This is a genomic window from Bacillus cereus group sp. BfR-BA-01310, from assembly GCF_022664325.1.
Taxonomy (GTDB): Bacteria; Bacillota; Bacilli; order Bacillales; family Bacillaceae_G; genus Bacillus_A; species Bacillus_A paramycoides.
The window spans coordinates 803,394-860,650 of the sequence record NZ_JAKUHD010000001.1 but is presented as its reverse complement, the minus strand read 5'-3'; the positions used below and the strand labels follow the sequence as shown (position 1 = coordinate 860,650).

Genomic DNA, 57,257 nt, shown 5'->3' with positions numbered 1-57,257 from the left:
GAAGGTACATTAACGAAAGATGCGGCTGTAAAAGCTGTTATCGATACGAAAAACCGTAGTAGCGTTGTGAAAAACCATACAGCAACTCACTTACTGCACCAAGCATTAAAAGATGTACTTGGAACGCATGTTAACCAAGCTGGTTCTCTTGTAACTTCTGAACGTTTACGCTTTGATTTCTCTCACTTCGGTCAAGTACAAGCTGACGAATTAGAAAAAATTGAGCGTATCGTAAACGAAAAAATTTGGGAAAGTATTGATGTTGCGATTTCTCAAAAAGCAATCGAAGAAGCGAAAGAAATGGGCGCGATGGCATTGTTCGGTGAAAAATACGGAGATGTTGTACGCGTTGTACAAGTAGGCGATTATAGCTTAGAGCTTTGTGGTGGTTGTCACGTTGATAACACAGCTTCTATCGGTATTTTCAAAATTGTTGCTGAGTCTGGTATCGGTGCAGGAACTCGTCGTATTGAGGCGGTAACAGGTAAATCTGCATACGAATTAATGAACGATCAAGTAGGTTTATTAAAAGAAGCAGCAGGAAAAATGAAAACAAATCCGAAAGATATTTTAACAAGAGTTGATGGTTTATTTGCTGAAGTGAAACAACTTCAAAAAGAAAACGAATCTCTTGCTGCGAAATTAAGCAATATCGAAGCTGGAAACTTAACTGATTCAGTAATGACAGTGGATGGAGTGAACGTATTAGCCGCGAAAGTAAATGTTGCAGATATGAACAACTTACGTACGATGATGGATGACCTTAAAAATAAATTAGAGTCTGCAGTTGTTGTATTAGCGTCTGTAAATGATGATAAAGTAAATATTTTAGCTGGCGTAACGAAAGATTTAATTAGCCAAGGTTACCATGCAGGTAAGCTTGTGAAAGAAGTAGCTTCTCGTTGTGGCGGTGGCGGTGGTGGCCGTCCTGATATGGCACAAGCAGGTGGTAAAAACCCAGCGCAAGTTGAGGAAGCTTTAGCATTTGTACAAGAGTACGTTAAATCTGTTTCAAAATAAAGAGATAGTAGTGTACAATGGTAGGGAGAGGAGAAGTTCTTCTCCCTATACTTACTACTTACAAGTGAGGTGCTTGAAATGGACGGTTTTGATAAAACAATGAAGTTTAGCATTCAAGATGAAAAACAGAGTGTCCATGTAAATGATGTACTTTTAACTGTGTATGATGCACTTCAAGAAAAAGGCTATAATCCGATTAACCAAATCGTCGGTTATTTATTAAGTGGAGACCCAGCATACATACCTCGCCATAAAGATGCTCGAAGCATCATTCGCAAGCTTGAGCGTGATGAGTTAATTGAAGAGCTTGTGAAGTCTTACTTGAAACATCATCGTGAGGAGTAGTTTATGCGGATATTAGGTTTAGATGTAGGTACCAAAACAGTCGGAGTTGCAATTAGTGACGAAATGGGCTGGACAGCACAAGGATTGGAAACAATCAAGATTAACGAAGAACGAGGTCAATTTGGTTTTGACCGTATTTCTGAGTTAGTAAAACAGTATGATGTGGACAAAATAGTAGTAGGTTTACCTAAAAATATGAATGGTACAATTGGCCCGCGTGGTGAAGCTTGTCAGCAATTTGCAGAAAACCTACGAGAGCTGTTACAATTAGACGTTGTAATGTGGGACGAGCGTTTGTCGACGATGGCAGCGGAACGTCTGCTCATTTCAGCTGATGTAAGCCGTAAGAAGCGAAAGCAAGTAATCGATAAGATGGCTGCAGTCGTAATCTTACAAGGATTTTTAGATAGTAAATAAGAGGTGACCAAAATGGAAGAAAATCAAATTACAATTGTAGACGAAAAAGGTAACGAACATTTATGTGAGATTGTTTTCACTTTTGATGCTGAAAAATTTGGAAAAAAATCATACGTAGTCTTCTCTCCAATCGGTGAAGTAGACGAAGATGGAGACCAAATTTATGATGCAATGGCTTATGAGCAAAATGAAGAAGAGGGCGGAACTTTACTTCCGATCGAATCTGAAGAAGAGTGGGAAATGGTACAAGAAATGTTCAACACTCTTGCTGATGAGCAAGACGCAGAATAATAAGTACTGAAAAGATGGACGACATACAGTCCATCTTTTTTTGTATTTATATGTAAAATGAAAGATTTTTTGTCGAAACCACGCAATCCTTTGTAGTATAATGAGACGGATTGTAGAAAAATAAAGCGAAACTTTAATCAGTGGGGTTTTGTCCATCCCCATTAATTATTAGCCCACACCAATCGGGATAAAACGTCTATCTAAAAAAGATAGGTGAGTTTGTTGTGGTTTTCCATCGTGTTGTATAGAAATATGTCCATATGGTCTACAATTGAATAAGGAGGAAGAGTTTTGGTAGAGAATCAAGTGAAAAAGAAGCGTAGACGCATTTTTTTATTTTCGATTATTGCATTGCTCTTAGTTTGTGGTTCAGTCTATGCGTATATTTCATCGGCGTTAGGACCGGTTAATAGCGAGAATAAAAAAGAGATTGAAGTAGAGATTCCAAAGGGGTCATCTACAAGCAAAATTGGTGAGATTTTAGAAGAAAAAGGTGCTGTGAAAAACGGTACAGTGTTTAGTTTTTATACGAAGGCTAAATCAAAAAGTTTACAAGCAGGTACATATTTATTAAATCCTTCGATGAGTGCTAACGATGTCATTGAACAAATGTCATCGGGCAACGTACATCGTCCGGCTCTTTATAAAGTGACGATTAAAGAAGGAGCACAAGTAACTGAAATTGCAGAAGCGATTGCGGTAGAATTAAAGTGGAATAAAGATGATGTTGTGCGTCAGTTAAACGATAAGGCATTTGTTCAAAAAATGCAGCAAAAGTATCCGAAGTTATTGACTGACAAAATCTTTGATAGCAATATTAAATATCCATTAGAAGGTTATTTATATCCTGCGACGTATTCGTTCTATAAGAAAGATACGACATTAGAAGAAATCGTAATGCCGATGCTTGAGAAAACGAATGCAATCATTGTTCAAAATGAGGCGAAAATGAAAGCGAAGAACTGGGATGTTCATCAGCTTCTTACGCTGTCTTCACTTATTGAAGAAGAGGCTACTGGTTTTACAGATCGTCAAAAGATCTCTAGTGTTTTCTATAATCGTATAGCAAAAGGTATGCCACTTCAAACGGACCCGACGGTATTATACGCGCTTGGAAAGCATAAACAACGTGTATTATACGAGGACTTAAAAGTGAACTCACCGTATAATACGTATGTTGTGAAAGGATTGCCAGTTGGACCGATTGCAAACTCTGGTAAACATTCAGTAGAAGCAGCGTTAGAACCCGCGCAAACAGATTATTATTATTTCTTAGCTGCACCAAGTGGTGAAGTGTATTATGCGAAAACATTAGAAGAACATAATGCATTAAAGCAAAAATATATAACGAAAAAACAGTAAAATGGGGAGGGGTAGCGAAAAAGGTCGCACATCCCTCTTTTTTATGATAAAATATATCGGGTTAAAAACTGGCAGAAGAATCGTTTTTAATATCAAAACGGGACGTACAAGCTAAGGGTGAAGCTGGCTTGTATTTTTATTGCATTCTATGTGTGAAAAGACAAAGTTTTACGCGTCATAGAGGCACTTCTCCATGTAAATAAGGAGGACCAATTATGGAGGATGCAGTTAACGAGTACCTATTATCATTTATTGATCCAAAAGATAAATTAATTCTTGAAATGGAAGAGTATGCAACAGAAAACCATGTGCCGATTATGGATCGACTTGGAATGGAATTTATGCTGCAATTTTTACGTTTAATTGGACCGAAAAGCATTTTAGAGCTTGGAACAGCAATCGGTTATTCTAGTATTCGTATGATGCAAGCTATTCCGAATTCTCGCATTGTGACAGTAGAGCGCAATCGCGAACGATATGAAAAGGCACTTGAATATATAGAATGTTCCCCGGTAACAGACCGTATCTCTGTTATTTACGGTGATGCTTTAGAAACGGGCGAACAAGTGAAAGAACATGGAACATTTGACGTTATTTTTATTGATGCAGCGAAAGGGCAATATCGTCGCTTTTTTGACTTATATGAACCGTTATTAAATCCTGGTGGCGTTATTATTTCAGATAATGTTATGTACCATGGCCTGGTAACGACAAAAGAGAAAATTGAAAATAGACGTACACGTGGTTTGATTCGTCGTATTAAGACGTACAATGAATGGCTTATGAACCATGAAGGATATGATACAACGATTTTCCCGATTGGTGATGGAGTGGCTGTAAGTAAAAAGAAAGGGTGACAAAGGTATGAAGAAACCTGAATTGTTAGTAACGCCTAGAGCAGTGGCGGATATCGAACCTCTTGCAAAAGCAGGAGCAGATGCAGTAATGATCGGTGAACAAAAGTTTGGTTTACGTTTAGCAGGAGATTTTTCACGTGAAGATGTGAAAGAAGCTGTAAACATTGCACATGAAAATGGTGTGAAAGTATACGTTGCAATGAATGCGATGTTCCATAATGATAAAGTAGAAGAATTAACGGACTATGTTGCATTTTTAAATGAGATACATGTAGATGCGATTGTTTTCGGAGATCCAGCGGTATTAATGGCTGTTCGTGAAGTTGCACCAAACATGCAGTTACACTGGAATACAGAAACGACAGCAACAAACTGGTTTACTTGTAACTATTGGGGACAAAGAGGTGCGAAACGCGCTGTATTAGCTCGTGAGCTTAGCTTAGATGAAATTGTTGAATTAAAAGAAAATGCTGAAGTGGAACTTGAGGTGCAAATTCACGGTATGACTTGCATGTTCCAATCAAAGCGTTCATTAGTCGGAAACTACTTTGAGTATCAAGGTCGTAATCTCGATATTGAAAAGAAAAAGTATGAAGAGAATATGTTCTTATATGATCCAGAGCGCAATAATAAATATCCAATTTATGAAGATGAAAATGGTACTCATATTATGAGTCCAAACGATATTTGTTTCATTGATGAGTTAGAGGAACTAATCGATGCTGAAGTTGATAGCTTAAAAATCGAGGGTGTACTAAAAAGTTCTGAATACATTATTGAGGTAACGAAGAAATATCGTAAAGCAATTGATTTATGTGTAGAAGATCGTGATGCGTATTATGACGTGAAAGACGATTTATATAACGAGATAGAAGAAATGCAACCAGTAAATCGTCCGTTAGATACAGGGTTCTTCTTTAAAGAGACGGTTTATTAAACGAGGAGGGTGTAGGAAATGACTGTACAAGAAATTTCACGAGTGATCGATGGCAAACGCGTTATTGTGAAGAAACCTGAACTGTTAATCCCTGCGGGTAACTTAGAAAAATTAAAAGTAGCTATCCATTATGGGGCAGATGCTGTATATTTAGGTGGACAAGAATTTGGTCTTCGTTCGAATGCAGGTAACTTTACGCTGGAAGACATGGCAGAAGGCGTTGAGTTCGCAAAGAAATATGGAGCAAAGATATACGTAACTACAAATATCTTTGCACATAATGAAAATATGGACGGGCTAGAGGAATATTTAAAAGGGATTGAAAAAGCTGGCGTAACGGGAATTATCGTTGCCGATCCGCTTATTATTGAGACGTGTAAACGTGTAGCGCCTTCTGTTGAGGTGCATTTAAGTACACAACAATCACTATCCAACTGGAAAGCAGCACAGTATTGGAAAGAAGAAGGTTTACATCGTCTCGTATTAGCTCGTGAAGCAAGCTATGAAGAGATGAAAGAAATTAAAGAAAAAGTGGATATTGAAATTGAAGCATTCGTCCATGGTGCAATGTGTATCGCATATTCAGGAAGATGTACATTAAGTAACCATATGACAGCGCGTGACTCTAACCGTGGTGGTTGTTGTCAATCTTGTCGCTGGGACTATGATTTAGTTCAAACAGTATCACAACATAAAGATGCAAAAGAGCTTCCTCTATTCCAAGAAGAAGATGCTCATTTTGCGATGAGTCCAAAAGACTTAAATTTAATTTTATCAATTCCGAAAATGATTGAAATTGGAATTGATAGCTTAAAAGTTGAAGGACGTATGAAATCTATCCATTACGTAGCGACTGTAGCAACTGTATATCGTAAAGTAATTGATGCGTATTGTGCGGATCCGGATAATTTTGAGTTTAAACAAGAATGGCTAGATGAGCTTGATAAATGTGCAAATCGTGATACAGCTCCTGCATTCTTTGAAGGGGTTCCAGGACATCAAGAGCAAATGTTTGGAAATCATAGTAAGAAAACAACGTATGATTTCGCTGGTTTAGTGTTAGATTATAATGAAGAAACGGGCATCGTAACGATTGAGCAACGTAATCATTTCAAACCAGGACATGAAGTGGAGTTCTTTGGACCAGAAATAGAAAACTTTACGCAGACGGTGGAGAAAATTTGGGATGAGGATGGAAACGAATTAGATGCAGCGAGACATCCGTTGCAAATCGTGAAATTCAAAGTGGATCAACCAGTGTATGTGAATAATATGATGCGCAAAAGCATACTTCAATAAGAAAGAGTGATAGTCGAATGGGGACGAATAAGCCTGTTGTAATTGGAATTGCTGGTGGCTCAGGATCAGGTAAAACGAGTGTAACGAAAGCGATTTTTGACCATTTTCAAGGTCATTCTATTTTAATCTTAGAGCAAGATTATTATTACAAAGATCAAAGCCATTTACCAATGGAAGAGCGTTTAAAAACAAATTATGATCATCCGCTTGCGTTTGATAATGATCTGTTAATTGAACATTTGCAGCAGTTGCTTGCATATGAGCAAATTGATAAGCCTGTATATGACTATACATTGCATACGCGTTCAGAAGAAATTATTCCAGTTGAGCCGAAAGATGTAATCATTTTAGAAGGAATTCTTATTTTAGAAGACCCACGTCTTTGTGAGTTAATGGACATTAAGCTATTCGTTGATACAGATGCTGACCTTCGTATTCTGCGCCGCATGCAGCGTGATATTGAAGAGCGCGGTCGTACGATGGATTCAGTTATTGATCAATACGTAAGTGTTGTACGTCCAATGCACAATCAATTTATTGAGCCTTCTAAGAAATTTGCGGATATTATTATCCCTGAAGGTGGACAAAACCACGTTGCAATTGATATTATGGTGACAAAAATTGCAACAATTCTTGAACAAAAAGTAAATTTGTAATAGCATAGTAAAAGATATACGATAGGAAGGGATTTTTTCCCTTCCTATCGAATACAATGAAACATGCAACCTCATCTATATATAGGTGAGGGCATATTTATATCAAGTTTCCATACATATCTTCTTACTATAAAGAAGAATTTGGAATACGGGGTTGTATGTGACAACTCCACTAGTGCCACGTGTACTAGAAACCTCCGCTAATATAAGTGGGGGAGTTTTCATATGGAACTCCTCTTTTTTCAGGGGATTGGTATATAAAAGGAGTGGAAAATATGGCAACAGAAAAAACATACCCTATGACGCAAGAGGGTAAGCAAAAACTAGAGAACGAAGTTGAGCAATTAAAAACAGTAAGACGTAAAGAAGTTGTAGAGCGTATTAAGATCGCACGTAGCTTCGGAGATCTTTCTGAGAACTCTGAGTACGATGCAGCGAAAGATGAGCAAGCATTCGTAGAAGGACGTATTACACAACTGGAAAACATGATTCGTAATGCGGTTATCATTGAAGACAATGGTGAAGAGTCTACAGTTGTAACATTAGGTAAAACAGTAACATTTAAAGAGTTACCAGGTGGAGACGAAGAAGCTTACACAATCGTAGGTAGCGCAGAAGCAGATCCATTCGAAGGAAGAATTTCTAACGATTCTCCAATCGCAAAAAGCTTATTAGGTAAGCAAATTGGTGAGAAGGTAGCAATCCAAACACCAGGTGGAGAAATGCAAGTAGAGATTATCTCTGTAAAATAATAAAAAAGATTCTCCCAATTGGGGGAATCTTTTTTATTATTTTAACTTGTTTATACAAATAAAAAGCTGTTAGAACTTTCAAACGGTTCGACAGGAAAGGACAATAAACTACTAAATAGTTTGATATCATAATTGAGGACTTTAAGTTTTAATTATTTCAACATGGAACAGTTTTAAAGGGGAAAAGAGGGTAAGTATGAAAAAAAAAATATTTACGGTACTGATTTCTAGTATCTCCATATTAGGGCTCACTGCGTGTGGAACTAACGAGGAAGCTACATCATCAAAGGGGGAAAAAGTGAAGCAAGAAGAAAAAAAGGATAATGCTGCAACCGAGAATTCAAAAAGTACAGAAAGTCCAAAAGAGAAAGTGGAATCAAGTATTGATAACGAGAAGTTTGATGATTTTGATTTGGAGTATCAATTAGCTATTGTAATGAAAATATTTCAGAATGTAACGATTAAGTATGATTATGCGATTGGGAATCCAGAATATTTATTACGAGATTCGATGGATCAAAAAACAATAGATGATATGAAGGGTATGTTACAAGAACAGGCAAAGAATAATGATAAACTCCTCAAAGATGAAGTAAATCAAGCATATACATATTTAAAACAATCTAAAATAAGTAATAAAAGTGATATTCAAAAAATAATAGATGCAGAAAATAATTACTTGCAAATTGTAGATAAGATGATTGTGTGTATTGATTCTGTAACAGTTGAAAATGCAAAAGAAAAAAGAAGTGAAATGAACAATTTAAGTGCTGAATACTTAAAGGTAGCAACTCAGGTGACAACAACTGTAATCGAGGTTGCAAAAAATGCTGGAGTGAATGAAACAGAATTTAGATCGCTTCTTATGAAGTTTCTAGAGAAGCCCCAAAAGTAATAATGACTTTAAGTATATTGAGGTAATACAGCTTTAAATTTTGCAGTTTGTATAAATAAAACAGTACCTCGTCTAAACTACAATAGACGAGGTGTTTTTTTATGAAAATGAAACGGAGAATTATAATTGTTTTAATTTGTTTTATGGGTATGATTTTTTTATTACTTTGTCGTTTAATCCAAATACAGATTATAGATACAGAATCGTTTACTGACCGAAATATTAATTTGATTGAAAAAAGTGTTACGCAGCGCACACAATCACTTACAGTAGATAATGGAAGAGGGCATTTTATAGATCGAAATGGTAAGGAAATTGGTGAAGAGAAATATCCAGTTTTAATTATTTTCCCATTTTTACAAATAAAAAATGACATGTTAGAGAAAATTGCGCATATCATTGGTGTGTCGAGACAAGAGATAAGACTGCAAATAAAAAATAAGAATGAAGCATTTATATTACGAAGGGGGAATATCCCATTTCAATTAACGGTCGAGCAGATGGAGAAGGTAAATCGCTTAGATATTTTAGGTATTGTAGCAGCAGAAGTTCGATTGAAGCAAACGGGAGAGGCAAATCATTTAATAGGTGATGTGGGAGAGAATGAACAGGAATTTCAAAAGCGTTATGGAGAAATGAAAAAACTTTCGAAACAAACGCCAATTGGTATTTCCGGATTGCAGCAATCATTTGATGAATTTTTACTAACTGATGGAGAGGCGAAAGTACTATATCAAGTGGATCGACAAGGAGAACCGATTTTCGGGAAACAGGCGAAATATACTTCACCAGGAAATCCATTTTATCCAGTTACTATTCAAACGACAATACATAAAACGTTGCAACGCCAGGCAGAAAAGATTATAGATGAAAACGGAATAAAAAAAGGTGGGTTAGTATTACTAGACATAAAGAATAGTGAAGTTTTAGCAATGGTAAGTAAGCCATCTTTACAGATGAGTGATAGGAGTGTATATAAAGCTACACTTGAAAATCAAATGTTAACTCCTCATTTTCCGGGGTCTGTTTTTAAAACAGTAGTTGCAGCAGCAGTAATTGATGAGAATTTGGTGCGGTTTAATCGTGCATTTAACTGTAATACGGATTTATACGATGAAAATCTGCCACAAGTTATGATGGGGTCATTAAATTTTAAGGAAAGCTTTGCTAGAAGCTGTAATCGGACGTTTGCCGCATTAGGTAACGAACTAATGCAAAAGGATAGTGAAGTTTTAGAAACGTACTTAGAGGCCTTAGGAGCAAGTCAGAAGGTAGGGTGGAAAGGTTCCGTATTTCATACACCGGAATTTGAGCAATTGCCAGAAGAAAAGAGTGCTATTATTTGGGGAAGCGAAGAAAATAAAGATAGTAGAAAAGCGATTGCCCAAACGATGGTCGGACAAAAAGATGTACGCGTGTCACCTCTAGCTATAGCGAATATGATGGCGACAATTGCTAGAGATGGAGAGAAGCTGGAAGTGAAAGCTGTGAAAAAAATAGTGTATAAAAATGGAACCGACTTTTTTACATTTGAAAACCATAAATTAAATGGGAAACAACTTTCTTATGAAACGGTGAAAAAACTACAAGAGTTATTAAGAGGCGTTGTAACGATGGAGAAGGGAACGGGAACGGCATTTCGTTCGTTACCACTAAGTGTCGCTGGAAAATCTGGGACGGCACAAACAGGAAAAGGAACGAAGGTGAATCGCTGGTTTGCAGGTTATTTTCCATATGAAAACCCAAGATATGCTTTAGTTGTAGTTGATATAGAAACAGATAGTAACGTAAATGCAGTTACACCAGTTTTTACAGAACTGGTAGAAGCAATTCATCAATTAGAAAATGAAAAGTAATCTTGCAATTATTTATGAAATGTTTTCATTTCGTGAAAATATTATTGTAAATGTTCAACCTTTCTAGATTTAATGTTACAATAGCAAGTATGAAAAACTGCATGGAGGTTTGAAGAATGGCAGGAGGATCTAGATTCCAACAGAAACAACAAAAACGTCGTCAAAACGGTGTTTTAAATATTGCGATTGCTATTGTATTAGTAGCAGTAGCTATAGTAGCATATCAATTGTTTGTTCCTGATACAAAAGAGCAAGCGTCTCCTAGTGATAAAAAAGTAGCTCAGCAAACAACAAAAGAGAATAAAGCTGAGAAAGCTAAAGGTAAAGAAGAGACGAAGAAGAACGAGCAAGAAAAAGCAGAGGCTAAGAAAAAAGAAGAAGAGAAGCAAAAGGCTGAGGAAGAAAAGAAAAAAGCTGAAGAAGAAGCAAAAGCTAATGAGAAAGTATCAGCTGAAAAAACACAGCCAAAGGCAACAGATGCTTATACGAAACCTTCTTGGAAGCCAGTAGGTACAGAACAAGGTGCAACACCTGCGATGACGTTTAAAAAAGGTACAGCAGATTGGAATGAGATGAATCAAGCGATTTCCGCTGCAATTGACGTTCCAGTAGAGCAATTAGTTATTCATAGAATCGGAAATAACGGTAAGAATAAAGCCTACGGTAACGTACAAGATAAGCAATCAGGTAAAAAATATTATGTAAACATTGATTGGGTAGATAATGAGGGCTGGAAACCAGTACTTGTTCAAACTCTAAACTAAAAAAGAGAGGCTCTTAGGAGCTTCTCTTTTTTAGTTAGCGTAATTTCTTTAATTTAAAATGAACAACCGCACTATAATAAGGTCTTTTGCTTTCAGAATCCATAATCATTTGATGCGAGATATGATGTACTTCGAGCATAAGTGCTTTATTATTATCAATTTGCTCACTAATTTTTTTTTCTAAAGAAGCTAAGTCCGCCGCTTCAAAAAACTCTACTTTATCTTCTAACATTTCAAAGGTAAATGACACGAAGACGACCCCTCTCCTATGTAATCACCTATAGTGTAACAAAGAAAAGAAGGAAATACTATGTGCATTTCAATTGACATTTTTAGAAAGAGGGAATATCATACTGATAAAACCGATAAGAAAAAGGGGAATTTTTATGGGCATAGAATTTAATGGTTTATTTGATGAATGGGCTCATACGTACGACTCATTTGTACAAGGCGAAGATATACAATATAAAGAAGTTTTCGCCCATTATGAGGACATTTTAGAGGATGTAGTTAACAAGTCATTTGGCAACGTATTAGAATTCGGTGTTGGTACTGGCAATTTAACAAATAAATTATTACTTGCTGGTCGCACAGTTTACGGTATAGAACCGTCACGCGAAATGCGTACTATTGCAAAAGAGAAATTACCAAAAGAGTTTTCAATTACAGAGGGTGACTTTCTTTCATTTGAAGTCCCAAATTCAATTGATACTATTGTGAGCACCTATGCATTTCATCATTTAACAGATGAAGAAAAAGACGTAGCAATTGCGAAGTATAGTCAATTGCTAAACAAAGGTGGTAAAATAGTGTTTGCTGATACGATATTTGCAGATCAAGATGCATATGATAAAACTGTTGAAACAGCAAAACAAAGAGGTTTTCATCAGTTAGCAAACGATTTGCAAACAGAATACTATACACGTATTCCTATCATGCAATCTATTTTTGAAAACAATGGCTTCCATGTAACGTTTACGAGATTAAATCATTTTGTATGGGTAATGGAGGCAACTAAGCAATAGAAAGAGGGATTAGATTGAGAATTGCTGTAATTGGAGCAATGGAAGAAGAAGTACGTATTTTACGTGACAAACTAGAACAAGCAGAAACAGAAACTGTTGCAGGTTGTGAATTTACGAAAGGGCTATTGGCAGGACATGAAGTAATCTTGCTAAAGTCTGGTATTGGTAAAGTAAATGCAGCGATGTCAACGACAATTTTATTAGAAAGATATAAACCTGAAAAAGTAATCAACACTGGTTCAGCTGGTGGATTCCATCATTCTTTAAATGTTGGAGATGTGGTTATTTCAACAGAAGTTCGTCATCATGACGTAGATGTTACAGCATTTAACTACGAATATGGTCAAGTGCCAGGAATGCCACCTGGATTTAAAGCTGATGAGGCATTAGTTGCATTAGCTGAGAAATGTATGCAAGCAGAAGAAAATATTCAAGTTGTAAAAGGTATGATTGCAACAGGTGATTCATTTATGAGTGATCCGAACCGCGTTGCAGCAATTCGTGATAAATTTGAAGACCTTTATGCAGTAGAAATGGAAGCAGCAGCTGTTGCGCAAGTATGCCACCAATATGAAGTTCCGTTTGTTATTATTCGTGCACTTTCTGATATTGCTGGCAAAGAATCAAATGTTTCATTTGATCAATTTTTAGATCAAGCAGCTCTTCATTCTACAAACTTTATCGTAAAAGTACTAGAAGAGTTAAAGTAATGTAACAAAAAGGCAACTGTCTCATATAAAGAAAATACATACAGTTGCCTTTTCTTTATTGGCAAATAAGGGGGAGAACACGATGAATGTATATCGTGGCGTTCATGAGTTGATTGGCCATACACCAATCATAGAAATTACTCGTTTTTCACTTCCGAAAGGAGTCCGTTTATTTGCAAAGCTTGAATTTTACAACCCAGGCGGAAGCGTTAAGGATCGTTTAGGAAGGGAATTAATCGAAGATGCACTAGAAAAAGGGCTTGTTACCCAGGGCGGAACAATTATTGAACCGACGGCTGGAAATACTGGCATTGGACTGGCACTTGCAGCGTTAGAACATGATTTACGCGTCATTGTTTGTGTACCAGAGAAATTTAGTGTTGAAAAGCAAGAATTAATGAAAGCGTTAGGTGCAACGGTCGTGCATACACCGACTGAGCAGGGAATGACCGGCGCAATTGCAAAGGCAAAAGAATTAGTAAAGGAAATACCAAATTCATACTCTCCAAGTCAGTTTGCTAATGAAGCAAATCCTCGTGCTTATTTCAAAACACTAGGTCCTGAACTTTGGGATGCACTGAATGGAGAGATTAACATATTTGTTGCAGGGGCAGGAACTGGCGGTACGTTTATGGGAACTGCGTCTTATTTAAAAGAGAAAAACATTGATATTAAAACGGTTATTGTAGAACCAGAAGGATCTATTTTAAATGGTGGTAAGGCTGGTTCACATGAAACAGAAGGAATTGGTCTTGAATTTATTCCACCATTTTTAAAAACATCTTATTTCGATGAAATTCATACGATTTCTGATCGAAATGCATTTTTACGTGTAAAAGAATTAGCGCAAAAGGAAGGTCTTCTCGTTGGAAGTTCTTCAGGAGCGGCATTCCATGCAAGCTTGCTTGAGGCTGAAAAAGCAAAACCAGGTACAAATATTGTAACGATTTTTCCAGATAGTAGTGAGCGTTATTTAAGTAAAGATATATACAAAGGATGGGAATAAAAAATGAGAGCAAAGACAAAGTTAATTCATGGTATTCGCATAGGAGAACCTTCAACTGGATCTGTAAACGTACCGATTTATCAAACGAGTACGTACAAACAAGAAGCAGTTGGTAAGCATCAAGGATATGAATATTCACGAACAGGTAATCCAACTCGTTCAGCTTTAGAAGAAATGATTGCAGTATTAGAAAATGGTCATGCTGGATTTGCATTTGGTTCAGGGATGGCAGCTATTACAGCAACAATTATGTTATTCTCAAAAGGAGATCACGTCATTTTAACAGACGATGTTTACGGTGGAACATACCGCGTTATTACAAAAGTACTAAACCGTTTCGGCATTGAGCATACCTTTGTAGATACAACAAACCTAGAGGAAGTTGTAGAAGCAATTCGCCCAAATACGAAAGCGATTTATGTGGAAACACCGACGAATCCGTTACTGAAAATTACTGATATTAAGAAAATATCCACTCTTGCAAAAGAGAAAGATTTATTAACAATTATTGATAACACATTCATGACGCCGTATTGGCAGTCACCAATTTCTTTAGGAGCAGACATTGTACTTCATAGTGCAACAAAATATTTAGGTGGGCATAGTGATGTGGTTGCAGGCCTAGTAGTTGTAAATAGCCCACAATTAGCAGAAGACCTTCATTTCGTACAAAACTCAACAGGAGGCATTCTTGGACCACAAGATAGCTTCTTACTACTTCGTGGTTTAAAAACACTAGGAATTCGTATGGAAGAGCATGAAACAAATTCACGCGCAATTGCTGAGTTTTTAAATAACCATCCAAAAGTAAATAAAGTATATTATCCGGGTCTTGAATCACATCCAAATCACGGATTAGCAACAGAACAAGCGAACGGATTTGGTGCGATCATCTCATTTGATGTAGATAGTGAAGAAACATTAAATAAAGTACTAGAAAAACTACAATATTTTACACTTGCTGAAAGTTTAGGAGCAGTAGAAAGCTTAATTTCTATTCCATCACAAATGACACATGCATCTATTCCAGCTGATCGCCGTAAAGAATTAGGAATTACAGATACATTAATTCGTATTTCTGTCGGTATTGAAGATGGTGAAGATTTAATTGAAGATTTAGCACAAGCGTTAGCATAATAAAAATGTACTGCTCTATATGAGCAGTACATTTTTATTATGCTAATTTGTGAAATATTTCACAAATTAGACACACACAAATGAAATGATTTCCTGTATATTAAATTCATGAAATGTTACTCACGAACAAACTTGTGAAATATTTCACAAACAATGAGGTTCATGTAAGAAGGCAACTCTATTTTTTTTACGATAATAGGGACTTATTTTGACCTATAGGGACATATAAGGACCACGATAGTAGAATAGGAGGAAATTTACATGGTAGTCAAAGAGAAAGTTGTAAATGAAATGCAAGAGGTAAAAGAGATGATTGATACGTTAGTGAAGAACGGTCAAAAAGCTTTACAAGCATTAGATAGTTTTACACAAGAGCAAATTGACAACATTGTTCATGAAATGGCACTAGCAGGTGTTGATCAACATATGCCACTTGCGAAATTGGCTGTTGAAGAAACGGGCCGTGGTGTATATGAAGACAAATGCATTAAAAATATTTTTGCCACTGAATATATTTGGCATAGCATAAAGAAAGATAAAACGGTAGGAATTATTCATGAAGATCCTCATGAAGAAATAATAGAAATTGCGGAACCTGTCGGTGTAGTAGCAGGAGTAACACCAGTAACTAATCCAACGTCGACAACGATGTTTAAAGCATTAATCGCAATAAAAACGAGAAATCCAATTATTTTTGCATTTCACCCTTCTGCACAAAATTGTTCCATTGCAGCGGCGAAAACAGTATATGATGCAGCAGTGAAGGCTGGTGCACCAAAGCACTGTATTCAATGGATTGAAAGACCTTCTGTCGAAGCAACGAAACAATTAATGAACCATGAAGGTGTTGCACTCGTTCTAGCAACTGGAGGAGCTGGTATGGTGAAATCAGCTTATTCTACTGGCAAACCAGCGTTAGGTGTAGGCCCTGGTAATGTACCATGTTATATAGAGAAATCGGCACATGTTAAACGAGCTGTTAATGATTTGATTTTATCGAAAACGTTTGATAACGGAATGATTTGTGCATCAGAACAAGCTATCATTGTAGATAAGGAAATTTATGATGATGTTAAAACAGAAATGATTGCAAACAATTGTTACTTTGTAACAGAAGAAGAGAGAAGAAAATTAGAAAAGCTTGTTATTAATGAAAATACATGTGCAGTAAATAGCGATATTGTAGGGAAATCAGCGCAGTATATTGCCGAATTAGTTGGGATTACTGTGCCTGAGAATACAAAAATGCTTGTAGCTGAAATACAAGGTATCGGAGCAGCGTATCCGCTATCTCGTGAGAAACTGAGCCCAGTATTAGCTTGTGTAAAAGCAAATTCATTAGAAGAAGGATTAACATACTGTGAAGGAATGCTAGACCTTGGTGGCTTAGGGCATTCAGCAGTCATTCATTCTACAAATAAAGAAGTACAAAAACAATTTGGATTACGCATGAAAGCTTGCCGTCTCATCGTAAATGCACCTTCATCACAAGGGGGAATTGGCGATATATATAACGGATTTATTCCATCACTTACGCTTGGTTGTGGTTCTTACGGGAAAAACTCAGTTTCCCAAAACGTAACGGCGACTCATTTATTAAATATAAAAAGGCTGGCAAATAGAAAAAAGAATATGCAATGGTTCAAATTACCACCAAAAATTTATTTTGAAAAACATGCGACAGCATATTTAGAAAACATGCCCAATATTTCACGTGCATTTATTGTAACGGATCCAGGAATGGTGGAGCATGGTTATGTAGATACAGTTACACACTATTTACGTAAACATGTAAATGATGTGAAAGTTGAAGTTTTCTTTGAAGTCGAGCCAGATCCATCAGATGAAACTGTTTTTAAAGGTGCGGACATGATGAAAAGCTTTAAACCAGATGTAATTATCGCACTTGGTGGTGGTTCAGCTATGGATGCAGCAAAAGGGATGTGGCTATTCTATGAGCACCCAGAAACAACATTCTATGGAATTAAACAGAAGTTTTTAGATATACGAAAACGCACATGTAAATATCCGGAATTAGGAAATAAAGCGCAGTTTGTTGCAATTCCAACAACATCAGGAACAGGGTCAGAAGTGACGCCATTTGCGGTTATTACAGATAAGAAAAATAATATAAAGTATCCGCTCGCAGATTATGAATTAACACCAGATGTAGCGATTGTTGATCCACAATTTGTAATGACAGTACCACCTCATGTAACAGCAGATACTGGCATGGACGTATTAACACATGCAATTGAAGCGTATGTGTCTGTTATGGCAAATGACTATACAGATGGTTTAGCATTAAAAGCAATTGATCTCGTATTTAAATATTTACCGAGAGCATATGAAGATGGAAATGATGAAGAAGCTCGAGAAAAAATGCATAATGCTTCCGCAATCGCAGGTATGGCATTTGCAAATGCATTCCTAGGTATTAATCACAGTTTAGCACATAAACTTGGACCAGAATTCCATATTCCACACGGACGTGCAAATGCAATTCTTATGCCGCACGTAGTCCGCTATAATGCTATTAAGCCAAGAAAACACGCATTGTTCCCAAAATATGAGCACTTTGTAGCGGATGAACGCTATGCACATATTGCGAGAATGCTCGGACTTCCAGCGAGTTCAACAGCAGAAGGTGTGGAATCACTCGTTCAAGCAATTATTGCGCTTGGAAAAAGCTTGAATATTAATATGAGCATTGCAGGGCAAGGAGTTGCTAAAGAACAATTTGAAGAGGTTGTCGGAGTGTTAGCAGAAAGAGCTTTTGAAGACCAATGTACAACAGCTAATCCAAAATTACCGCTTATTTCAGAACTGAAAGAAATTTATATGGAAGCATATAAAGGCCTGTAATAGATATGAAAGAGTCGCATTTAAGCGGCTCTTTTTCTTTGGAAAACATCTCCCAGATTGGCTCTATTTACTTGTCTTTAAGCTTCATAGAATATGATACAGTGAGGAGGGGAGTGATAAATAAATGAAAGAATTACAACAAAAAATCGCAGATTATATCCGATTCGGACAAGTGCTTCTTGCAGTAAGTACATTTTTGATGGTTGGTTTATTAATTCCGAATGGAGCAAAAGAGACGGTACAAACTTTTGTTATGATGGGGAGTATCATATTATTTTTAAGTTTGTCATTCCTCTTCTTTAGGCGTGTTAAAGCGATGCGTGATCAATTAGAGGAGAGCGAATATGAAGAGAATTGTTAAATGAGGCGCTACGAAAAGAAGAACTCTTTTTGTAGCGTTTTTTCGTTTTTTGTAGAAAATGTATGCGTTTCACATTGATAATGATAATCCTTATCGATTAAAGTGGAATAGTAATCGATGATTATCCTTATCGATTAGAGGTGAAAGAATGAAAAAATCCATTACGCTTTTCACAGCGATCTTATCTATTTTTTTCTTATTAAAATGTACATATTAAAGCTGGAGAAATTGCTAGTTTAATCGGTCCTAATTGACCGCAAGAGTTCTTATGTGCGGTAAACTTTCCACTTGAAAAATTGGAAAGTTTACCGCCCGTTAGAACGGGATAAGTATCTAGTATATTTCGAAATCCTACACCCCCCTCAGTTGTAGTTTTCTTTATACTAGTGATAATATGGATGCAGTAGACACTCTTTTGTCTACTGCTTTTTTTTTGATATAATACAACTTGTTAAGACTGAATATTCTTTCTTTTAGCGGTTTTCTTAATACAAAGCATTCAACACTTACGTAATTTGAAATATGTTGTTATGTAATGAGGTTCAAAATGATGGGAGTGAATAAAAGAGTGTTCCATACAGATCGCCTACAATTTCGCAAATATACAATGGATGATTTACAGTTCTACGCTTCGTTATGGGGGAATGAGAAGGTAATGCGTTATATTGGAAATGGAACGTTAAAAACATATATGCAATGCAAAAAAAGTTTGGAGGAGTGGGTACTTCCGAATTATAAAAATGGTCTCGGTTTATTTGTAATGATTGAAAAGGAAACGGGCATACGAATTGGTCATGCAGGGCTTGTCAAGCAGAAAGTAGATGGAAAAGAGGAAATTGAGATTGGTTATTGGCTACTTCCTAAGTATTGGGGGAAAGGATATGCGAAAGAGGCCGCGGCAGCATTTCGAGACTATGGTTTTCAAGCGTTACAAATGAATAAATTAATTTCACTTATTAATCCGAACCACCCAGCTTCAATATTTGTCGCTAGAAAAACAGGGCTTAGCTATGAAAAAACAACTGCATTTCATGGAATTGATGTCCTAGTTTATTTTATTAAGAGAGTTGGATGAAAAAATTCACTTTTTTAAAGGTGAAATGTCCTTTTTGAAGAATGGTATATAAAAATAAAAGGAGGGATTAAATGTATATTTATCATAATGGACTAATTATTCGTGAAGGAACGAATGGAGTGCCAGCATATGCAATTAAAACATTATTTGAAGATGCTGGCTGGAGTAATGATAATATCCCTTCTTGGCAAATTGAAAAATTTACGATAGCATTTGAAAATTCAACATGGGCTTTCACAATTTGGGATGAAGAAGAGATGGTCGCGATGGTTAGAGTGATTTCTGATCAAATCATGGTTGCTAACATAGTAAATTTAGTTGTGAAGTGTGAGTATAGAGGAAAAGGATTAGGTAAGAAACTTGTGGCTCTTTGTTTGCAAAAGCTTCCACATGGCGATTGGTTTGCGCATACATCTGCTAACAATTTTGATTTTTATAGAAGCTGTGGTTTTGAAGTAAGAGAGTTATCAAGAAATGGAACATGTGCGTACTATGGGTATCAAGTGGCAAAAAGGGATGGCCATCGATAAATGAGCGGAAAGTAAAGAAAAATCATAGTTAAGTAATTCTGATTCTTTTCATAATAGAAAATGAATTGAGGCTCATTTTATGGTAAAATGAAAGAAAATTCAGTTATTATTAGGGGGATAAAAATGAGTATAAAAGTTGGGGATGTATTTAAATATGAAAGAAGGTTTACCGAGGAAGAAGTTTTTGAATTTGCAAATATTACAGGCGATAAAGGTAGACATCATATGGAATATGATGAGAATGGACGATTAATGGTTCATGGCTTATTGACTGCTAGCATTGGGACGAAAGTAGGCGAAGAGTTACATTACATCGCAAGGGAATTAGTAAGTGAGTTTATTAGACCAGTTTTTACAGGGGATACGATTACTTGTGAACTAACTTTAACAAATATTGAACAAATGGAGGGGTATAAAAAAGTTTCAATAGAGTCAGTTTATCGTAACCAACATGAAAAGACTGTACTAGTCGGGACAAGTTATGGAATTATACGGGAATAAAAAAGAAGCCTGTTTGAAACAGGCTTCTTTTTTATTATTTAGTAAACACGTTTTCGATTTTCCGCATGACTAGAGATAAGTAATAATGCAGTTTCTTCACCTACATTACGAACAATATGAGGAACACATGCATTCCAGGAGAAAGAATCACCTTCTTCTACAATTGCAATATCTTCCCCATGTTGAACTTCTAGTTTTCCACGTAATACAAGGTGACATTCTTCCCCTTCATGAGCATTTGGTGAGTTTTCTTTCGGAAACCCGGTAGGAATTTCTACTAGAGATAGGCGAAGACCACCTTGCTCCGCAACATGTTCAATTCTTTGTTCATCTTTTCCGTATACACTGTATTTACGTTCTTCTTTTTTTACAACTTTCAACCGATCTTTTTGTTCTAATAATAAATAGGGAAGGGGAACGTTTAAAAAATTGGAGATCGTTTCTAAAGTTGAGATAGATGGTGATGTTTTATTATTTTCAACCTGACTCATAAAGCCTTTAGAAAGGCCTGTTCCTTCACAAATTTGTGCGATTGTTATCCCTCTACGTTGACGAATTTCACGTATTGCAGAACCAATGTTCATAAAAATCAAGCTCCTTTTTGTAAACAACTATTTGTATCATAGCAAAAAAAATATATTTTTTCCCACTGAAAATGAATTGACGAATAAAAAAAATTAGTGTATGTTTTGTAATGTAAATAAAAGTTCTGTATAAGAAAACTATAAAGGAGAGAAAGAAATGAATCAACATATCGGTAACTTAATTATTCGTATCGTGTTAGGGGTAACGTTCTTTATGCACGGTTTAACAAAATTCCAATCAGGAATTGACAATATTGCAGGGTGGTTCACAAGCATTGGTTTACCAGGAGGACTTGCATACGGTGTAGCAACAGTGGAATTAGTTGGTGGTCTATTGTTAATTCTAGGTTTAGGTGTAAGATATATTGGATTATTATTTGCACTTGTTATGGTTGGAGCAATTGTAAAAGTGAAATGGTCAGCTGGTTTATTAGGAGATGGAAAAAATCCTGGCTTCGAATTAGAACTTGCATTGTTAGCGATGGGTGCGTACTTATTTGTTGCAAAAGCAGACGGTTTTATAGATAATTTCTTAAAAGAAAAAGTGTTTAAAAAAGCTTAATTTACATGGAGGGCTAACAAGATGAGTTTTCAACTTCATTCCGATACAACACTTGATGTTGTTCATTTATACGTATCAAATATAAAGAAATCACTAGAGTTTTATACGGAAGTACTAAGCATGAAAGTGTTAAAAGAAGATGAAACAGTCGTTACATTTGGGAATGAAAATGACGAGCCACTCCTTATCATTGAAGAAAAGAAAGAAGCTTTTCCGAAACAAAGAGGGAGAACAGGGTTATATCATTACGCAATTTTATTACCAAGCAGACAGGATTTAGCGAATGTTCTTCGTCATCTTGTAGAGATGGTATATCCACTGCACGGCGGAGCCGATCATTACTTTAGTGAAGCCCTTTATTTAGCTGATCCAGATGGAAACGGGATTGAAATTTATCATGATCGCCAAAAAGAAGTTTGGCGTGATGAAAATGGAGAGCTACCATTTGTTAGTAACCCGTTAGCCGGTGAAGAATTATTACAGCAAGGAAGTACATGGAATGGCTTTCCAGCTGGTACTGTGATGGGGCATATTCATTTCCATGTAGCTGATTTGGAAGAAGCGAAACGTTTCTATGTTGATGGTCTTGGTTTTGAAGTAACCATCCCAGCTCGTAATGGAGCGTTGTTCGTATCCGCAGGTGGTTATCATCACCATATTGGTTTAAATACATGGCAAGGTGAAGGGATACCACCGCAAATGCCAAATTCCGTCGGCTTGAAATATTTCACAATTGTACTAGCGGATGAAAAACAAAAAGAACAAGTATGTGAAAGCTTAAAAAATATTGGCAAGATTGCTACGTACAAAGATGGAATATTACAAGTTGAGGACCCATTTGGACATTGTATACATTTCAAAATAAAAGGAGAAGCCTAAAAATGGCTTCTCTTTTTTACTTTCTTATAATTGCTTTTTCGTTTTGTAAAAATAGTTCATCAAATTGCTTCGCAAGCTCAAAATCTAGTTTCGTTAAACCTTTTGCATTCCATGATGACAAAGTAATAATGACTGCTTTATACTGGATAAGGATAAATGGATGGTGATTATGTTCTTCTGATAGTTTGGCGGCTTCAGAGACAAATTCGACTCCTTTTAAGTAGTCGGAAAACATATATTTTCTTTCAATCCATTTTTCATCTTTCACTGTCCATTTATCCAGCTTTGCTAATTCCTCTTGTACTTCTTCATTAGCTAATCGTAGCATCATTTTTCACATCCTTTATCTGTAGTAGTGCAAGACCATTGTTAATAAGACGCGTTACAGCTTCGTCAGTTGTGAAGGTAGAAAGTTGTTGTAATAATGCTGCTGATGCTTCATGACCTTTGTTATGTTCTAAAAGCAATTCTAAAATTTCAAGACGAAGCAACCATTCTTTCGGATAAAATTTATTTAATACTTCTTGGATTGCTACTAATTGCTCGACATGCGCGTCGTGTAAAGTACCTTCACCTCGAATATCACGAACCGTTTGATACATACGTTCAAGCTCAGTCAGTACAAGCGGATCAGGAGTTTCTTGTACTTCTTCATCTATTGGGAAAAATGCAGCTGCATCTGCCGCTCCTGGGAATACAGAAGTGATTTGTGAGCCGACAGCCATATCAAATGCTCCCCATGAAGGATCAAATAATAAGTGATCTTTATGAGTAACTGTACAATCTATAAAGGAGATAAGAGCAATCTTTTTATCATTCTTTACAATGTCTGTTACTGTTCCTTTTACATGAATGCCACTTGCAAAAGTAAACTCTGCACTATTTCCAATTGTAATGCATAATGATTGTAATTGTTCTTCTGTACAATTTTCTAATGCAATATCTCCATCTAGTAATCCGATTGGTGTCCCGAATCCATCGCTATGCACAGATGTAGAATGATTTGCTAACTGTTTATTATGAATTGCTAATGCAGTTGGTGTATTTGTTCTCATATAAATGACTTCACCAGTATCATTTTTAATTGTCTCTGTAAATGTACCTGTAATTTGTAATCCGCTACTTAGCTCAGTTGTAGCATGGTTTTCGGAGCGGATTGCTTTTTCTAATCCTTCTGTGCCACCTGTTTTAAATGCCATCGTTTCAGAGAACTTCTCAAGTGCCTCAGTCAACTCTTCAAATGATTCGCAAACAAATAGCTGTGGCTGCATTTTTGTTACGTCATAAGTTGTACCTGTACAAGCTTCAATTGAGAATGGGACTTTCTTTACAGCATCTGTTAAACAATGCTTACTTTCACCGACAGAGGAAAGGAGACCAGCACCGTAAATTTTCGGGTCATCTATATTACCGATTAAGCCATATTCCACTGTCCACCAGAATAGACGTGAAATTTGTTCTGCTTCTGATAAACCAGAAACTAAGTTTTGTTTTTCGATTACAGCATTTTCAGCAGCTGCAACTTCTTCAGGTGTAGAAGTCGGGCTTTCTTTTACAATCGTTAATGTACGAACAGCTTCGAAAGCTTCATGTTCTTCTTTGGTGGAGAAAGCTTTCGCTCCAATTTGTCCAAATCGTTTCACATATTTTGCATATGTAGGATCAAGTAAAATCGGTGCGTGTCCTGCTGCTTCATGAACGATATCAGGAGCTGGTGTATACTCGATATTTTCTACTTTACGAATATCTGTTGCGATTGGTAGTAATCCGTGCCCCTGAAAATCAAAGAATGCGACGCCGGGAATAAGTCCGTCAATCGTTACGGCGCCCCAGCCGCTTGGTGCTAAACAGTCATTCATATCTTCTACTTTTGGAATCGCATCTATATTAATACCAGATGATTGTAGTCCATTAACGTATGCTGGATGAGCAACATCTTTTAAGAAGTTATGGTTTTGTTTCATAATGTAACGCCAAACAGCGTGATTCACCGGCGTGTATTGATCATAATGCTGTTTGGATACGAATGGTTTTAAATGTGATGGAATTTTTGTTTTCTTTGTCATTTAGACATCCTCCTTTTTTTCTATAAAAATGAATACTGGCTCGTATAGCTTGTACCACCTCCCTTCAAAATTGTAAGCGCTTATAGAATTTTATCATAAGATTCGGAATTATTTAACAACTGTTTGCGTGAGAAATAGAAAAAGCCCCTATCGGAACATCCGATAGGGGCGAAAGAATCGCGGTACCACCCTATTTGTAAGTGAAAATATACTTACATCTCAACTAATGATAACGGAAAAACTCCGTCTTTTCCTTCATGCATAAAAGCACTACGAAAAAGAAGCTCCAGAATTGTAATTCGTACTTATATATGTGCTAATTTCCACCGACCATTAGCTCTCTGAAACAGGGATACAAGATACTACTGCGATTCTTTCAACGCGTATATATGAAGTTATTTAAAAGGAAAGGACGCAAAAAAGTCCCTATCGGAATATCCGATAGGGACGATAAAAATCGCGGTACCACCCTATTTGTAAACAACTAATTGTTTACCACTTACTTTAAGATAACGGAAAGATCCGTCTTTCTCTTCATGCATAAAAAGCATTACGGGAAAGAAGCTCCAGAATTGTAATTCACGCTTGTATATGTACTGATTTGCACCAACCATCAGTTCTCTGAGACAGGGATATAAGTCGCTACTAGTATTCCTTCAAAGCCGATATATAATTCGTTCAACTAAACTATGTTTTGTATTATAAAACTATATTGAAAAGCTTGTCAACAATAATTTTATTACTTTACTTCTAAATCAAAGTTTAAATTAGATGTATTTTCAGTTGCATCAGTTGCAACAATGAAACTCCCTCTAATAAAAAAATTACATTTCTATCGTTAATTATAAAGACCGATGTTGGCTAAACTATACATTCGACATAATTCATACCGATCCTCTTTGAATTAAAAATTTCTTGGGAAATTTTTGGGGATTATGTCGAATGGCTACAACATGCATATAGCAAGCGGAATGTGAGGGATGCTATAGGGAAAAATAGGGGTGTTAAATGAAAAAGTTTATAGTAAGTGGCAGCGTGAGTTTGTTTCTTTTTTTCTGTACAATTTCTATTATTAGCGCAGAAAATAATGGAGTAAAAGTTGCTTTTATTCGTAATCATGATCTTTGGATTAAAGTCGATGAAAAAGAAAAGCAGATTACAAAAGGAGAGTACATAACAGGGCCGAAATGGTCATATGATGGAGGATGGCTCGCATATGCAAAAGGAAAGAAGCGAAATCATCTTGAACTGTATCGGCTGAAAGATGGAAAGAAAGTTACACCGTTTCAATCAGAAGCATCGAATTATCAATGGTCACCAATAGAGAATGTAATTGCATTTGTATTTGCACGTACATTAAATACGTTTGATGCTGAAAAAAAGAAAGCAGATTTTGAAAATGTATCAGCTGGTGTAGGTGACTATGCATGGTATCCTGATGGTAAGAGGTTTCTTGTATCATCTGAAGCGTATTTGCTTCCAACAGGATGGACAGGAGCTCAGCTATATGAAATGGAAAAGGATGCAAATATGAATCCTCATAAGATGAAACATTTATATGCACTACCGAATGAGCATGATGACTTTTTAGCATTAGTTGCAAGTGGATTTAAGTGGTCACCAGATCAAAAGTGGATTTCGTTTTTAGCAGTACCAACAGCTTCTTTGTCAGCGGATAGTAATACACTTTGTTTAATTCGAGCGGACGGCAGTCGTTTTGAAAAAATAGATCAAATGTTGTTAAATACACAATGGTTTCAATGGTCGCCATCAAAAAATATATTGGCGTATATTGAAGGTAGCGGAAGAGTTGCATTAGAGAATAAACATTTAAAAGTAAAAGAATTACCAGCCCTACAGCAAAATACATTTACTCCAAAAGGATATGTTGATTGGGACTTCACATGGAAGAACGATAAAGTAATTATCGTTTCAAGGGCAAAGGAAGCAGAACTATCGATACATCCGGAAAAAAGGCCACTACCAACTTTATATGAGATAAATAGTACAAGCGATGAACAACATCAAATCACAAAGCCACCTTATAATCAAGGTGATTATAATCCTATCTTTATAAAGAAGAGCAACCAATTAATGTGGATACGTTCAAATCGTAAGAAAGCTGATGTATGGCTTGCTCATAGCGATGGGAAATATGAAAAGAAGTGGATTGAAAATATAGATGTACCAGAGTGGTATTATGAGAAATGGAATTGGGAAGATGTCATTTCGGTGAAAGACGAGTAAAAAATCCTGCCTGAAATATAATTTTTAGGCAGGATTTTCAATGTTATTTATGCGTCTTATTTGGCTTTTTTTTCGCAGGGTTTCCATTCCCTTGATGTTTTCTATTTTGTTCATCTTTTGCTTGCTTTTCATGCAATGTATCTAAAAAGTCATTTGAGTTACTCATTTTTATATCTCTCCTTTTTTCATTTCGTCCTAATTACTATAACCATTTAGGAGGAAAATCATGAGATAAAAGTTAAGCACTTAGTTTTCTTCGGTAATATAAGTAAAATATTCCATACGTAATAAATAGCATAAGTAAAACTTGTAACTCTACATTTTCTTTTAAAATAGCCCCGAAAGGGTCTGGCAAGTAAGGGGATTTTTCGCTCGCTCCTAAATCTAACCATTTGTTTAAGAGATTAATGATGCAAAAAATGAAAACACCGGACCAGCTTGCGATAATTGCTTTTTGCTTAATTTTTGCTTCACGTTCATTATCTGTAATCCAAGGATTAGCAGTTTTATCACTATTAAAAAAGCTATTTATGTATCCCTATATGATTATTCCGATAAAGACGATAATCCATTTCATATTTGTGGTCCTTCTCTTCTTGTAAAAAATATTTGACATATATAATTGTAATGTTTTCCAAATGTTCATATCAAATATTTTTTACATATTACTTTTTCATATAGCAGGAATGAAGAATAAAATAGGGAAGGAATATGTGAGACCATTTTATATTGAGAGGAAGAGGAGTATGAAACTTGTCTTTGTTCGTCATGGTGAAGGTGAACATACAAAGGATTTACCATTAAGTTTGCAAGTGGTGAATCCGCCGTTGACGGGAGTAGGAAAGAAGCAGGCTAAATTGCTTCAGTGCGATGTACCATTACAAGACAGGGATATATTAATCGCTAGTCCTACACTACGAACACTACAAACTGCGACAATGTGGAGTTCGAATGTTGCTTGTCAAAAAATCGTTCATCCATATATATCCCCACGCATTTTCCCTTATCGTGAATTAGCTAAAACATTGCCGTGTGATCAATTGTTAGATCGAAAGATAATTAGAAATTTATTTCCACATTTTTCGTTAGAAGAAAGTACAAATGAACTGTTATGGAATGAGGGAATCAATATAATCCGAGAGAAGGAATTTCAACAAATAGTAGGTGAGTTTCTGCATTGGTGCTATCAGTTAAAAGCAGAAAAAGTTTGTATCGTTTCGCATGATGGAACAATTACAGCTTATAGACAATATTTACAAAAAGTAGTTTTAACGAGAGATGATTTTTTAGAAGAAACGGGGATATATCAAATAGATTTATAGGGAGGGGGATGTCAAATGAACATTGCACTAGTAGTTGGCTATAACTCTGATTTGGAAATGCAATCAATTCGAGCGACACTTGAATATTTTGGGGCGAGAGTTGTGACATATTGGATCGGTAGACCGAAAGATTTCATCGATGTTCTTTCCGGAAAGACTTTATATAAAGATATCAATTATGTTATTTTTTGCTTTCATGGTGATGAAGGGGAATTTGTAATGGAAGAGTTAGGAGAAGATGTGTATGACGAAAATGAACCGAGAGGATACTTTGGTGCAGCAGAAATTAAGAGATATGCAAAATTGCATAATATCCATATTGTAAATAGTGGTTGTACGTTAGGTGAACAAAAACTAGCAGAAGTATTTTTACAAAATGGTGCAAAATCGTATATTGGATCGATAGATTATGTGGATGGAAATGCAGCACTTATGTTTACAATTTGCTTATTTTACGGGCTTATTAATCATAAAAAAACATTAGAAGATGCTTTTCAAGAAGCAAGATTAATTGATGAAAAGACCCGTACATTTCGATTATATGAATAGTCTAAAATACACTTATTCAAATATAGAATGAACACGTTTTACATTTAGCACACAGTTTTTTAACAATTTTTTCAGTGAAAATGATTATCAACTGTGGTATGATATGTTCAAGTTTTTACAGGTAATAAAAGTTACTATATAAACGTTAGTTTTGGATGTTGTATTCGGATGTCACGAATTATTCATAATTAACATTATAAAAATAAGTAACCAATGTTATTATATTATTTGTAACTAACTTAATTACAACTTTAGGAGGAAGATATGGTTATTCAATTTTTAAGAGAAAACAAAGCAGTTTCTTTTGTATTAGCGATAATCCGAGTATATCTTGGTTACACATGGCTAATGGCTGGAATCGGTAAACTACAAGGGAAAGGATTCGATGCAACTGGCTATCTACAAGGTGCAATTGAAAAATCTAAGGGAGCACAACCGGCGGTTCAATCTTGGTGGGCATCATTCTTACAAGAATTTGCAATTCCAAATGTAGATCTGTTTAATACACTTGTAACGTGGGGAGAAATTTTAGTCGGGATTGGTTTAATTGTAGGCTGTTTAACAAAAACAGCGGTCTTTTTCGGTCTTGTAATGAACTTTTCCTATCTGTTTAGTGGGTCAATTGGTGTAAACCCTGAAATGGTTATCTTATCAATGTTCGTTCTTGTTTCTGGTATGAATGCTGGAAAACTTGGAATCGATGGTTTCGTTATACCGAAAGTATTAGGATCAAAAACTCAAAAACGCCAAAAGCAAGCTGCTTAATATATGAAAACGGGTATCTCAAAAATGAGATACCCGTTTATTTTTCAGCACTTATAGGATTTTTCTCAAAGAAATCTTGTACATACCCTACAAATTCTTGTGGTTCTTGACGAAATGGTGCGTGGTAACCTTTTTCTATAATATGAAAAGTGCTATTTTTTAAGAATTGATGATAAGTTTCTCCTTCTTTCCAAGAAACACTACTATCATTTCTTCCCCATATAATTAAAGTTGGTTGTTTTATTTCATTTGCATTGATTTGAAGACGCCTAGGCCACAATTTCATTTTGTTATAATGTTCTTCATCATTACGTTTAAATTTGACTTTGCTTTCATTATAGTCTGCAACAGAAGAAACTGTACTTAAATCCGTCGACAATTGTGGTTTAGGAGAGCCTTGTTTATTTACTAATGAGTGAGGGCCACCTGTAGCGTCGGTTAAAATAAGATGGGTAACCGCATCAGGATATAAATATGTTAAATTAAGAGAAATTTCTCCGCCCATGGAATGACCGAGTATTGCGAATGTCTCATAACCTAGTTTTTTCATTAACTTATAATATAAGTTCGCATGAGTTGGAAAGGAATAATAAAAGTCCATCGGTTTAGATGAACGCCCAAATCCTAAAGCATCCACAGAAATAATTGTATGATCTTTTGCTAAATCAGAATAAATCTTTTGGAATCCATCTGATGATCCACCGAATCCGTGAATCATAAGTAAAGGTGGTTTCTTGCTGCCAATTTGCTTAAAGTAAATCGTTTGACCATCTATTTCAATCATTTTTTCTTCTGTAGTTAATTTCGCAGTAATTGTATTTTTCACTTGTTTTACTTGTTCTACGGGCTTTTCTGCGGCACTACATCCTACTAATAATGCAAGAGTCAGACAGCCCGCCATAAGATAGGTAAGTTGCTTCAATTAGTTGTCCCCTTTCTAGCATAACGCTGCATCTATCATAGCAAATAGCATATTACGGTTTCCAGGAAGTTGATTACTATTCTTTATCATAAGAGGTGAAAGAAGTGTTTCATGGAAATTTGCTGTTTGCAGAAATTGGCGGAATATGAATTGTGAATGCGGAACATCAATGCGTATTGTCCCATTCCACGATTTACAAATCATTTCTAATAATTGAATAGAGTCTGCTTCTTTTTTTGAAATAAGTGGAGTAATACATAGTACATTTCCTTTTTGTATGCATAAAGCAAAAGCATCTATTTGATTATTCCGTTCAATTTTAAATGAGTAAGTTGCTCTTGATAGTAGCGATGAATAAATCTTAGAACGATGTGCACCAGTCGCAGTTTGATCAAGAGAAATTAGAGATTGAAGATCAGTTTGCTGAATTTGTTTTATGGGAACGGAATTTGTATTTATGTAAGTTGCTTGTTTTTCGAAACGATGAATTGTTGTTATTGATTGAAATCCATATGATTGATATAAAGGTTCACCAGCTTTTGTTGCAATGAGCATAATAGGAAGCGGTGAATGAGCTAGTTTTAAGCTGTTATTTAGCAAGATACGGCCAATGCCTTGTCTTTGAAAATCAGGATGTACGATTAACATGCCGATAGAAGAAAATCCAGGGTCGAATGAAAACACCCCTCCAGATGCAATAAGTTTATTCTCATGTACATAGCCAAAAATTGTGCCAATTGAAAGGTACATATGGAATTGTTCTTTCATAAAACTTTCGTGCTGTAGCCACCCGACTGATTCACAAAGAGAGAGTAAATCTAGAATGGAAGATTCGTTTAGTTTTATTGTTTTCATAAAGGTTCACCAAGTTTCTATTTTATTTTTAAAAATAGAGTTGATATTGTTACGAAATGTAAAGTAAGAGGTTTACGTTAAAAGAAATCTAATTTTTTTATATTTAGTTTGTAAAGGGCGCTATGATTGATATGAAAGGACACAGTTATACAAATTATAACTTATATTTACATAAGTTAACAAAAAATTTACATATAACTAATTTTCTCTTAACAGTCTTCTATTAAATTTGATAGTGGGAAATGAATAACTTAATTAGGGGGACAAAAAAGTGAAAAAGTTCGTAAAAAAAGCATGGCCATTTGCGGTTGTGGCGTCATTGGCAATTACTTCTGTAGCGACGTGGAATTTCACACGCACAGACAGTGTTAAAGCGGATGGGAAAGATAGCGATCAAAAGATTAAAAATGTCATTGTATTAATTGGGGATGGTATGGGGCCTTCATATATGACAGCTCATCGCTACATGAAAGACAATCCAAAAACATTTGAAATGGAATCTACAGAATTTGATAAACATCTTGTAGGAACACAAAAAACATATCCAGAAGATGAACATGAAAATATTACAGACTCTGCATCAGCAGCAACTGCGATGTCAGCAGGTATAAAAACATATAATGCAGCTATTGCAGTTGATAATGATAAAACAAAAGTAAAAACAGTGCTTGAGCAAGCGAAAGAAAGAGGAAAGTCAACTGGACTTGTTGCAACTTCTGAAATTACACATGCAACACCAGCAGCTTTCGGTGCACATAACATTAGTCGTAAAAATATGGATGAAATCGCAAATGATTACTTTGATGAGAAAATAAAAGATAAGCATAAAATAGACGTTATGCTTGGCGGTGGCGTAAATAACTTTGTTAGAAAAGACCGTAATCTTACCGAAGAGTTTAAGAAGTCTGGTTATAGTTATGTAACCGATCGTAATCAATTATTAAATGATAAAAACGATCAAGTTCTTGGCCTATTTGCACCAGGCGGTTTAGATAAAATGATTGATCGTAATGATAAAACACCGTCATTAGAAGAGATGACAAATGCAGCGATTGATCGTTTGAACAAAAATAAAAATGGTTTCTTCTTAATGGTTGAAGGAAGTCAAATCGACTGGGCTGGACATGATAATGATATCGTTGCAGCAATGAGTGAAATGGAAGACTTTGAAAGAGCATTTAAAGCAGCGATTGAGTTTGCGAAAAAAGATAAAAATACATTAGTTGTTGCAACTGCAGACCATTCTACTGGAGGATTGTCTTTAGGTGCGAATGGTGAGTATAACTTTAAAGTAGAGCCGATTAAAGCTGCGAAACGTACACCAGACTTTATGGCAAATGAGATTGCAAAAGGTGCAAATGTAGAAGAAACATTGAAAAAGTATATTGATCTACAATTAACACCAGAAGAAATTAAAGCTGTAAATGATATAGCTCCATCAAAAGATGTAACAAAGATTGATAATGCGATTGAGGATATCTTCAATAAGCGTTCGGTTACAGGATGGACAACGGGTGGACATACAGGTGAAGATGTGAACGTATATGCATTCGGACCAGGTAAATACTTATTCTCTGGCGTTCAAGAGAATACAAATATAGCTAAACGTGTCTTTGATATTGTTGGCGGCGGCGACCCAAATAAAGGAAGACGCTAATTATAAAAGAAAGTGAGGCATTTTTGCCTCATTTTTTCTTTTTAGGAAGGGTGAAAAGATGAGAGGTTTTACGGGGAAATTAGGAGTCGCTATTCTAGTCGGACTATTGTTAGTTGGTTGTCAATCTAAAGAGGAGCATATAGAAAAGAAAACAGTCGCTAAGAAGACGGAAGAACAAGTACATATAACGAAAGAAGAAGAGGGGGCTATTCAAGGGGTTATTGAAGCATATGTACGAACGACGAATGAAAAAAACTTCACTGAGCATATGACGTTATTTTCAAACAAAATGCTCGGTGCGGAAGACTTAAAAACACAAAAGGAAGCGGCATTTCAAAAGGGAAATAAGAAAATCGAATTGGAACATATGAATATGAAAGCTCTTAAAGGTGGGCTTGTTATTGTTGAAACAGAGGAAAAGGAAATAGACGGGGGAATTACTCTTCAGAAGAAAGTACAATATGGGCTTGGAAAAGAAGATGAAGGATGGAAAATTGAAGAGGTTCGTACGATAGAAAAGAAATAAAAAAGGTTCTCATAGGAGAGAACCTTTTTAAAGTGGTAATAAAATTTGATTTGAACATGCTTCAATGTCATCAATATCTTGACGGATTGTTGCCATTTTATTATCAAGATCTTCAGCTTTCATAGCAGCATCGTGCAGTTCATCCTTCAAATAATCAGGTATGTTTCCTTCATATTTGTAGTAAAGTTTATGTTCTAAACTTGCCCAAAAGTCCATCGCCAGTGTACGTAATTGAATTTCTGCAAAGACATCTTTCGTACCAGAATTTAGTGACAATGGATATTTTATTATCATGTGTAAACTTTTATAACCATTTTGTTTTGGACTAGCGATATAATCTTTTACTTCTACAATTTCCATATCTTCGCGCTTCTCAATAACCTCTTTTAAATGGTAAATATCTTCTACAAAGCAACATGTAATACGGATGCCAATAATATCTTGTAATTGTGTTTGAGCATTTTCAACTGTTGGTGATAAGTTTTTACGCTCAAGCTTCCTAATGATACTTTCGGGTTGTTTAAGTCTAGTTTTTATATGTTCAAACGGGTTGTAGTCTTCTAAAAATTGAGCTTCCCGGTTCATAATTTCAAATTTAGTTTTTAACTCTTCTAAAGCGAATGTATAAGGTAATACAAAAGCTTTCCAGTAGTTAACTGTTGATTGGTTATATTCCATTTATATACACACCTTTTCCTATTTACAAGTGAAGTTGTTATTATACTAAACACCAAATCATGTAGGCGCAAGCAGCAAATGATGAAATCATAAAGCGATATTTAGTTTTCATATTTTCAACTCCTTTCAAATGAAATTTTATATATGAATAAACGCGATTGTTAGTAAGTTCGCTATGTACAATTCTTATAGTAATAGATTCATGTGAAATTCGTATGAACTAATTGTTTCAGTTTTTTGTCTTTTTCATAATCGGCAATTTGAAATAGAACTATATATTAAATGAATCATAATAATTACGTTTTATTTGTAATCGTGGATAAATGAGAGGGGAAATACACGTACGTGTAAATATTACATTGGCTTGTACAGAATGTAGTGATTGGAATTATATTTCTAAGAAAAATAAACGAAACAACTCAGAGCGCGTCGAACTAAAAAATATTGTCCACGATTAAAGCGAGTGACACCACATCGTGAAATGAAGTAAAAGATTAGATATATCTCTAGCTTTATTTTAGTTAATTAAATCCTTTTCTGGAATTTTGTTATAATTAACTTAGTTTATAACTAAGGAGAGGTATGATGAATCGAAAAGATAAAGAAAGAAAAGAGCAAGTAGCTCATATTATTGAAATTCCAGATGAATATAGGCTTGTTGTAGATGATAAAGAAGGAGTGGATGATCCGCATCATCTATTATGGTGGGAATATAAAGAGGATGAGGAGAAAGCGATACAAATTTCGTTAAATAGACATACCGGAGCGTTACTTGAATTAAAAATAGATGATGACGATTATTTTCCGAGTAATAATGAAAAGATGGATGAGAACAAAGCGAAAGAGATTGCAAATAAATTTATAAAAAATCATTTGCGAGAAGGATTTGAGCTTTATACATATGTATATGTGGAGGATTGGCGAGATTTAAAGGAAGTAAATTATATGCAAGAGGTGAATGGATATCCATTGCCGAATACAGGGTGTGTTGTGCGAGTGCATCCTTCAGGGAATGTTGTGAATTTCTCCTATAACGGACGAAAAAGTATACAAGAAAAGCCGTTATGGCCAATTGAAATTGTTAATGAGAATATCGTTTTAGAAAATCTGAAAGCTAGACAAGATATGAGGCTGGTGTTTGCTGATTTAACATTCTCCTCATGTGCATATGAAAATGGACAAGAAATAAAAGGATATCACCTTTTGTATGAGCCAGAACCTGTCCATGCGTCTATTCATGCAAGTACAGGTAAGGATTTGTTTGGACCAGATCACTATAAATTACCTCCAACAGTAGAGGTTATCAAACCGATAAAAGGTAGTCAACAAGATGATATATTTGCTTTGTTTGATTGGGATAAAGAAAGTTTTACAAAAGTAGATGAGACGGAAAATGAATTTGAAATAAGGATGAAATTTGTACCGAAAGAGGAATTGCAAAAAGAAAGAGAAGAGAAGAATCCATATTTAATGAATGAATTTTTTAAAAAACATTTGCCGATGTTAAAGTATAATAATTTAGTTGGCATTACTATTAATAAATCAACCAATGAGTTAATTGGCTTTATAAAACTGGCAGAAGCTAAAGAAGCAAAACAAATACTGTCAAGAGAGGAATGCTTACAGAAAGCACTTCAATTTTTAGAACGAGTTATTCCAGATGTTACACAATATCTTCATCTTTGGGATGAACGAGATGAGGAAAAATATGGAGTTGAAAGATTTTTCTTTTCCGTATATGTGAATGGGATTCCAGTAGAGTATATGCAATTTATGATCAACATCAATACAGAAAATGGTGCTGTGATGCACTACTCAGGAGAATCTAGCAACATTATAAAAGAATTGCTCACATATGAAACAACACCAAAAGTAACAAAAGAAAAAGCGTTAGAAATATATATAAAGGCCATCCGAGTTAAATTAGAATGGTATATAGATAATGATGCAGAGGAAACGGTATATCAATTACTGTATAAACAAACGACGGATGAAAATCGTAAAGAGTTCTTCGATTTTAGCCGAGAAATTCGTTATATTGATGCACATACTGGGGAGAAGATTTGGAGTAAATAAGTCTTTAAATAGGGAAAAAGGTCTTCGAGAGAAGACCTTTTTTAGAAAGAACGATTATTCTTCGTATGTATCAATTTTGTATAACCACTTCTGTACACTAGCAGGTGGTCCTTCTGTTCTCCACTTTGTTGTACACATTCCGCAAGAACAGTGAACTTTTCCTTTTGCAAAAATACCGGTAATTTCAGGAGTATATCCCCATGCGTGTTTTGCAATATTCATTTTTCGGCGCATTGTACGTTGACGTTGGTGTCTTGTATAAGCACGTGTTCTTTCAAATTTCATATTTGTAATCCCTCCTTGTAGTACAAGCAGCTTGCAAGAGCGTACAAGGAGTTCATCTCTTACAAGCTACTTATGAACAAGAGGGTAATGAAATGTTTCATATTCCACTCTCCAATCTTTTGTTTAAGTATACGTAGCGAAGCTTTGTGAGACAAATAGTATGCTTAAAAAACATATTGGAATGATATCGTACAGACACAAACAGCCTCACGCCCACATACACATAGTAAAGACCACTATTTTGGCGGAGGTGAAGGGTTTGAGTCTATTCGCCGCAATTGGATATATGGTTCGAGAAGTGTTTGTATTTGTTTCTTATGTGAAGAACAATGCGTTCCCGCAGCCGTTATCATCAGATGATGAGAGAAAGTACTTAGAGTTAATGGAGCAAGGTGATGCTCAAGCGAGAAATCTTTTAATTGAACATAATTTACGGCTTGTAGCTCATATTGTTAAAAAATTTGAAAACACCGGTGAAGATGCAGAAGATTTAATTTCAATTGGTACAATTGGGCTTATTAAAGCGATCGAAAGCTATTCAGCAGGGAAAGGAACAAAGCTTGCAACTTATGCAGCACGCTGTATTGAAAATGAAATTTTGATGCATTTACGTGTACTGAAGAAAACGAAAAAAGATGTCTCACTTCATGATCCGATCGGGCAAGATAAAGAGGGGAATGAAATATCACTTATTGATATATTAAAATCAGAATCTGAAGATGTAATTGATATGATTCAGTTAAGTATGGAGTTAGAGAAGATTAAAGAGTATATCGATATTTTAGATGAACGAGAGAAAGAAGTGATTGTGAAGCGTTTTGGGCTTGGGCTTGATAAGGAGAAAACACAAAGGGAGATTGCGAAGGCGCTTGGTATTTCAAGGAGCTATGTATCACGAATTGAAAAGCGTGCTTTAATGAAAATGTTCCATGAATTTGTGCGAGCTGAGAAAGAGAAGAAAGCAAAAGAATAATGTACATTGTAGGCAGCTACACTTTAAAAGTGGCTGCTTTTCTTTCGGAAAAAAGGAAAGAAAACGAGCCACTCTAAGAAGAAATACATGTTCACTGTTGAAAATGACGGGTTCTATCTGTAATATTAGAAGGTGCTAACCAATTTAAGAATAAAAATTATACTTAGTTTTTCTTCGTGTATAACGAGGCGGCTCCATTCTATATGTGGGAATAAGAACCAATTTTACATATGATATAGAGAGAAAAGAAGGGGAAACTAAAGTTACAGACTGATTAGGAGGTTTCGCAATTTGCGACGTACATTATATCGACTTATGATCGAACTTACAAATGGTCGTTTTACTTCTTATATATTACGTAAATTTGCACAATCTCGTTTAAGCTCTATCATTATTCCATCGTATGCGAAAGTTTTTCAAATCAATCAAGATGAGATGGAAAAGGGTTTGAAGGAATATCGAACATTGCATGATTTATTTACACGTAGGCTAAAAGAAGGAAAACGTAGTATTGATACAGACGCATCGAGTATCATTAGTCCTGTTGATGGTGTTTTTGCTGATCAAGGTCCTATTGAGGATACAAAAACATTCGATATTAAAGGCAAACGATATTCAATAGTGGATATGCTAGGTAATGAAGAGCGTGCAAAACGATATGCAGGCGGTACATATATGGTAATTTATTTGAGTCCAAGTCATTATCATCGTATTCATAGTCCACTCTCAGGCTCTGTGACTGAAAGATTTGTACTCGGTAGAAAATCATATCCAGTAAATGCAGCCGGTATGGAATATGGGAAAGAACCGTTGTCGAAAAATTATCGCTCTGTTACAGAAGTAAATAGTGAAGGCGAACATATGGCGCTTGTAAAAGTAGGGGCAATGTTTGTAAATAGTATTGAGCTTCTTCATGAAAGAAGTACTGTTCAAAAAGGCGAAGAGATGGCATACTTTACATTTGGCTCAACAGTTGTTTTATTGTTTGAAAAAGATATGATTGAAGTAATGAAGGAATTGACAAGTGGACAAGAGCTTCGTCTTGGTGAAAAAATTGCAACTCGATTATCTCGTAAGTAAAGAAAAGATTTTATTATAAATTTGTGAAGGCTCTAATTAAGAAATATGGACAAAGGTGCTTAATGAAGAAATCCCCTAGATGGGAGTACTTGTTTATTCGAGAGCCATCGTAGGATGGCTCTTTTTACAGGTCAATCAGTAATCTATATGTACTCAAGAAGATTTGACAAGCTTGTCCTCTAATGAGCGTCTAATAATTTCTTGTTTTATAAGTAAAATGAAGTCGGGATTTAATTTTAGCTCTTTTGCTTTATAATAAGACTCAGTGAGTAACTCAGTAGATAACTGTTCCATATGTTTTGTTTTCAAGGTGAGTCACCTCCTAATAATATAAGGATTGATTCGTTGTTGCATTTAATGTACCAAAAAAATATGACAGTCACAAACAAGGGGTTATCCACATACCTCAGTGGATAAAATGTGTATAGATTGTTAGTAAATTCCAAATTAACTGAAAAATTAATGTGGAAAGTGTGTACAAGTTTATCCACAGGTTATCTATCGAAAAATGTTGTCGAAAAATTTTTATGAAAAATCCTCAAAGAGGTGAAAGAAATTGAAGTTATTTTTACCAAATGAATATGTGAAAAATGTATATCATGTTCAACCAGAAGATTTGAAGAAACGTGGAATTAAAGGGGTTATTACTGATTTAGATAACACTTTAATTGAATGGGATCGTCCAAACGCAACACCACAGCTTGAAGAGTGGTTTTTGAAAATGAAAGAAAATGACATTCAAGTAACGGTCGTTTCAAATAATAACGAGCAACGCGTTAAAGATTTCGCTGATCCATTAGGTATTCCATTTATTCATAGTGCGCGTAAACCGCTTGTTCGCGCATTTAAGCGTGCGATACAAGAGATGCATTTACAGCCAGATGAAGTTGTAGTAATTGGAGATCAGTTACTAACGGATGTGCTCGGTGGAAATCGAGTGGGACTTCATACAATTTTAGTTGTGCCAGTAGCGCAAACGGACGGATTGGTGACGCGCTTTAATCGAAAAATCGAACGAAGAATTATGAGAAACATGAAGAAAAAAGGCTTAATTAACTGGGAGGAATAAAGTTTGACTGAAACAATTAAATGTATTGGTTGCGGTGTAGAAATTCAAACAGAAAATAAAAATGAAGTAGGATACGCTCCTGCATCGTCTTTAGAGAAAGAACAAGTAATTTGCCAACGCTGTTTTCGTTTGAAACATTATAACGAAATTCAAGATGTATCTTTAACAGATGATGATTTCCTTCGCATTTTGAATGGAATTGGACAATCAGACGCATTAGTGGTCAAAATCGTAGATATTTTCGATTTTAATGGTAGCTGGTTACCAGGCTTACATCGTTTTGTAGGGAATAATAAAGTATTACTTGTAGGGAATAAGGCTGACTTAATTCCAAAGTCAGTTAAGCATGATAAAGTAAAACATTGGATGCGCTATAGTGCAAAGCAACTTGGTTTAAAACCAGAAGATGTCTTTTTAATTAGTGCAGCTAAAGGACAAGGGATTGCTGAACTTGCTGAGGCAATTGAGTATTACCGCGGAGGCAAAGACGTTTATGTTGTCGGATGTACGAATGTTGGTAAATCAACATTTATTAATCGTATGATTAAAGAGTTTAGTGATGAAACTGAGAATGTAATTACAACATCTCATTTCCCAGGAACAACACTTGATTTAATTGATATTCCATTAGATGAAACATCATCTCTATATGATACACCGGGTATTATTAATCATCATCAAATGGCCCATTATGTTGGGAAACAAAGCTTAAAGCTTATTACACCGACTACAGAGATTAAGCCAATGGTATTCCAATTAAATGAGGAACAAACATTATTCTTTGGCGGATTAGCACGATTTGATTATGTAAGTGGAGGCCGTCGTGCATTCACTTGTCATTTCTCAAACCGTTTAACAATCCATCGCACAAAGCTCGAAAAGGCTGATGAATTGTACGAAAGACATGCTGGGGAATTATTGAATCCACCGACACCAGAAGAATTAGAAAATATGCCTGAGTTTGTGAAATATGAATTTAATATTCGTGAGCCGAAAACGGACGTTGTATTCTCTGGGTTGGGCTGGGTTACTGTAAATGAATCAGGAGCGAAAATTGTTGCTCATGTACCAAAAGGAGTAAGTGTTTCATTACGTAAATCTTTAATTTAATATGGAGAGGGATTTATGAAACAATTATATGGTGTAATCGGAAATCCAATTGGACATTCATTATCACCCGTTATGCATAACGATGCATTTGAACACTTGAATATGGATGCTCATTATCATGCGTTTCTTGTAGAAGAAGAAACGTTAGGGGAAGCAGTAAAAGGTTTAAAAGCATTAGGAATTTCAGGATTTAATGTAACAACTCCGCACAAAGTTGCAATTATGGAGTATCTAGATGAAGTTGCCCCGCTAGCAGAGCAAATCGGTGCAGTAAATACGGTCGTTCATCGAGAGGGAAAATTGATTGGGTATAATACGGATGGAATTGGTTTTGTTCGTGCCTTACAGTCAATTAGTAAAGATCCGCTTCAAGAGAAACGTATTTTATTAATCGGTGCAGGCGGTGCTAGTCGAGCTATTTACTTTTCACTTGCAGATGTAGGTGTGAAAGCAATTGATATTGCTAATCGTACTGTAGATAAGGCGGAAAATCTTATCGCTGGATGCATGGGAAATGTTAATTCACATGCTCTATCGCTAGAACGCGCAGCGGAAGTTCAAGGGGAATATGATATTATCATTCAAACAACAACGATAGGCATGCATCCGCATGTTGAGTATGCACCGCTAGAAATTTGTTCGTTGAAACAAGGAACGATTGTTTCTGATATTATTTATAATCCATTTGAGACAAAAATTTTAGGCGATGCGAAAGCACAAGGTGCAACAATTCAAAATGGAATCGATATGTTCGTTTATCAAGGTGCACTTGCATTTGAAATGTGGACAGGTCGTGTGCCGAATATTGATAGAATGAAACAATTAGTAATGAGAAAGCTTGGAGGCTAATTATATGTTAACAGGAAAACAAAAAAGATTTTTACGTGCAAAGGCACATCATTTAACACCGATTTTTCAAGTTGGAAAAGGTGGCGTAAATGAAAATATGGTGAAACAAATTGGAGAAGCGTTAGAAGTTCGTGAACTATTTAAAGTGAGCGTATTACAAAACTGTGAATTTGATCGTCGTGAAGTTGCAGAAGAGCTTGCACAAGGTGCACGAGCTGAAATCGTTCAAGTAATCGGAAGCACAATTGTTTTATACAAAGAATCAAGAGAAAATAAGCAGATTAAACTTCCGCAATAAAAGGTATACGTGAGTTGTTTCGTGATTGACGCTTGATATGTAGAGAGCGAAACCAATTGAACTTTTATTAACAGTAGACTCTCTTCGAATGTTTATGGAGAGAGTTACTGTATGTAAAAGGAAGGAGCGTTTCTTTTGAGAAAAATTGGCATTATTGGCGGCACATTTGATCCACCTCATAATGGGCATTTGTTAATTGCGAATGAAGTGTATCATGCACTAAATTTGGAAGAGGTATGGTTTTTGCCAAACCAAATTCCGCCGCACAAACAAGGCCGTAACATTACGAGTGTGAACAACCGATTAAACATGCTGCAAATGGCGACTGAAGAAGAAGCATACTTTTCAATTTGTTTAGAAGAGCTAAACAGAGAAGGCCCATCTTATACGTATGACACGATGTTACAATTAACAAAGAAGTATCCGGATGTACAGTTTCACTTTATTATTGGCGGAGACATGGTTGAGTATTTACCGAAATGGTATAACATTGAGGAGTTACTCAAGCTTGTAACTTTTGTTGGAGTTGCAAGACCAGGTTATACATTGCATACGCCTTATGATATCGTAAAAGTGGAAATTCCAGAGTTTGCAGTTTCTTCCTCTTTGTTGCGTGAGAGATACATGGAGAAGAAAACGTGCAAATATTTACTTCCTGAAAAAGTACAGGTATATATCGAGAGGAATGGGTTGTATGAATCGTGAAAAAGCACTTAAAATTGTCAAACAACAAATGCATGAAAAACGTTATATACACACGATTGGTGTAATGGAAACAGCGATTGAACTTGCTCGGTTATATGGTGTAGATGAGAAAAAGGCAGAGATAGCTGCTATATTTCACGATTATGCAAAATGTAGAGCGATTCCAGAAATGGAAGGGATTATTAAGAGAGAAGCTTTGCCGAAGGATCTACTTCACTATAACAAAGAGTTATGGCATGCACCTGTTGGGGCATACTTAGTAGAAAAAGAAGTGGGCATTACTGATCCTGAAATTCTACAAGCTATTACATATCATACAAGTGGTCATGAAAAAATGACAATGTTAGATAAAGTTATTTATGTGGCAGATTACATTGAACCAGGTCGTAAATTTCCTGGTGTGGAAGAAGCGAGAAAACTCGCATATAAAGATATAAATCAAGCTTTATTGTTTGCTTTAAAGCGAACAATTCAATTTTTAATGGAAAAAGATCAAACGATTTATCCATTAACATTCCAAACATACAACGCAGTTATCAAGGAGGAAATTAATAAATGAAAGATAAAGAGTTATTAGTATTAGCGGCAAAAGCAGCTGATGATAAGAGAGCAGAAGATATGGTTGTACTAAATATGCAAGGAATTTCACCAATTGCTGACTATTTTATTATTTGTCACGGGAATTCAGACAAGCAAGTGCAAGCAATTGCACGTGAAATTAAGTCGAAGGCACATGAGTTGAAAATTGATGTTCAACGTATGGAAGGTTTTGATGAAGCACGTTGGGTTTTAGTAGACCTTGGTGATGTAGTTGCACATGTATTCCATAAAGATGAGCGTGATCACTACAATTTAGAGCGTCTATGGGGCGATGTGCCGCGTGAAGATATCACAGATGAGTTAGATCAATGAAATACGAACAATTTGCATTGCTGTATGACGAACTGATGAATGATGTCCCTTATGATAAATGGGTGGAATTCACAGAAGAAAGTTTGCAACAGGCATCTATGAAAGAGGCAAAAATTCTTGACGTAGCATGTGGAACTGGTAACGTAACACTTCCGCTTGTGCGAAAAGGTTATGATTTAATTGGTGTAGATCTTTCGGAAGAAATGTTAACTGTCGCGCAGCAGAAATTGGGGGGAGAAGGTTACTTTATTCCTTTTTACCAACAGGACATGAGAGAGCTCGATGTTCCTGGTGAATTCGATTGTGTGACAATCTTTTGTGACTCATTAAACTATGTATTGCAAGAAGATGGAGTGCAAGAAACATTTAGAAGAGTTTTCCACCATTTACGTCAGGATGGCTTGTTTTTATTCGATGTACACTCTTTATATAAAATACATCACGTATTTCAAAATGAAACATATACAGTGAATGGCGAAGAAATATCACTTATTTGGAACTGCTTCCCTGGAGAAGAATCAGATAGTGTGGAACATGATTTGACATTCTTTGTACAAGATTCAGAAGAAGATGTGTATCATCGTTTTGACGAATGTCACGTGCAGCGCGCATATTCGGTTGAAGTGTTAACGAAATGGCTTGAAGAATCTGGGTTTACGGTGCTTCGTGTCACAGGTGATTTTGAACGAATTGAAGTGACGGAACAAACAGAGCGCATCTTTTTTATGGCGAAGAAGAATGGATAAAACAAAAGCAACCGATAAGGTTGCTTTTGTTTTATAGAAAAGATGTAGTTTTAGTTCTAGAAAAATAAAAAGATGAAATGTGTAAAGTGTAAAAATGCTAGTTTTAGTGAAAATGTAGTATGAAAAAGATACGTATTAATCAAAAGGATTTGGAATTACGATGGCGTATTTATTATGTGTGTTTATTGAATTGCTGCTCAACGCACTTTAAATCTTCATCAAATTTCTCATGTGTCCGTTCAATTAATTTATGGAACATATCCCCGACGTGCTCTTCTAAAATACGAATACCTTCTCCTGTAACACCGCCTTTGACACATACCTTTTCTTGTAATGTGGGTAATGTGAAAATCTCTTTTTCAAGTAATTTCCCCATTCCAATGACCATTTCACTTACTAAAGTAGTGGCTTCTTCATGTGTAATATTTGTTTTATCTACAGCAGCGTTAATGAAACATTGTAATAAATAACTAAAAAAAGCAGGGCCACAGCTTGCTATATCAGATGAAACGCGCGTTATATTTTCTTCTATAACAAGGGGAGTAGAAATGTTTTTGAATAGACGAAGTAGTTTTTGCTGCCATTCTTCAGAGCAGTCATTTCCAAAGGTAAAAAGTGATGCGCCGGATAAGGCGCGGTTTGTGATGCTTGGAATGATACGCGCGACATGGCAAGGTACAAGTGTTTCTAATTGTGCTGGAGATATTGGACTTGTGATAGAAACTAAGCACTTTTCATCAGAGAAATGTTCAGCGTATTTTTGTAGGATAGGATATATATCTATCGGTTTTACGCAAATGAAAATAAGCTGCGATTGTTCGATTACCTCTTGGATTGTTTTGGCTATATGAACAGAAGGGTATTTTTCTTTTATATGATATGCTTTGGCAGGCGTCCGATTAATAATAGTAAGGCACGAAGGTTTGACAGCACGGGTTTCTAAAAATGCATCGATTAGTATATTCCCCATGTTCCCTGTCCCTATAATTCCTATATTCAATGTTTCATCCCTCCTTCGTAACAGCGTTCTCCTAAACAATATGAATGATGTTATAAATTTATGATTAGAGGTGTAAAATGATGTGGGATTTTCCGAAAAAATGGTTGGGATTAGTAGTTATTATTGGCATTGTGATATTCCTTTTTTTCTGGAAAACGAACCAGCATACAGAACAATCACTCATTACAATGGATGTTCAAGCGAAAGATGTGGAGAAAAAAAGTAAACCGAAAGTATCGGATACAAAGGAACAGAAGAAAATAATTATAATTGATGTAAAAGGAGCGGTTTTTAAAGAGGGTGTGTATGAAATGAAGGAAGGGGACCGGGTGAAGGACGCGGTTGAAAAAGCTGGTGGTTTGTTGCCGGATGCAGATATGAAGAAAGTGAATTTGGCGCAAATGGTCCAAGACCAAATGATTCTTTATGTTCCTAACAAAAATGAGCTAGTGCAAGAAGGAGCTGCTTTTTCAAAAAGCGAGGGTAAAGTGCAAATAAATACAGCTTCTAAAGAGCAACTGGAAAAAATAACGGGTATTGGTTCTCGGAAGGCGGAAAGTATTTTGAAATATCGAGAAGAACACGGCCCGTTTCAGAAAATAGAAGATTTATTGGAGATTGATGGGATTGGAACGAAGTCCCTTGAAAAAATAAAAGATCAAATAATTATTCCATAAAAGATTGACGAAGTTTTTCCTCTTTCGCTACACTACAAGTAGACAAAAAAGTAGGTGAAAAATATGGAACGAATTTCATGGGATCAATATTTTATGACGCAAAGCCATCTGTTATCTTTGCGTAGTACGTGTACAAGACTTGCGGTAGGAGCGACGATCGTTCGTGATAAACGAATTATTGCTGGTGGATATAACGGTTCAATTAAAGGTGGTGTACATTGTATAGACGATGGTTGTTACGTCATTGATAATCATTGTGTTCGTACAATTCATGCTGAAATGAATGCTTTATTGCAATGTGCGAAGTTTGGTGTAAAAACAGAGGAAGCGGAAATATACGTTACGCATTTCCCTTGTCTACAATGTTGCAAGGCGATTATTCAAAGTGGTATTACAGCAGTTTATTATGCACAGGATTATAAAAATCATCCGTATGCTATAGAGTTATTTGAACAAGCAAATGTGACAGTGAAGCACGTTCCGCTAGAGTATGACATTACATCGCAAGAGGAACAAGAACGTCATTTGCAGTTAAAAGAACTGTTTGCATCTTTAGAAAAAGATAACTTGTCAATGGAAGAATTACAGCGTGTATTCACTGAAGCAAAAATGATGCTATAAGGGGTGGATATGAGTTGCAGGGACAATGGGGCTATGTTGCAATCTCGTTTATAATGGGGATTGCAATTGCCTTTTCCTCGTCGTATTTGTTGAATGCTTGTTGTTTCGTTTGTTATGTTTTATTTTGTTTATATCGTACTTCGCGTAAAACCTTCATTTTTTGTATGTTAGCGTATTTTAGTGGCGCTATGTACACCACGTATGTTCAGAGTCAAAACAAGCCGCTAGGAGAGCCCTACGAAGTTACACGAGGGGTTATACAAAATACACCTCTTATTAATGGGGATCGCCTTTCTTTTCAAATTGAAGATCAAAATAAAAATATAGTGCAGTTAAACTATAAAATTCAATCTGCTTCGGAAAAGAAGCAATTGCAACGCTTATATGCAGGAATATCATGTGAATTTAAAGGGAAGGTGAAAGAACCACAAATTGCTCGGAATTTTCATGCTTTTGATTATCGTAATTATTTATATCAGCAAAAGATACATTTTATATTCGATGTGACATACATTTCTGAATGCCAAAAAACATCGTTGTCACTCGTACAATGGATTTCCCTTCTCAGGCAGCAAGCAATCTCAAAAGTTACAGAAATGTTTCCAGAACAATCAGGTGCGTTTATGAATGCATTATTATTTGGAGATCGACAACAAATGACGTTTGAAGTAGAAGAGCAATATCAACAATTTGGTCTTATACATTTGTTGGCAATTTCAGGATCACATATCGTATTATTAATGGTTATGATGTATTTTATTTTACTAAGAAGTGGTGTGACGAAGGAGGTAGCAACAGTATGCCTTATAGTTTGTATTCCTCTGTATATGATCATAGCGGGGGCGTCGCCATCTGTTGTGAGGGCTTCTATAACAGGAGTTTTATTATTGGTAGCTTTCATGTGTTCTGTTCGCTTATCTAGCCTAGATGCCCTAAGTATAACAGCCATATGTATGCTTATATACAACCCGTATCTTGTTTTTAATATTGGATTCCAATTCTCATTTGTAGGTAGTTTTGCTTTATTACTATCTGCACCGATATTATTAGGGCGTAGTAATGGGGTAGTTCGGAATTCTATTTATATTTCTATAATTTCACAGCTCGCTAGTACCCCGATCTTGTTATATCATTTTGGTTATTTTTCTCCTTATAGTATTTTCCTCAATCTTATATATGTTCCTTTTCTATCCATCATTGTATTACCGTGTAGCATTTTTATTTTTATATGTATGCCAATCATTCCATTTTTCGCAAAAGGAATTGCATATGCACTTTCAATGTGTTTAACCATTTCTAATGATTTTCTAAGTTACTGTGAAAGTTTCCCTTTTATCCGACTTACTTTTGGTCAAACTCCTTTATTTCTTGTAGCTATATATTGTTTTAGTGTTGTTAGTATATTTGTGATCTGGGAAAGAGTAATAATGAAAAAAATTTTGGTCATAGTTGTGGGTGTATTTCTTCTTATTAGTATTTGTCATTATGTATCTCCATATTTTCGCGCAAGTGGGAGTGTTACATTTCTTGATGTTGGTCAGGGAGATGCAATATTAATTCGTCTCCCATACGATAAAGGGGTCTACCTTATTGATACAGGTGGAGCGCTTCATGTCAAGAAGGAAGCGTGGCAAGAAAAAAAGCATGAATTTTCTGTTGGGCATGATATTCTTGTTCCTTTTTTACAAAAGGAAGGTATAAAAACAATTGATAAATTAATTGTAACGCATGGCGATGCGGATCATATAGGTGATGCACTGGATTTATTATCTTCTATTACTGTAAAAGAAGTTGTATTTGGGAGAAAGGAGCAAGATGCTGTATTAGAAAAAGTGTTGAAGAAACAGGCATTAGAAAAGAGAGTGAAGATAAGTGTAGTAGGAGAAGGTGAGAGTTGGAGGATAAATGAAGCGGAATTTTTCGTATTATCCCCAAAGGGGAAAGAAAAAGGCGAAAATGACTCCTCGATTGTAATATGGGCGAAATTAGGAGGACTAACGTGGCTATTTACGGGTGATTTAGAAGAAGCAGGAGAAAAGTTTATAGTATCGGCATATCCTGAGTTGCGGGCTAATATTTTAAAAGTCGCCCATCATGGGAGTAAAACATCGTCTGCAGATCCCTTTTTAAGCCTTATACAGCCTAGTGTGGCGATTATTTCTGTGGGAGAACGTAATAGGTATGGGCACCCGCATAAGGAAGTTATAGAGCGTTTTAAGAAGATAGGTACTGAAATATGGCGCACGGATAAGCAAGGTGCTATTTCCTATGTTTTTAATGGAGAAAAAGGAACCTTTCAAAGTAAAATCACATATGATGGAATACATAATAGATGAAAAAAAGAAGACTGCTATTAAGCAGCAGCCTTTAAGAACCGATGAATTTAATAACAGTTGCAATAATGAAAAGTGTTGCGAAAAAACCAAATGAGACGATAAATCCTACCCCTGAATCAATAGCGTCATTGCGTTTACTTTGAACGTTTTGTTCAAAATCATTCATTTAGAATCCCTCCCCAACATTCCATTTTAGTATAAAATATTGTCAGAAAAAAATCTACAATTTCCATATGAAGAGAAATAGAGCATTTGTATACTATTTCTAGTTAGCTAAGAAGTGTGAGTTTTTCATTTCCAAGCATGTTAACAGTTGGCACTTATACTAGAATTATTATTGTAAATAATAAAGGGAAGGTGATTAACGCACACCAATAAGAAACCCGGGGCTTATTGCGTGGCGTTTTATATAAATAAAGGGACGGGTTATAAAGCCTGTTCCTTTGTACTTGTAAAACAAAAGCTAGGGCATTAGTATAAATATATATATTGCCAAGTTAGGGAGTAGGAAAAAGTATGAGTGATATACATAAGAAAATAAAAAATAAACAGTTTGCTTCGTTGTATGTACTGTATGGAACGGAAGCCTATTTTATAAATGAAACGATAAAACTTATTACAACGGAAGCGCTTGAAGAGGAAGATCGAGAGTTTAATGTTGTGACATACGATTTGGAAGAGGCATATTTAGAAGATGTAGTTGAGGATGCACGTACGCTTCCCTTTTTTGGGGATCGTAAAGTTATATTAATAAAATCACCGTTATTTTTAACGTCACAAAAAGAGAAATTAGAGCAAAATATAAAAATTTTGGAAGAATATATTGGAGAGCCATCTCCTTTTTCTATTCTTGTTTTTGTTGCGCCGTATGAAAAATTAGACGAACGAAAAAAAATTACAAAACTATTAAAGAAAACAGCGGATGTAGTAGAAGCGAATGCTATGCAAGTGCAGGATGTACAGAAGTGGATTGTGTCTCGTGCAGATGAGGTGCATGTGCATATTGATAATGCGGCTGTTAGTTTGTTGTTAGAGCTTGTAGGAAGTAATGTAACGATGTTGGCGAAGGAAATGGACAAGTTAACGTTATACGTTGGTATGGGAGGAGAGGTTACACCGAAACTTGTTGCAGAGCTTGTGCCGAAATCTGTTGAGCAAAATGTGTTTGCTTTGACGGAGAAAGTGGTAAAAAAAGATATCGCGGGTGCGATGCAAATTTTGGATGGATTATTTACGCAGCAGGAAGAACCAATTAAACTGCTTGCGTTATTAGTAAGTCAATTCCGCTTACTCTATCAAGTGAAAGAGTTGCAACAGCGTGGTTACGGACAAAATCAAATTGCTTCCCATATTGGTGTACATCCGTATCGGGTAAAGTTGGCGATGAATCAAACGAAGTTTTTCTCCTTTGAAGAATTAAAAAAAGTTATTATAGAATTGGCGGAAGCTGATTATAGTATGAAGACGGGGAAAATGGATAAGAAACTTGTGCTCGAGTTTTTCTTAATGCGGTTAAATCATATGTAATGATACAAAAAAGTTCACGTACTTGTTACGTGAACTTTTTTGTATATAAAAAACGATCCGAATGGATCGTTTTTTAAACGCCTTACGCGTTTACTTGTTTCGCTAAGCGAGATTTTTGACGAGCTGCAGCGTTTTGGTGGATAAGACCTTTACGAGCTGCTTTGTCAAGTTTTTTAGAAGCAGTTTTGAAAGCTTCTTTAGCATTTTCAAGATCGTTATTAGTAACTAAAGCTTCTACAGTTTTAACAGCAGTACGCATGTCAGACTTGATAGAAGCGTTATGTGCACGACGCTCTTCGCTAAGTTTAGCGCGTTTGATAGCAGATTTGATGTTTGCCATACTTTTCACCTCCCTGGTGCAATCGAATGACTCGATTCTTACATAGAACAAGTGATATTCTATCAAACGGTGAAGAGAATTGCAATAGTATATCAATGAAATTTCACGTAAAGGAAAGAATGACCTTATATAACTTGGGGAAATCTAACGATATTTACTATGAATTACGGAGGAGATACGATGAAAGAACCATTAGATTTAAGTAAATATAGTGTTAGAACTGACCTTGCTGTAGAGGCGCACCAAATGCTGCAAGAACGCCAAGAAGAACAAAAAGGGATACAGGGAGTTATTGTAAAAGAGAGGGAAGAAGAGGGAGTTACAATTACAAAAGTAACTATTGATGAAATTGCATCTGAATCGATGGGGAAAAAACCTGGGAATTATTTAACTCTTGAGGTGCAAGGTATACGGCAGCAAGATACGGAACTTCAGCAAAAGGTAGAGCGTATTTTTGCAAAAGAATTTTCTTATTTCTTAGAAGATGTTGGAGTTACAAAAGAAGCGAGTTGTTTAATCGTCGGTCTTGGGAATTGGAATGTAACACCGGATGCACTCGGACCGATAGTTGTAGAAAATGTATTGGTGACAAGACATTTGTTTAAATTGCAGCCTGAAAGTGTGGAAGAAGGTTTCAGGCCTGTTAGTGCAATTCGTCCGGGGGTAATGGGGATTACAGGAATTGAAACGAGCGACGTCATTTATGGGATTATTGAGAAAATAAAACCAGATTTTGTCATCGCAATTGATGCATTAGCTGCACGTTCCATTGAACGAGTGAATAGTACGATACAAATTTCTGATACAGGAATTCATCCAGGATCTGGTGTTGGGAATAAGCGTAAGGAACTAAGTAAAGAAACATTAGGTATTCCTGTTATCGCAATTGGTGTTCCAACTGTGGTAGATGCCGTTTCGATTACAAGCGATACAATTGATTTTATTTTGAAACATTTTGGACGGGAACTGAAAGAAGGAAACAAACCGTCACGCTCTTTATTGCCAGCAGGTTTTGCATTTGGAGAAAAGAAAAAATTAACAGAAGAAGATATGCCGGATGAAAAGAGTCGAAATATGTTTTTAGGAGCTATTGGTACGTTAGAAGAAGAAGAAAAGAGAAAGTTGATTTATGAAGTGTTATCACCTCTGGGTCATAATTTAATGGTGACTCCAAAAGAAGTAGATGCGTTTATTGAAGATATGGCAAATGTAATAGCAAGTGGTTTAAATGCAGCATTACATCATCAAATTGATCAAGATAATACAGGGGCATATACACATTGATGGAAAGAGATGACAATGGTTTGAGTCGATTTGCGCTCTTGTGTATATGTGGTACAGTCGTATGTTTGCTCATGATGATAGCTGGAGTAGGACTTGCTAATCAAGGTTTAAAAAGTATGAAGGGGTATCGTCAGTTGTCATATGAACAAATTGCTCATATGACAGGAACAGAAGGTGCCGGGGTTGAATCGGAAATTTTGAGAAATGCGTTTTCAGCTGTTGAAAAGCAAAAACAGTTAGAAAACTTAAGGAGTTTTAATGTCGTAGAAGGTATTGGTATGGCAATAGCAAGTGCTGCTCACGATATAACTAAGTTTGGAACGGATATAGTTGTTGGGAAAATAAAAGGGATTTTTAGTGAAGGATAGCGGGAAGGACGGTTGTTTATTGGTTTGTAAGAAAGCCGTCCTTTAATTTGAAAAAGATTTGTCTCTTATGGTTTGTTCGCATAAGATATAGATAGAATGATTTGTCTTGTAAGCAGCGCGAGTTTTCATTGAATCTTTGCTGCTCTATTGATATAATCAGTGCTAGTGTATATTGGCGAGACTATTAGGAGTTGAGAACATAGATGAATAAAGAAGAAAGAGCAAAAAGACAGTCAAAAATTCGTAACTTCTCCATCATTGCTCACATTGACCACGGGAAATCAACGTTGGCAGACCGTATTTTGGAGAAAACAAACGCGTTGACACAGCGCGAAATGAAGGCGCAATTGCTTGACTCTATGGAGTTAGAGCGTGAGCGCGGTATTACAATTAAATTAAATGCAGTACAATTAACGTATAAAGCGAAAGACGGTGAAGAGTATATTCTTCACTTAATCGATACACCAGGACACGTCGACTTTACGTACGAAGTATCTCGTAGTTTAGCGGCTTGTGAAGGTGCAATTCTTGTTGTGGATGCAGCGCAAGGGATTGAGGCGCAAACATTAGCGAACGTATATTTAGCGCTTGATAATAATTTAGAAATCTTACCAGTTATTAATAAAATCGACTTACCAAGTGCGGACCCAGAACGCGTACGTCAAGAAGTAGAAGATGTAATTGGTTTAGATGCATCGGAAGCTGTACTTGCTTCAGCAAAAGCTGGCATTGGTATTGAGGATATTTTAGAACAAATCGTTGAAAAGGTACCAGCTCCAACAGGTGATTCAGAAGAGCCGTTACAATGTATGATCTTCGATTCTTTATATGATCCGTACCGCGGTGTAATTGCATACATCCGTGTTGTAAATGGAACGGTAAAAGTTGGCGATAAAGTACGTATGATGGCAACTGGAAAAGAATTTGAAGTAACAGAAGTAGGAGTGTTTACACCGAAAACAACGCAACGTGACGAGTTAACAGTAGGTGATGTAGGTTTCTTAGCAGCATCGATTAAAAACGTAGGCGATACACGCGTTGGTGATACAATTACACATGCGAAACGTCCAGCTGCAGAGGCGTTAGCAGGGTATCGTAAGTTAAACCCAATGGTATTCTGTGGTTTATATCCAATCGATTCTGCACGTTATAATGATTTGCGTGATGCGTTAGAAAAACTAGAATTGAATGATTCTGCTCTTGAATTTGAGCCTGAAACATCTCAAGCTTTAGGTTTTGGTTTCCGTTGTGGTTTCTTAGGACTGCTTCACATGGAAATTATTCAAGAACGTATTGAACGTGAATTCAAGATTGACTTAATTACAACAGCGCCAAGTGTTATTTATAAAGTTTATTTAACAAACGGTGAAGATGTTATTGTTGATAATCCATCAAATATGCCAGATCCACAGTCTATCGATCGTGTAGAAGAGCCATTTGTTAAGGCTTCAATTATGGTTCCGAATGACTATGTTGGAGCTGTAATGGAAATTTGCCAAGGTAAACGTGGAACGTTTATTGATATGCAATATTTAGATGAAACGCGTGTTACATTGACATATGAAATCCCGTTATCAGAAATCGTATATGATTTCTTCGATCAATTGAAATCAAATACGAAAGGATATGCATCATTTGACTACGAGTTAATTGGTTATAAACCATCTAAACTTGTGAAAATGGATATTCTTTTAAATAATGAACAAGTGGATGCTTTATCATTTATTGTGCACCGTGATTCAGCGTATGACCGTGGTAAAGTAATTGTAGAGAAATTAAAAGAATTAATTCCAAGACAACAGTTCGAAGTGCCGATTCAGGCAACTATCGGAAACAAAGTTGTAGCCCGTTCTACAATTAAGGCGATGCGTAAAAACGTACTTGCAAAATGTTACGGTGGTGACATTTCTCGTAAGCGTAAACTTCTTGATAAGCAAAAAGAAGGTAAAAAACGTATGAAGTCTGTTGGTTCTGTAGAAGTACCACAAGAAGCATTCATGGCTGTATTGAAAATGGATGATAACTAATAAAGTGAAACTATAATCAGTGGTTTTTCAATCCTTATTGATTATTAGTCCGCACTAATTGGATTAAAAGTAGAAGCCGTTCGTTCGGCTTCTTTTTTATTGCTAAGTACTTTTTAGACATCTGAGCCTCTCTCATTTACAATGATGAGAGAGCTTTTTAGTGATTGATCTAGAGTTAGGAGACTATTAATGTCCGAAAATATTCGAAAAGATATTCAAGATAAAATACAAAATGGTAATTTTAATTGTGAAAAGGAATTGACGCTTTCTATTATTAGTGGGAAGTGGAAAGTTGTGATATTGTGGCACCTCGGTGTAGAAGGGCCCCATCGTTTTAGTGAATTGCAACGACTATTCCCGAGCATTTCTCATAAAGTGTTGTCGAATCAACTAAAAGAATTAATGGAGGATGGGATTGTTGAACGAACGGTATATCCAGAAATTCCTCCGCGTGTTGAGTATTATATGACGGAACTAGGCATGTCGCTTTTACCAATCGTTGAAATGATGTATGATTGGGGAAAAATGCGAATGGAACAAATTCGTAATATGTTAGAGAAGTAAAAGAGCCTCCCGAGTGCGGAGGTTTTCTTTGTAGAAAGGTAGGAGTTATATTTGGTACAAGCCGCATATATTCATATTCCGTTTTGTCAGCATATTTGTCACTATTGTGATTTTAATAAAGTATTTATTGAACGCCAACCGGTTGATCAATACTTGCAATATTTAGAGAAAGAAATAATAAATACGGTTCAAAAAGTACCGTTTGAAAGTATGAAAACGATTTTTGTTGGCGGAGGAACGCCGACAGCCTTAAATATGGAGCAAACAAAAAAACTACTAGACATTATAAACCGTCGTTTGCGTCCATTTGCTCCGAATTGTGAATTAACGTTTGAAGCGAACCCAGGTGATTTACCGAAAGAGAAGTTGAACTTATTACTAGAAGGTGGAGTAAATCGAATTAGTTTTGGTGTGCAAACGTTTCGTGATGAGTTACTTGAGAAGATTGGGCGTAAACATACGAGGGAAGATGCATTTGTAGCAATTCGAGAAGCGCAGGAAGTTGGCTTTACAAATATTAATGTAGATATAATTTATGCTTTGCCAGGACAGACGATAGAAGATGTAAAAGAAACATTAGATATTGCCTTCACGCTTGGTGTACAACATTTCTCAGCATATTCATTAATTGTGGAACCGAAGACTGTATTTTATAACTTAATGAATAAAGGGAAGTTGAGACTTCCGGGTGAAGACCATGAAGCGAAAATGTATGAAATGGTAATGGATGAAATGGAGAAACATGGTTATAGCCAGTATGAAATTAGCAACTTCTCAAAAGGTGATAATGAAAGTAGACATAATCTCACATACTGGAATAATGAAGAGTATTATGGATTTGGAGCTGGAGCGCATAGTTATGTAAATGGGGAACGTATCCAAAATGTAGGGCCACTCAAGCAATATTTCACTAAAATTGATGAAACAGAATTTCCATATTTAGATGTTCACGTAGTGACGGAGAAAGAAAAAATGGAAGAAGAGTTGTTTTTAGGGCTCCGAAAAACAAAAGGTGTTTCTAGGGTAGAATTCCAAAAGAAATTTAATGTGGAAATGGATCACGTTTTTGCAAAGCAGTTACAAAGCAACCAAGAACAGGGGTTACTTGAAAACAGAGATGGGCATGTTTGTTTAACGAGAAAAGGGAAACTATTAGGGAATGAAGTATTCCAGTCATTTTTGATTGATTAAATGTTCCATAAGTGTGAAAAAGTTTCGTGATTTCGTGACGTTTCCGTTGACAATTGAATGTCAATTTTGGTAAGTTATTAATAGATTTAGCACTCGAAGACAAAGAGTGCTAACAGAGGTGATGATGAGATGCTTACGGAACGTCAGCTCTTAATTTTACAAACAATTATTGATGACTTTATTGGATCAGCGCAACCTGTTGGGTCGAGGACGTTGGCTAAGAAAGATGAAATTACGTTTAGTTCAGCTACTATTCGCAATGAAATGGCTGATCTAGAGGAACTAGGATTTATTGAAAAAACGCATAGTTCTTCTGGACGTGTTCCTTCTGAAAAAGGGTATCGTTTTTATGTAGACCATCTTTTAGCACCACAAAACTTACCTAACGATGAAATTGTACAAATTAAAGATTTATTTGCTGAAAGAATTTTTGAAGCGGAAAAGATTGCACAACAATCTGCTCAGATTTTGTCAGAGCTTACGAATTATACGGCTATTGTTCTTGGCCCAAAATTAAGCACAAATAAACTTAAAAATGTACAAATTGTACCGCTTGATCGTCAAACAGCAGTCGCTATTATTGTAACGGATACAGGGCATGTACAAAGTAAAACGATTACCGTTCCGGAATCTGTTGATTTATCAGATTTAGAAAAAATGGTTAATATTTTAAATGAAAAGCTATCGGGTGTACCTATGTCGGAACTTCATAATAAAATCTTTAAAGAGATTGTTGCAGTCTTGCGTGGGTATGTTCATAATTACGATAGTGCAATAAAAATGTTAGATGGTACATTTCAAGTTCCTTTATCGGAAAAGATATACTTTGGAGGAAAAGCAAATATGCTTTCGCAGCCAGAGTTCCATGACATTCAAAAAGTAAGGTCCTTGCTGACGATGATTGATAACGAAGCTGAGTTTTATGATATTTTGCGTCATAAACAAG

The 57,257-nt window shown here is 35.9% G+C and carries 65 protein-coding genes, 1 pseudogene and 2 other annotated features (2 of these 68 cut by a window edge); of the genes and pseudogenes, 52 read left to right on the top strand and 14 right to left on the bottom strand.

Features of this window, described 5'->3' with window-relative positions:
• From alaS to MR109_RS04490, 13 genes are all read left to right on the top strand, one after another.
• Positions 1-1,020, top strand: the end of a protein-coding gene (gene alaS / locus MR109_RS04550; protein WP_242271186.1) for an alanine--tRNA ligase. The gene continues 1,623 nt to the left of window position 1, outside the view; only the last 1,020 of its 2,643 coding nucleotides appear in the window; the start codon falls outside the window, past its left edge; the stop codon is at positions 1,018-1,020.
• 78 nt (positions 1,021-1,098) lie between these two features.
• Positions 1,099-1,365, top strand: coding sequence for an IreB family regulatory phosphoprotein (locus tag MR109_RS04545; protein ID WP_000348590.1), 267 nt, complete (start codon positions 1,099-1,101; stop codon positions 1,363-1,365).
• A gap of 3 nt (positions 1,366-1,368) precedes the next feature.
• Complete coding sequence (gene ruvX, locus MR109_RS04540; protein ID WP_001221197.1) at positions 1,369-1,782, top strand: Holliday junction resolvase RuvX; 414 nt, start codon at positions 1,369-1,371, stop codon at positions 1,780-1,782.
• Between the two features lie 12 nt (positions 1,783-1,794).
• Entirely contained in the window at positions 1,795-2,073 is a 279-nt protein-coding gene (locus MR109_RS04535; protein ID WP_025147360.1) for a DUF1292 domain-containing protein, read from the top strand.
• A gap of 291 nt (positions 2,074-2,364) precedes the next feature.
• The gene (gene mltG, locus MR109_RS04530; protein ID WP_242271185.1) at positions 2,365-3,435 is read left to right on the top strand and encodes an endolytic transglycosylase MltG; all 1,071 of its coding nucleotides are present in this window, start codon (positions 2,365-2,367) and stop codon (positions 3,433-3,435) included.
• A gap of 215 nt (positions 3,436-3,650) precedes the next feature.
• Positions 3,651-4,292, top strand: a complete 642-nt coding sequence (locus MR109_RS04525) for an O-methyltransferase (RefSeq protein ID WP_002173563.1) — start codon at positions 3,651-3,653, stop codon at positions 4,290-4,292.
• A gap of 7 nt (positions 4,293-4,299) precedes the next feature.
• On the top strand, positions 4,300-5,229 hold the full coding sequence (locus tag MR109_RS04520) for a peptidase U32 family protein (protein ID WP_002173562.1): 930 nt from the start codon (positions 4,300-4,302) through the stop codon (positions 5,227-5,229).
• Between the two features lie 18 nt (positions 5,230-5,247).
• A complete protein-coding gene (locus MR109_RS04515; protein WP_000217964.1) occupies positions 5,248-6,528 on the top strand; it encodes a peptidase U32 family protein in 1,281 nt (426 codons plus the stop codon).
• A 17-nt stretch (positions 6,529-6,545) separates the two neighbouring features.
• Positions 6,546-7,184, top strand: a complete 639-nt coding sequence (gene udk / locus MR109_RS04510) for a uridine kinase (protein WP_002173561.1) — start codon at positions 6,546-6,548, stop codon at positions 7,182-7,184.
• Positions 7,185-7,459: 275 nt separating this feature from the next.
• A complete protein-coding gene (greA, locus tag MR109_RS04505; protein ID WP_002173560.1) occupies positions 7,460-7,936 on the top strand; it encodes a transcription elongation factor GreA in 477 nt (158 codons plus the stop codon).
• 196 nt (positions 7,937-8,132) lie between these two features.
• Complete coding sequence (locus tag MR109_RS04500) at positions 8,133-8,831, top strand: hypothetical protein (RefSeq protein WP_242271184.1); 699 nt, start codon at positions 8,133-8,135, stop codon at positions 8,829-8,831.
• Between the two features lie 101 nt (positions 8,832-8,932).
• On the top strand, positions 8,933-10,687 hold the full coding sequence (locus tag MR109_RS04495) for a peptidoglycan D,D-transpeptidase FtsI family protein (protein WP_242271183.1): 1,755 nt from the start codon (positions 8,933-8,935) through the stop codon (positions 10,685-10,687).
• Between the two features lie 116 nt (positions 10,688-10,803).
• Positions 10,804-11,451 carry a YrrS family protein gene (locus tag MR109_RS04490; RefSeq protein WP_242271182.1) on the top strand — a complete coding sequence of 216 codons (648 nt, stop codon included), beginning with the start codon at positions 10,804-10,806 and terminating at the stop codon, positions 11,449-11,451.
• A 34-nt stretch (positions 11,452-11,485) separates the two neighbouring features.
• On the opposite strand, the gene MR109_RS04485 is transcribed toward MR109_RS04490, so the two are convergent.
• A complete protein-coding gene (locus tag MR109_RS04485) occupies positions 11,486-11,701 on the bottom strand; it encodes a YrzA family protein (RefSeq protein ID WP_002173557.1) in 216 nt (71 codons plus the stop codon).
• Between the two features lie 136 nt (positions 11,702-11,837).
• Between MR109_RS04485 and MR109_RS04480 the strand changes: the two genes are divergently transcribed.
• The 9 genes from MR109_RS04480 (at position 11,838) to MR109_RS04440 (ending at position 20,661) form a co-directional block, all read left to right on the top strand.
• Positions 11,838-12,476 carry a class I SAM-dependent DNA methyltransferase gene (locus MR109_RS04480; protein WP_002173556.1) on the top strand — a complete coding sequence of 213 codons (639 nt, stop codon included), beginning with the start codon at positions 11,838-11,840 and terminating at the stop codon, positions 12,474-12,476.
• 14 nt (positions 12,477-12,490) lie between these two features.
• Complete coding sequence (mtnN, locus tag MR109_RS04475) at positions 12,491-13,186, top strand: 5'-methylthioadenosine/S-adenosylhomocysteine nucleosidase (protein WP_002088741.1); 696 nt, start codon at positions 12,491-12,493, stop codon at positions 13,184-13,186.
• Positions 13,187-13,268: 82 nt separating this feature from the next.
• Positions 13,269-14,192, top strand: a complete 924-nt coding sequence (locus tag MR109_RS04470) for an O-acetylserine dependent cystathionine beta-synthase (RefSeq protein ID WP_242271181.1) — start codon at positions 13,269-13,271, stop codon at positions 14,190-14,192.
• 3 nt (positions 14,193-14,195) lie between these two features.
• Positions 14,196-15,329, top strand: coding sequence for a bifunctional cystathionine gamma-lyase/homocysteine desulfhydrase (locus tag MR109_RS04465; protein WP_242271180.1), 1,134 nt, complete (start codon positions 14,196-14,198; stop codon positions 15,327-15,329).
• 261 nt (positions 15,330-15,590) lie between these two features.
• Complete coding sequence (adhE, locus tag MR109_RS04460; protein WP_242271179.1) at positions 15,591-18,194, top strand: bifunctional acetaldehyde-CoA/alcohol dehydrogenase; 2,604 nt, start codon at positions 15,591-15,593, stop codon at positions 18,192-18,194.
• Between the two features lie 124 nt (positions 18,195-18,318).
• A complete protein-coding gene (locus tag MR109_RS04455; RefSeq protein WP_071718570.1) occupies positions 18,319-18,555 on the top strand; it encodes a YrhC family protein in 237 nt (78 codons plus the stop codon).
• A gap of 547 nt (positions 18,556-19,102) precedes the next feature.
• A complete protein-coding gene (locus MR109_RS04450) occupies positions 19,103-19,630 on the top strand; it encodes a GNAT family N-acetyltransferase (RefSeq protein WP_242271178.1) in 528 nt (175 codons plus the stop codon).
• A 71-nt stretch (positions 19,631-19,701) separates the two neighbouring features.
• A complete protein-coding gene (locus MR109_RS04445; RefSeq protein WP_002173549.1) occupies positions 19,702-20,160 on the top strand; it encodes a GNAT family N-acetyltransferase in 459 nt (152 codons plus the stop codon).
• A 123-nt stretch (positions 20,161-20,283) separates the two neighbouring features.
• A complete protein-coding gene (locus tag MR109_RS04440) occupies positions 20,284-20,661 on the top strand; it encodes a hotdog family protein (RefSeq protein WP_000025007.1) in 378 nt (125 codons plus the stop codon).
• A gap of 38 nt (positions 20,662-20,699) precedes the next feature.
• On the opposite strand, the gene MR109_RS04435 is transcribed toward MR109_RS04440, so the two are convergent.
• Complete coding sequence (locus tag MR109_RS04435; RefSeq protein WP_025147373.1) at positions 20,700-21,245, bottom strand: helix-turn-helix domain-containing protein; 546 nt, start codon at positions 21,243-21,245, stop codon at positions 20,700-20,702.
• 157 nt (positions 21,246-21,402) lie between these two features.
• On the opposite strand from MR109_RS04435, the gene MR109_RS04430 reads away from it, so the two are divergent.
• Positions 21,403-21,807, top strand: a complete 405-nt coding sequence (locus MR109_RS04430; RefSeq protein ID WP_025147374.1) for a DoxX family protein — start codon at positions 21,403-21,405, stop codon at positions 21,805-21,807.
• 21 nt (positions 21,808-21,828) lie between these two features.
• Positions 21,829-22,686 (top strand): VOC family protein, encoded by an 858-nt coding sequence (locus MR109_RS04425; protein ID WP_098789259.1) that lies wholly within the window; start codon positions 21,829-21,831, stop codon positions 22,684-22,686.
• Positions 22,687-22,702: 16 nt separating this feature from the next.
• Here the strand turns inward: MR109_RS04425 and MR109_RS04420 are convergent, their stop codons facing one another.
• Both MR109_RS04420 and MR109_RS04415 read right to left on the bottom strand, forming a co-directional pair.
• On the bottom strand, positions 22,703-23,017 hold the full coding sequence (locus MR109_RS04420; RefSeq protein WP_242271177.1) for a 4a-hydroxytetrahydrobiopterin dehydratase: 315 nt from the start codon (positions 23,015-23,017) through the stop codon (positions 22,703-22,705).
• Positions 22,998-24,752 carry an aromatic amino acid hydroxylase gene (locus MR109_RS04415; RefSeq protein WP_242271176.1) on the bottom strand — a complete coding sequence of 585 codons (1,755 nt, stop codon included), beginning with the start codon at positions 24,750-24,752 and terminating at the stop codon, positions 22,998-23,000. The genes MR109_RS04420 and MR109_RS04415 overlap by 20 nt, the downstream gene beginning before the upstream one ends.
• Positions 24,753-24,913: 161 nt before the next feature.
• Positions 24,914-25,141 (bottom strand) — a binding site (T-box leader).
• A gap of 51 nt (positions 25,142-25,192) precedes the next feature.
• Positions 25,193-25,421: a binding site (T-box leader), on the bottom strand.
• A 339-nt stretch (positions 25,422-25,760) separates the two neighbouring features.
• Between MR109_RS04415 and MR109_RS04410 the strand changes: the two genes are divergently transcribed.
• Positions 25,761-26,999, top strand: a complete 1,239-nt coding sequence (locus MR109_RS04410) for a TolB family protein (protein ID WP_242271175.1) — start codon at positions 25,761-25,763, stop codon at positions 26,997-26,999.
• Positions 27,000-27,042: 43 nt separating this feature from the next.
• On the opposite strand, the gene MR109_RS04405 is transcribed toward MR109_RS04410, so the two are convergent.
• Together MR109_RS04405 and MR109_RS04400 are read right to left on the bottom strand one after the other, a co-directional pair.
• Positions 27,043-27,165: a DUF4023 domain-containing protein gene (locus tag MR109_RS04405; protein ID WP_002173541.1), complete on the bottom strand. Its 123-nt coding sequence runs from the start codon at positions 27,163-27,165 to the stop codon at positions 27,043-27,045.
• Positions 27,166-27,237: 72 nt separating this feature from the next.
• Positions 27,238-27,531: a phosphoglycerate mutase gene (locus MR109_RS04400; RefSeq protein ID WP_242271217.1), complete on the bottom strand. Its 294-nt coding sequence runs from the start codon at positions 27,529-27,531 to the stop codon at positions 27,238-27,240.
• A 214-nt stretch (positions 27,532-27,745) separates the two neighbouring features.
• Here MR109_RS04400 and MR109_RS04395 point away from each other — a divergent pair, with 214 nt between their 5' ends.
• The 3 genes from MR109_RS04395 (at position 27,746) to MR109_RS04385 (ending at position 29,635) form a co-directional block, all read left to right on the top strand.
• Complete coding sequence (locus MR109_RS04395) at positions 27,746-28,321, top strand: histidine phosphatase family protein (protein WP_098303766.1); 576 nt, start codon at positions 27,746-27,748, stop codon at positions 28,319-28,321.
• A gap of 15 nt (positions 28,322-28,336) precedes the next feature.
• Positions 28,337-28,870, top strand: a complete 534-nt coding sequence (locus tag MR109_RS04390) for a delta-aminolevulinic acid dehydratase (RefSeq protein ID WP_242271174.1) — start codon at positions 28,337-28,339, stop codon at positions 28,868-28,870.
• 264 nt (positions 28,871-29,134) lie between these two features.
• Positions 29,135-29,635: a DoxX family protein gene (locus MR109_RS04385; RefSeq protein WP_002173538.1), complete on the top strand. Its 501-nt coding sequence runs from the start codon at positions 29,135-29,137 to the stop codon at positions 29,633-29,635.
• 37 nt (positions 29,636-29,672) lie between these two features.
• On the opposite strand, the gene MR109_RS04380 is transcribed toward MR109_RS04385, so the two are convergent.
• Positions 29,673-30,536: an alpha/beta fold hydrolase gene (locus MR109_RS04380; protein WP_374202565.1), complete on the bottom strand. Its 864-nt coding sequence runs from the start codon at positions 30,534-30,536 to the stop codon at positions 29,673-29,675.
• 36 nt (positions 30,537-30,572) lie between these two features.
• A complete protein-coding gene (locus tag MR109_RS04375; protein WP_242271172.1) occupies positions 30,573-31,412 on the bottom strand; it encodes a GNAT family N-acetyltransferase in 840 nt (279 codons plus the stop codon).
• 271 nt (positions 31,413-31,683) lie between these two features.
• Here MR109_RS04375 and MR109_RS04370 point away from each other — a divergent pair, with 271 nt between their 5' ends.
• On the top strand, positions 31,684-33,069 hold the full coding sequence (locus tag MR109_RS04370) for an alkaline phosphatase (protein ID WP_242271171.1): 1,386 nt from the start codon (positions 31,684-31,686) through the stop codon (positions 33,067-33,069).
• A 58-nt stretch (positions 33,070-33,127) separates the two neighbouring features.
• Positions 33,128-33,595: a hypothetical protein gene (locus MR109_RS04365; RefSeq protein WP_071718578.1), complete on the top strand. Its 468-nt coding sequence runs from the start codon at positions 33,128-33,130 to the stop codon at positions 33,593-33,595.
• Positions 33,596-33,622: 27 nt separating this feature from the next.
• On the opposite strand, the gene MR109_RS04360 is transcribed toward MR109_RS04365, so the two are convergent.
• On the bottom strand, positions 33,623-34,273 hold the full coding sequence (locus MR109_RS04360; RefSeq protein ID WP_002173533.1) for a GTP pyrophosphokinase: 651 nt from the start codon (positions 34,271-34,273) through the stop codon (positions 33,623-33,625).
• A 323-nt stretch (positions 34,274-34,596) separates the two neighbouring features.
• On the opposite strand from MR109_RS04360, the pseudogene rpmG reads away from it, so the two are divergent.
• Together rpmG and MR109_RS04350 are read left to right on the top strand one after the other, a co-directional pair.
• Positions 34,597-34,763 (top strand): annotated as a pseudogene (gene rpmG, locus MR109_RS04355) (50S ribosomal protein L33).
• A 92-nt stretch (positions 34,764-34,855) separates the two neighbouring features.
• Positions 34,856-36,349 carry a YcdB/YcdC domain-containing protein gene (locus MR109_RS04350; protein WP_242271170.1) on the top strand — a complete coding sequence of 498 codons (1,494 nt, stop codon included), beginning with the start codon at positions 34,856-34,858 and terminating at the stop codon, positions 36,347-36,349.
• A gap of 54 nt (positions 36,350-36,403) precedes the next feature.
• Here MR109_RS04350 and MR109_RS04345 read toward each other — a convergent pair whose 3' ends face one another.
• A complete protein-coding gene (locus tag MR109_RS04345) occupies positions 36,404-36,634 on the bottom strand; it encodes a hypothetical protein (protein WP_242271169.1) in 231 nt (76 codons plus the stop codon).
• 259 nt (positions 36,635-36,893) lie between these two features.
• Between MR109_RS04345 and sigK the strand changes: the two genes are divergently transcribed.
• Complete coding sequence (gene sigK / locus MR109_RS04340; protein WP_000051382.1) at positions 36,894-37,607, top strand: RNA polymerase sporulation sigma factor SigK; 714 nt, start codon at positions 36,894-36,896, stop codon at positions 37,605-37,607.
• 291 nt (positions 37,608-37,898) lie between these two features.
• Entirely contained in the window at positions 37,899-38,687 is a 789-nt protein-coding gene (locus tag MR109_RS04335; protein ID WP_071718582.1) for a phosphatidylserine decarboxylase, read from the top strand.
• 153 nt (positions 38,688-38,840) lie between these two features.
• On the opposite strand, the gene sda is transcribed toward MR109_RS04335, so the two are convergent.
• A complete protein-coding gene (sda, locus tag MR109_RS04330) occupies positions 38,841-38,996 on the bottom strand; it encodes a sporulation histidine kinase inhibitor Sda (protein ID WP_000850094.1) in 156 nt (51 codons plus the stop codon).
• A 247-nt stretch (positions 38,997-39,243) separates the two neighbouring features.
• Between sda and MR109_RS04325 the strand changes: the two genes are divergently transcribed.
• The 8 genes from MR109_RS04325 (at position 39,244) to MR109_RS04290 (ending at position 44,376) form a co-directional block, all read left to right on the top strand.
• Positions 39,244-39,756 carry a YqeG family HAD IIIA-type phosphatase gene (locus MR109_RS04325; protein WP_002173529.1) on the top strand — a complete coding sequence of 171 codons (513 nt, stop codon included), beginning with the start codon at positions 39,244-39,246 and terminating at the stop codon, positions 39,754-39,756.
• A 3-nt stretch (positions 39,757-39,759) separates the two neighbouring features.
• Positions 39,760-40,866, top strand: coding sequence for a ribosome biogenesis GTPase YqeH (gene yqeH, locus MR109_RS04320; RefSeq protein ID WP_242271168.1), 1,107 nt, complete (start codon positions 39,760-39,762; stop codon positions 40,864-40,866).
• A gap of 15 nt (positions 40,867-40,881) precedes the next feature.
• Positions 40,882-41,715 carry a shikimate dehydrogenase gene (aroE, locus tag MR109_RS04315; protein ID WP_242271167.1) on the top strand — a complete coding sequence of 278 codons (834 nt, stop codon included), beginning with the start codon at positions 40,882-40,884 and terminating at the stop codon, positions 41,713-41,715.
• A gap of 4 nt (positions 41,716-41,719) precedes the next feature.
• Positions 41,720-42,013 carry a ribosome assembly RNA-binding protein YhbY gene (gene yhbY / locus MR109_RS04310; RefSeq protein ID WP_002173526.1) on the top strand — a complete coding sequence of 98 codons (294 nt, stop codon included), beginning with the start codon at positions 41,720-41,722 and terminating at the stop codon, positions 42,011-42,013.
• Between the two features lie 135 nt (positions 42,014-42,148).
• A complete protein-coding gene (locus MR109_RS04305; RefSeq protein WP_025147392.1) occupies positions 42,149-42,718 on the top strand; it encodes a nicotinate-nucleotide adenylyltransferase in 570 nt (189 codons plus the stop codon).
• On the top strand, positions 42,708-43,277 hold the full coding sequence (gene yqeK, locus MR109_RS04300; protein WP_242271166.1) for a bis(5'-nucleosyl)-tetraphosphatase (symmetrical) YqeK: 570 nt from the start codon (positions 42,708-42,710) through the stop codon (positions 43,275-43,277). Before MR109_RS04305 ends, yqeK begins: the two co-directional genes overlap by 11 nt.
• A complete protein-coding gene (rsfS, locus tag MR109_RS04295; protein ID WP_242271165.1) occupies positions 43,274-43,630 on the top strand; it encodes a ribosome silencing factor in 357 nt (118 codons plus the stop codon). Before yqeK ends, rsfS begins: the two co-directional genes overlap by 4 nt.
• Entirely contained in the window at positions 43,627-44,376 is a 750-nt protein-coding gene (locus tag MR109_RS04290) for a class I SAM-dependent DNA methyltransferase (RefSeq protein ID WP_025147395.1), read from the top strand. The genes rsfS and MR109_RS04290 overlap by 4 nt, the downstream gene beginning before the upstream one ends.
• 172 nt (positions 44,377-44,548) lie before the next feature.
• Here MR109_RS04290 and comER read toward each other — a convergent pair whose 3' ends face one another.
• Positions 44,549-45,376, bottom strand: coding sequence for a late competence protein ComER (gene comER / locus MR109_RS04285; RefSeq protein WP_242271164.1), 828 nt, complete (start codon positions 45,374-45,376; stop codon positions 44,549-44,551).
• 77 nt (positions 45,377-45,453) lie between these two features.
• Here comER and MR109_RS04280 point away from each other — a divergent pair, with 77 nt between their 5' ends.
• The 3 genes from MR109_RS04280 (at position 45,454) to MR109_RS04270 (ending at position 49,010) form a co-directional block, all read left to right on the top strand.
• A complete protein-coding gene (locus MR109_RS04280; RefSeq protein WP_242271163.1) occupies positions 45,454-46,053 on the top strand; it encodes a helix-hairpin-helix domain-containing protein in 600 nt (199 codons plus the stop codon).
• A gap of 63 nt (positions 46,054-46,116) precedes the next feature.
• Positions 46,117-46,674, top strand: a complete 558-nt coding sequence (locus MR109_RS04275) for a ComE operon protein 2 (protein ID WP_242271162.1) — start codon at positions 46,117-46,119, stop codon at positions 46,672-46,674.
• Between the two features lie 14 nt (positions 46,675-46,688).
• Complete coding sequence (locus MR109_RS04270; RefSeq protein ID WP_242271161.1) at positions 46,689-49,010, top strand: DNA internalization-related competence protein ComEC/Rec2; 2,322 nt, start codon at positions 46,689-46,691, stop codon at positions 49,008-49,010.
• 31 nt (positions 49,011-49,041) lie between these two features.
• On the opposite strand, the gene MR109_RS04265 is transcribed toward MR109_RS04270, so the two are convergent.
• Positions 49,042-49,176, bottom strand: coding sequence for a YqzM family protein (locus tag MR109_RS04265; protein ID WP_000997609.1), 135 nt, complete (start codon positions 49,174-49,176; stop codon positions 49,042-49,044).
• A gap of 350 nt (positions 49,177-49,526) precedes the next feature.
• Between MR109_RS04265 and holA the strand changes: the two genes are divergently transcribed.
• A complete protein-coding gene (holA, locus tag MR109_RS04260; RefSeq protein ID WP_242271160.1) occupies positions 49,527-50,537 on the top strand; it encodes a DNA polymerase III subunit delta in 1,011 nt (336 codons plus the stop codon).
• 82 nt (positions 50,538-50,619) lie between these two features.
• Here the strand turns inward: holA and rpsT are convergent, their stop codons facing one another.
• A complete protein-coding gene (rpsT, locus tag MR109_RS04255; RefSeq protein ID WP_001274013.1) occupies positions 50,620-50,877 on the bottom strand; it encodes a 30S ribosomal protein S20 in 258 nt (85 codons plus the stop codon).
• Between the two features lie 180 nt (positions 50,878-51,057).
• Here rpsT and gpr point away from each other — a divergent pair, with 180 nt between their 5' ends.
• The 6 genes from gpr to hrcA form a co-directional block, all read left to right on the top strand.
• Complete coding sequence (gene gpr, locus MR109_RS04250) at positions 51,058-52,161, top strand: GPR endopeptidase (RefSeq protein WP_002173516.1); 1,104 nt, start codon at positions 51,058-51,060, stop codon at positions 52,159-52,161.
• On the top strand, positions 52,161-52,529 hold the full coding sequence (locus tag MR109_RS04245; protein ID WP_242271159.1) for a DUF3679 domain-containing protein: 369 nt from the start codon (positions 52,161-52,163) through the stop codon (positions 52,527-52,529). Before gpr ends, MR109_RS04245 begins: the two co-directional genes overlap by 1 nt.
• A 203-nt stretch (positions 52,530-52,732) precedes the next feature.
• Positions 52,733-54,556 carry an elongation factor 4 gene (gene lepA, locus MR109_RS04240; protein ID WP_002173514.1) on the top strand — a complete coding sequence of 608 codons (1,824 nt, stop codon included), beginning with the start codon at positions 52,733-52,735 and terminating at the stop codon, positions 54,554-54,556.
• A gap of 189 nt (positions 54,557-54,745) precedes the next feature.
• On the top strand, positions 54,746-55,120 hold the full coding sequence (locus tag MR109_RS04235; RefSeq protein WP_048372245.1) for a winged helix-turn-helix transcriptional regulator: 375 nt from the start codon (positions 54,746-54,748) through the stop codon (positions 55,118-55,120).
• A 51-nt stretch (positions 55,121-55,171) separates the two neighbouring features.
• Complete coding sequence (gene hemW / locus MR109_RS04230; RefSeq protein WP_242271158.1) at positions 55,172-56,311, top strand: radical SAM family heme chaperone HemW; 1,140 nt, start codon at positions 55,172-55,174, stop codon at positions 56,309-56,311.
• 129 nt (positions 56,312-56,440) lie between these two features.
• Positions 56,441-57,257, top strand: partial view of a heat-inducible transcriptional repressor HrcA gene (gene hrcA, locus MR109_RS04225; protein WP_242271157.1) — the 5' portion only. Its footprint extends 200 nt past the window's final position; the window shows 817 of its 1,017 coding nt (coding positions 1-817); its start codon is at positions 56,441-56,443; the stop codon falls past the right edge of the window.

Excerpts from the sequence above, each read along its gene's own strand:
- MR109_RS04545 (WP_000348590.1), top strand. The coding sequence starts at position 1,099 with ATGGACGGTTTTGATAAAACAATGAAGTTTAGCATTCAAGATGAAAAA.
- ruvX (WP_001221197.1), top strand. The coding sequence starts at position 1,369 with ATGCGGATATTAGGTTTAGATGTAGGTACCAAAACAGTCGGAGTTGCA.
- MR109_RS04535 (WP_025147360.1), top strand. The coding sequence starts at position 1,795 with ATGGAAGAAAATCAAATTACAATTGTAGACGAAAAAGGTAACGAACAT.
- MR109_RS04525 (WP_002173563.1), top strand. The coding sequence starts at position 3,651 with ATGGAGGATGCAGTTAACGAGTACCTATTATCATTTATTGATCCAAAA.
- MR109_RS04520 (WP_002173562.1), top strand. The coding sequence starts at position 4,300 with ATGAAGAAACCTGAATTGTTAGTAACGCCTAGAGCAGTGGCGGATATC.
- MR109_RS04515 (WP_000217964.1), top strand. The coding sequence starts at position 5,248 with ATGACTGTACAAGAAATTTCACGAGTGATCGATGGCAAACGCGTTATT.
- udk (WP_002173561.1), top strand. The coding sequence starts at position 6,546 with ATGGGGACGAATAAGCCTGTTGTAATTGGAATTGCTGGTGGCTCAGGA.
- greA (WP_002173560.1), top strand. The coding sequence starts at position 7,460 with ATGGCAACAGAAAAAACATACCCTATGACGCAAGAGGGTAAGCAAAAA.
- MR109_RS04500 (WP_242271184.1), top strand. The coding sequence starts at position 8,133 with ATGAAAAAAAAAATATTTACGGTACTGATTTCTAGTATCTCCATATTA.
- MR109_RS04495 (WP_242271183.1), top strand. The coding sequence starts at position 8,933 with ATGAAAATGAAACGGAGAATTATAATTGTTTTAATTTGTTTTATGGGT.
- MR109_RS04490 (WP_242271182.1), top strand. The coding sequence starts at position 10,804 with ATGGCAGGAGGATCTAGATTCCAACAGAAACAACAAAAACGTCGTCAA.
- MR109_RS04480 (WP_002173556.1), top strand. The coding sequence starts at position 11,838 with ATGGGCATAGAATTTAATGGTTTATTTGATGAATGGGCTCATACGTAC.
- MR109_RS04470 (WP_242271181.1), top strand. The coding sequence starts at position 13,269 with ATGAATGTATATCGTGGCGTTCATGAGTTGATTGGCCATACACCAATC.
- MR109_RS04465 (WP_242271180.1), top strand. The coding sequence starts at position 14,196 with ATGAGAGCAAAGACAAAGTTAATTCATGGTATTCGCATAGGAGAACCT.
- adhE (WP_242271179.1), top strand. The coding sequence starts at position 15,591 with ATGGTAGTCAAAGAGAAAGTTGTAAATGAAATGCAAGAGGTAAAAGAG.
- MR109_RS04455 (WP_071718570.1), top strand. The coding sequence starts at position 18,319 with ATGAAAGAATTACAACAAAAAATCGCAGATTATATCCGATTCGGACAA.
- MR109_RS04450 (WP_242271178.1), top strand. The coding sequence starts at position 19,103 with ATGATGGGAGTGAATAAAAGAGTGTTCCATACAGATCGCCTACAATTT.
- MR109_RS04445 (WP_002173549.1), top strand. The coding sequence starts at position 19,702 with ATGTATATTTATCATAATGGACTAATTATTCGTGAAGGAACGAATGGA.
- MR109_RS04440 (WP_000025007.1), top strand. The coding sequence starts at position 20,284 with ATGAGTATAAAAGTTGGGGATGTATTTAAATATGAAAGAAGGTTTACC.
- MR109_RS04435 (WP_025147373.1), bottom strand. The coding sequence starts at position 21,245 with ATGAACATTGGTTCTGCAATACGTGAAATTCGTCAACGTAGAGGGATA.
- MR109_RS04430 (WP_025147374.1), top strand. The coding sequence starts at position 21,403 with ATGAATCAACATATCGGTAACTTAATTATTCGTATCGTGTTAGGGGTA.
- MR109_RS04425 (WP_098789259.1), top strand. The coding sequence starts at position 21,829 with ATGAGTTTTCAACTTCATTCCGATACAACACTTGATGTTGTTCATTTA.
- MR109_RS04420 (WP_242271177.1), bottom strand. The coding sequence starts at position 23,017 with ATGATGCTACGATTAGCTAATGAAGAAGTACAAGAGGAATTAGCAAAG.
- MR109_RS04415 (WP_242271176.1), bottom strand. The coding sequence starts at position 24,752 with ATGACAAAGAAAACAAAAATTCCATCACATTTAAAACCATTCGTATCC.
- MR109_RS04410 (WP_242271175.1), top strand. The coding sequence starts at position 25,761 with ATGAAAAAGTTTATAGTAAGTGGCAGCGTGAGTTTGTTTCTTTTTTTC.
- MR109_RS04405 (WP_002173541.1), bottom strand. The coding sequence starts at position 27,165 with ATGAGTAACTCAAATGACTTTTTAGATACATTGCATGAAAAGCAAGCA.
- MR109_RS04395 (WP_098303766.1), top strand. The coding sequence starts at position 27,746 with ATGAAACTTGTCTTTGTTCGTCATGGTGAAGGTGAACATACAAAGGAT.
- MR109_RS04390 (WP_242271174.1), top strand. The coding sequence starts at position 28,337 with ATGAACATTGCACTAGTAGTTGGCTATAACTCTGATTTGGAAATGCAA.
- MR109_RS04385 (WP_002173538.1), top strand. The coding sequence starts at position 29,135 with ATGGTTATTCAATTTTTAAGAGAAAACAAAGCAGTTTCTTTTGTATTA.
- MR109_RS04380 (WP_374202565.1), bottom strand. The coding sequence starts at position 30,536 with ATGGCGGGCTGTCTGACTCTTGCATTATTAGTAGGATGTAGTGCCGCA.
- MR109_RS04375 (WP_242271172.1), bottom strand. The coding sequence starts at position 31,412 with ATGAAAACAATAAAACTAAACGAATCTTCCATTCTAGATTTACTCTCT.
- MR109_RS04365 (WP_071718578.1), top strand. The coding sequence starts at position 33,128 with ATGAGAGGTTTTACGGGGAAATTAGGAGTCGCTATTCTAGTCGGACTA.
- MR109_RS04360 (WP_002173533.1), bottom strand. The coding sequence starts at position 34,273 with ATGGAATATAACCAATCAACAGTTAACTACTGGAAAGCTTTTGTATTA.
- MR109_RS04350 (WP_242271170.1), top strand. The coding sequence starts at position 34,856 with ATGATGAATCGAAAAGATAAAGAAAGAAAAGAGCAAGTAGCTCATATT.
- MR109_RS04345 (WP_242271169.1), bottom strand. The coding sequence starts at position 36,634 with ATGAAATTTGAAAGAACACGTGCTTATACAAGACACCAACGTCAACGT.
- aroE (WP_242271167.1), top strand. The coding sequence starts at position 40,882 with ATGAAACAATTATATGGTGTAATCGGAAATCCAATTGGACATTCATTA.
- yhbY (WP_002173526.1), top strand. The coding sequence starts at position 41,720 with ATGTTAACAGGAAAACAAAAAAGATTTTTACGTGCAAAGGCACATCAT.
- yqeK (WP_242271166.1), top strand. The coding sequence starts at position 42,708 with ATGAATCGTGAAAAAGCACTTAAAATTGTCAAACAACAAATGCATGAA.
- rsfS (WP_242271165.1), top strand. The coding sequence starts at position 43,274 with ATGAAAGATAAAGAGTTATTAGTATTAGCGGCAAAAGCAGCTGATGAT.
- MR109_RS04290 (WP_025147395.1), top strand. The coding sequence starts at position 43,627 with ATGAAATACGAACAATTTGCATTGCTGTATGACGAACTGATGAATGAT.
- MR109_RS04280 (WP_242271163.1), top strand. The coding sequence starts at position 45,454 with ATGATGTGGGATTTTCCGAAAAAATGGTTGGGATTAGTAGTTATTATT.
- MR109_RS04275 (WP_242271162.1), top strand. The coding sequence starts at position 46,117 with ATGGAACGAATTTCATGGGATCAATATTTTATGACGCAAAGCCATCTG.
- MR109_RS04265 (WP_000997609.1), bottom strand. The coding sequence starts at position 49,176 with ATGAATGATTTTGAACAAAACGTTCAAAGTAAACGCAATGACGCTATT.
- holA (WP_242271160.1), top strand. The coding sequence starts at position 49,527 with ATGAGTGATATACATAAGAAAATAAAAAATAAACAGTTTGCTTCGTTG.
- rpsT (WP_001274013.1), bottom strand. The coding sequence starts at position 50,877 with ATGGCAAACATCAAATCTGCTATCAAACGCGCTAAACTTAGCGAAGAG.
- gpr (WP_002173516.1), top strand. The coding sequence starts at position 51,058 with ATGAAAGAACCATTAGATTTAAGTAAATATAGTGTTAGAACTGACCTT.
- MR109_RS04245 (WP_242271159.1), top strand. The coding sequence starts at position 52,161 with ATGGAAAGAGATGACAATGGTTTGAGTCGATTTGCGCTCTTGTGTATA.
- lepA (WP_002173514.1), top strand. The coding sequence starts at position 52,733 with ATGAATAAAGAAGAAAGAGCAAAAAGACAGTCAAAAATTCGTAACTTC.
- MR109_RS04235 (WP_048372245.1), top strand. The coding sequence starts at position 54,746 with ATGTCCGAAAATATTCGAAAAGATATTCAAGATAAAATACAAAATGGT.